A 57,671-nucleotide genomic window follows, 5' to 3' on the forward strand; every position below is an offset into this window, starting at 1 on the left:
GACGCCCTCGACCTCCATGCCCGGGGAGCCCATCGGCATGCCGGGCAGGACGAGGCCGTGGAGGCGTGGGCGTTCCCTCAGGAGCCGGCGGATGTCGGATGCCGGCACATGGCCCTCCACCACGTAGCCGCCGACCTCGGCCGTATGGCAGGACGCATGCTCCGGCGCGATGCCCAGGCGCTGCTTCACCCGGCCCATGTCGTCCTCGACGCGGTCGTCCACCTCGAAGCCCTCCTTGCGCAGGTGTTCCACCCACAGGTGGCAGCAACCGCAGTACGCATCCCGGTGCACGGTGATGCGCGGCCGGGTTTCCGCGGGCGGCGGCGATGCAGCGACGGCCGTGCTCACCGGCGACGGTATCGCCTGCGTACAGGCAGTGGCGACGGCGAGCAGCGCGATCGATGCGCCGCGGAGCAGGGGAGTGCGATATCGCATGGTGGCCTCCATCAGAACCAGAGCCTGACGCCCGCCACGAAGCGGGTGTCGCGGGGGGATTCGCCATCGGCGCGTCGATGGTCGGCGGTATCGCCAAAGACGCGTTCGTGCACCACGCCCACATACGGGGCGAAGCGACGGCGGATTTCGTAGCGGAGCCGCACCCCCGCTTCGATGCCGGAGACACCACGCCCGATGCCGTAGTCCGGATCATCCTTCGCCGCGATGTCCACCTCCACCAGCGGCTGCAGGACCAGGCGGTTGGTGATGCGCAACGTGTACTCGGCCTCGACGTTGGCGGCGACCTGGCCGTCTTCGCCGATGTACGCGGTCGCCGCAACTTCGAACCGGTAGGGCGCCATGCCCTGCACGCCGACGGCAGCCCAGGTACGCGCATCGCCGGGCTTGAAGTCGTGGCGGACACCCGCCACCACGTCCCACCAGGGCGAAACGCTGCGGCCATACAGCACTTCCAGGTCCGCGCTTTCGGTATGGCCGCCGATGCGTTCGCCTTCGCTGCGCAGCCACAGGCGATCGGTGTCGGTGCCGAACCAGGCGATGCCTTCCCAGGCCTGGCCGGTGCCTTCGTCGGCGTCCCAGGCTTCCAGCCGGTTGAAGGTCACCTTGTGGTTGAACGCCGGTGCGTGCTGCATGGCGTGGTGGTCGATGGCCGGGAACGCCGCCGCCAGATCGTCCGCAGTGATGGCGGGGATCGGCTCGCGCGGGGACGTCGCGATGGCCGCCGGTGCTGCATGCGACATCGCGCCATGGTCGTGCTGCGCGTGTTCGTCCTGCGTCGGCGAGGCCTGCGTTGTCGCGTCGTCGGTCGTGTGCTGCGCATGGTCGTGATGCTGCGCGAAGGCAGGCGCAGCCACACCGAGCGCGAAGGCAAGCGCGCCGGCGAGAGGGAGCGGGGCACGGGAGAAGGTCTTCATGCCTCGATCCTCACTTCCCGCATCATCCCGGCTTCCATGTGGTACAGCAGATGGCAATGGAACGCCCACCGTCCGAGCGCATCGGCACGCACGCGATAGCTGCGCCGAGTGCCGGGCGGCATGTCGATGGTGTGCTTGCGCAGATGGAAATCGCCGTCGGCATTTTCCAGGTCGCTCCACACGCCATGCAGATGGATCGGGTGCTGCATCATCGTGTCGTTGACCAGCACGATGCGCATGCGCTCGCCGTACTTCAGTTTCAACGGCTCGGCACTGGCGAATGGAATGCCGTCGAACGACCAGGCGAACTTTTCCATGTGCCCGGTCAGGTGCAGTTCGACGGTGCGGCCGGGTTCGCGACCATCGGGGTCGTCGAACAGGCTGCGCATCGCGCCATAGGTCAGCACCTGGCGGCCGTTGTCGCGCAGGCCGATGCCGGGATCGTCGAGCTTGGGTTCGCCGGCGGACGACTGCATGTCGATCAGCGGATTGCCGGTCTCGCTGGCGGGATGGTTCGGTGCGACCGATGCCGATGCATGCGCGCTATGGTCCATCGCAGCCATGTTCGCGCCACAGCCGCCTTCGCCCATCATCGCGCCACAGCCCCCTTCCATGCCCTTGTGGACGCCATGGCCCCCCATGTCATGGCCCATGTCGGCCATCGTCAGCAGCGGACGCGGGTCGCGTGCGGGAATCGGCGCTTCCAGCCCGTCGCGCACGGCCAGCGTGCCGCGCGCATAGCCGGTGCGGCCCATGTCCTGCGCGAAGAGGGTGAAGGCGTCCTGGCCCACCGGTTCGACGATCACGTCGAATGTCTCCGCCACGGCGATACGGAACTCATCGACGCTGACCGGGTGGATGTACTGTCCGTCGGCAGCGACGACGGTCATCTTCAGGCCGGGGATACGCACGTCGAAATAGGTCATCGCACTGCCGTTGATGAAGCGCAGCAGCACCCTCTCGCCCGGCTTGAACAGTCCGGTCCAGTTGCCGTCCGGCGCCGCGCCGTTCACCAGGTAGGTGTAGGTGTGCGCGTTGATGTCGGAGATGTCGGTGGGCGTCATCCGCATGCGCCCCCACATGCCGCGATCCTCGACGGTCTTCGCCAGCCCGTCGCGGCGCGCATCGCGCACGAAGTCCACCAGCGTGCGCTGGTAGTAGTTGTCGTGCTCCGGCATCTTCTTCGTCCGCCGGTACAGTGCCGCCGGATCGAGGTCGGTCCAGTCCGACAACAGCACGATGTGTTCGCGGTCGTAGTGGTACGGCGCCGGTTCGCGCGGATCGATGATCAGCGCGCCGTACAGACCGGCCTGCTCCTGGAACATCGAGTGGCTGTGGTACCAGTAGGTGCCCGACTGCTTCAGCTGGAAGCGGTACTGGAACGTCTCGCCCGGTGCGATGCCGTTGAAGCTCAGGCCGGGCACGCCGTCCATGTTCGACGGCAGCAGGATGCCGTGCCAGTGGATCGAGGTCATGTCGTGCAGCCGGTTGCTGACCCGGACGGTGACCGTGTCGCCTTCCCGCCAGCGCAGCGTGGGGGCGGGCAGGCTGCTGTTGACGGTGATCGCCGGCCGCGTGCGGCCGGTGATGTTCACCGGCATCGCGCCGATGCTCAGCGCGAAGTCGGTGCCGGCCACCAGCGCGGCACCGCCGCGTCGTGCGGGGGTCCCGGCGGAGGCGGGCATGCGGGCAAGGCCGAAGCCGAGTGCGACGCCGCCGGTCGCAAGGCCGGTAACGAACTGGCGGCGCGTAGGCCGGAACGCGCCCAGGCGCCCCGGTGTGGAGTCATCGTGTTTCATTCAAACCATCCTGTGCATCGACGGTACGACCGACTGCTGCCGATGTCGTCCGTCGTGGTCGTGGGACCGGTGCGCGTCAGGCGCTGTCCGGTCCTGCGGCAAGCCGCAGCGTGGCGGCGTCAGGCCGCCTGGATGGGAGGTCGATGACGGTGCGACAGGCGCACGGAGGCATGGACATCGGCACGGTAGACAGGTGCATCGGCTGACGGATACCGCGGTGCTCCCAGCGGAGCCAGCCAGGTCAGCGCGGGCGCATGCTGGGCACAGAACCCATCGCAATTGCCGGCCTTGCAACAATCGGGCAGGCCCGCATCGTCGTCGTGATGGTCGGCCGTGGATGCACCCGCGTGGTCCATCGCCATGTCCATGTCCTCGTGGCATGGCGGCATGTCGTCGTGGCCGGATTGTGCGGCCGCCGCCATGTCGCCCATCGCCATGCGCGTGGCGGCATGCGCATACGCCGTGCCGTTGAGCAGCAGCGCAAGGCAGAGCAGGGCACGGAGCAGGGTAGCGACGCGGGACATGCCACCATCATACGCCATGCCGCCGGACGTACCGTGGCGTAGGGATTCCGCGGCGGCGAGACGATCGTCCACGCTGCCAAGGGACGTGGCGACGCGATATCCTTGTCGCGTTATTGAAGACTCCGGACAACGTGGCGATCGCATGGCGGGCACGGTAATGACGAGCAAGGTGCCGGCGGGCGTCCCGACCGATTCCTCCCAGAAGGATTCCATTTCCACGCGCATCATCGTGGCGGACGTGGGCGGCACGTATGCACGGCTGGGCTGGATCGAGGCCGACGGCAGCAACGAGATCCGCGACTACCGGCGCTACGCTTGCGCGGAACACCCTGATCTCGCTTCTATCCTGCACGACTACGCCGCGGGCACCCCGTGCCACGGCGCGGTCGTGGCGATCGCGGGTGTGCTGGAAGGCGATCGCCTGATCAATTCCAACCTGCCGTGGGCCGTCTCGGTGGAACAGACGCGTGCCGGCGCGGGACTGGCGTGGGTACGGCTGATCAACGATTTCGAGGCCGTGGCCAATGCGGTTCCCACGCTGTCGCCGGACACGCTGTCACCGCTTACGCCAGCGACCGGCTCTGGCACGTCGTCACCGGCCCTGGTGATCGGTCCGGGCACCGGGCTTGGCGCCGCTGTCTGGATCGAGGGCCAGCCGCCGCGCGTGCTGCCGACGGAAGTCGGCCAGGCCTCGCTGGCCGCCGGCAACGCCCTGGAGCTGGATATCGTCCGTCGATTGCTGAAGGACCGTCCTTACCTGCACAACGAGCATGTGCTGTCCGGTCCGGGCCTGATGAACCTGTACCGGTGCCTGTGCGAACTTCGGGGCGAGACGCCCGTGCATGCGGATGCCGGCGCGCTGGTGGCTGCCGCGGACGCAGATGATCTTGCGAAGGAAACGCTGCAGACGTTCTCTGGCTGGCTGGGCAGCGTCGTCGGCGACCTGGCGATCATCTTCGGTGCGCGGGTCGTCTATCTCGCCGGCGGCGTGACTGCGCACATTCCACAGTTCCTGCACGACGGGCGCTTCCTGCAGCGTTACCTCAACAAGGGCGTGATGACCGAGCAGTTGGAGCGGGTGCCAGTGTGGCGGGTGGAGCATGGGCAGCTGGGCCTGGCGGGCGCGGTGGCTTGGTATCGGCAGAACCGCGCTGGGATCTGATCTGTCCTGCACGGCGTCTTGTACATAATAGGCATTATGCGAAATTGCGCATTTCATCCGTTATGTAGTGCATTGTCGGTGTCGTTAGTTGCTGTCCCCTGACATTAGTTCGTGCTTCTCATTGATTCTATTGGGGCCGCAAACTCACTTCTAACTTTGGTTGCTGTCCCATCTGGCACTAGTTGGTGTCCGGGAGCATGCTCCGTCGAAAGCCCGCGACCAGGGGCCTTCTGGTTCTACGCGTACCATCGACCCCGCAGAACCTCGTTGCATTTCCAAGCAATGCTCCCGAAGTGCCAGACTGCCATGGCCATCCAACTCAGGCCGAGGGAAAGTAGCCAGCCCTGCCAGCCCCACGCTGTTAGGGACAGGGAGTTGGCTATTCGTAGGTAGTCCGGCACAGCTTGAGCCAACACGTAGCCGTAGTAAGCCGTGATCAAAAACGACGGAGCTCCGAGAACTACCAGCAGCCAATCTGGCATCTGCTCATATTTGTCGTAACGCTTGCGGCGCTTCCACAATGAATGAACGCGCCTGAGGGTTTTGAAGTTCAAATCAACCTCTTTGTTGGTTCTCAAAACGACATCATGCCATCACGTGTCTCACCCGCTGCGACGCAATGAGAGCGCTAGCCTGGAACGGTTACCCGTCGTAGAAAAGCTCATTGCGTGCGGGCGGGCTTATCACGACGCTTGGTGGTTCTTGGCTTGGCCGGTGCCAGCGCAGCGCGAACAACGGATGGCAGATCTTGGAGTGCAGCAAGTTTGGCCTGCAGCGCATCCGCCCTCGTCCGTTGGGTGACGGCCTGCTGGTTTGCGGTCGCAAGTTCCCGCGCGGCTCGCTGGCTGTGGCTCGACCGCTCTTTCTCTAGCCGAGCGTGGGCTTTAGTGACCTCGTTCAACTGGAGTTTGAGTTCCCTAGTCTCTAGTCGTGTGCGGTCGATTTCCTGGTGTGCTCGATCCTCGACGGCGCGGATATGCTGGGTAAGTTGCTCTCGCTCGGCTTGGGTGGTGGTCAATTGGTGATGCAACTGTTGCTGGAGCGCGAGGCCGGCTTCGCGGGCTTGATCGGCCAGCAGTAGTGCCGCGTCTCGTTGCTGGCTGGTCTCGGCGATCTGAGCCTGTAGCTGGGCCACCAAACGCTGTAACTCCCGTGCCTGCGTAAGGGAGAGCTGCTCCGCATGGCGCGCTGCCTCCAGTTGATCTTCAAACTCGCGGGCGCGCGCGATCAGCGCAACGTTTTCCTCTTGCAACTCGGCGCGTGCTGCTTGCAGGGCAGATCGATCCTTAGCCAAGGCGTTGTCTGCCAGTTCCCGACCGCTGGCCACGGCGAGCGCCCACCACTGCCCTGCCAAGGCCGTTACAGCCTCGGGCGCCTCCGGCACCTGCAGATCTAGCGTCTGCCCATTCAAACGCGACCCTAGTCGCTGCCACCAGGTTTCCAGCCAGCGAGTAACCGTATTTGGCGAGCCTGTGCCTAGATGAGCCCGTATCCGCTCCACCGTGGGACGCTCGCCTTTCACTACAAGGTCATCTGCAGCGGTGTGGACATCGGTTTCGGTAATGCCTCGTGCCATGAAGTGCCTCCTCGATCTCCGCCCTGCCCCGTTGAATACGTACTCACGATAAGTGATGATTATCGCTAGTAGATGCCCTATTTCATAACGTACATTACATAGTATGAAGCGAAATAGCACATTGCCCACCGTGGCTGCGACGGCCGCGAGCCTGGTGCTCCCCGAGCAACTTGCCCAACAGGCCGCCGACGCAGTGCGTGAACTGCTCGCCGAAGCGGCTGCGGCCAACACCACCCGCAGCTACGCCACCGCCCTGCGCTATTGGGCCGGTTGGCACCAGGCCCGCTACGGCGTGGAGCTGGCCTTGCCGGCCAGCGAGGCTGCGGTGATCCAGTTCCTGGTCGACCACATCCAGCGCAAGAACAAGGCCGGTCTCGTCAGCGAACTGCCGTTGGCGATCGATCGGGCGCTGGTGGCGGCGGGACTCAAGGCCAAGGTCGGACCCTTGAAACTGTCGACGGTGGTTCAGCGCGTCGCGGTGCTGTCCACGGCGCACAAGCTCAAGCGTCTGGCCAACCCGTGCGAGTTGCCAAGCGTACGAACGCTGCTGAGCCGAGCCCGCCGCGCCGCGGTCAAACGCGGCGAGGGCCCAGCAAAGAAGACCGCCATCACCCGCGCCGAGCTGGAAGCCATGCTGGCTATCTGCGACGACAGCCTGGAGGGCCGGCGCGACCGTGCCCTACTCTGCTTCGGATTTGCCAGTGGCGGGCGCCGGCGAAGCGAGATCGCCGCCGCGGACATGCGAGACCTGCGCAAGGTTGGCGAGGACGGCTATATCTACCGGCTGGAGTATTCCAAAACCCAACAGGCCGGGGTTACGGTTGATTCGACCCCAGACAAGCCGATTCTGGGGCGCAGCGCCAATGCGCTGGCCGCTTGGCTTGAAGCTGCAAAGATCCACGAGGGAGCGATCTTTCGGCGGATTTGGAAGGGGCGGGTCGGGCCTGCCCTCCTCCCTGGCTCGGTGGCCGCGATCGTGAAGCGACGGGCCCGCTTGGCGGGGCTTGAGGGGGACTTTGGAGCACACAGCTTGCGCTCCGGGTTCGTAACCGAGGCCGGCAAGCAAGGTGTGCCACTGCCTGCCGTGATGGCGATGACTGAGCACCGCTCTGTGGCGAGCGTGATCGGCTACTTCCAAGCCGGCGCTGCAGAGGACAATCCGGCAGCCCGACTTCTGAAGTAGTTAAGAGCCAGCACACGCGACATTCGCGTGGATGGATGAATCCAGAAACTTGGAGGCGTCAGAACTCCGAGTCGACCGACAGGCACACCCCTGCTTGAAGTCGAGCTGCGTTCTCGGCGGTGCCATCATCTAGGAGTTTGGTTCCGCGCGACACCTGCACGATCTTCGCTCATCCAGCGCTTCACTTCTTCAACGTTGTCAACTACGACGTGCTGCGTGGCCGGATTGTCTGAAACCACTAGTTCTTGCAAGTTCAAGTGGCGCAATGTGTAGAAGAGCATCGCTTTACGGCACTCGAGCACACATCGATCCTCTTTCATGCCGTAGTCGCGCATCACGGCTTGCCGCTGCAGCGGGCTGAGATCTGGATGAGGCTTCAAACAGACTGCCACGGTTGTGTTCCAGCCAACATCCGACTCGGGGTCGATCAGCTCTGAGCTCTCCACAGTTCTCTCAATAGACAGTCGGCCGATCGCAAAATCTCTGAACAGCTGCCGCGTATGACACCACGCGCGAACATGCCATCTCAGTCCATCAAAACCGACCGCATGCGGGGTCAGCAGCCAGTAGCGCGGCTCGTGTGCATCCATGGATTGATAGGTCACCTGCAGAGTGTGGCGATCTCGTATTGCTCTCACGATCGTGGCCACTTCTGCACTATCAATGGTGCGAGCGGGCGTGGCGACCACACCGGTCGGTGGGACAAAGCCAATGAAGCTGTCTTCCTCGGCAATGACCCCGCGGGCTAAGCGGCTCAGTTCATCCAGGTACCGGGTGGCAACGGAGCGACCAAACTGCGGATCAAAGGTGGGAAGCGCAACGTAGGTGCGAAGCCTAGGGTCGTACTCCAGGTTCGCTGGCGCCATGGACTGGTACAGGGCCAAGTCGGCCGATGCCTGCGGGACCGAGATATCGAAGAAAGCGATCAAGTCTTTGCGGTTGATGCGCCCGTCGTATTGGAGCCTGACATCAATGAAGGCCAGCCGACGTGCTTGGCCCCATCGGGGCCTATCTGTGGCCAAATCTGACGTGGAGGTCATGTAATCGGTTCCAGCGGGACTTAGTCTAGGCTATCATGCGAATAGTTACTTGACGATAAAGAAACTATTCGAATAGGCTGTGAGCAATCCCCAGACTATGCGGTCCCGCCCCCATGACTCGTTTCTCAAACGACCGCCTAGTGGCCCTGCTCAGGGAGATCGAACTGCCTGACCGGGCGTACGAGAAGGCCGAATCCCGCTATCAGAGCCTGGCACAGTGGTTTTCACGTCCCGGCTCGGAGCTGCAGCCGTACGACGCCCACCTGTTTGTCCAAGGCTCGTTCGCTCTGGGCACCTCCGTGCGGCCCGTCAGTCCGGAAGAAGAGTACGACCTGGACTTCACCTGCAAGCTGCGCCGCGGCGTGACGCGCCAGACCCACTCACAGGCCGACTTGAAGGCCCTGCTCGGTCGCGAGATGGCGGCCTATCGCATCGCCCAGCAAATCCAGAAGCCGCTTGAACCCAAAACCCGCTGCTGGCGGCTGAGCTACGAGGATGCGATGCCATTTCATATGGATGTCGTGCCCGGCCTGCGTGCGGACGATGTGCGTCGCAAGTACCTGAGCAACCGCATGCTGAGCCAGACCCTTCCGATGGCGCTGGCCGAACAAATCGCGCGGCGTGCGCTCTGGATCACCGACGACACGCTAAGCACCTACCGGCAGATCAGCGACGACTGGCCATCCAGCAATCCAGGCGGCTATCAGCAGTGGTTTCTCTCGCGCATGCAGCACGAGGACCCGTCCAAGATCCTCGCCAAGGCACATGTGGATCCCATGCCGGTATACCGAGGCAAGTCACCTCTGCAGCAGACAGTGCAGCTGCTCAAGCGCCATCGGGACGTCCAGTTCTCCGATGATCCCGATCTGAAGCCCTCCTCGATCATCATCACCACGATCGCCGCGCATGCCCATGTTCCGGGCGATGACCTGACCACCTCGCTGCATCGAGCGCTGGCAGCGCTCGAACAGGTCAGAGCATCCGACATCAACAACATCCTCAACCCGGTTGAGCCGGATGAAGACTTCGCCGATCGCTGGCGCCGGGCGGACCTGAGGCACCTCAATCTCAAAGCCCACTTCCACGACTGGATCAGTGCAGCGCGCAGCGCATTCCAGCGCTACCTGACGCAGGAGGTACCCCAGCGCCTGTTGGATAGCGCATACGATGACTTCCGGGTAGGAATGTCGGGTGATACGGCACGGGCGCTCACCGGCGCCTCTGTCGTCGTGCCTTCAGCCCCGACCAAGGTCGCCCTGGCCACCACGCCTGCAGCGCCGTGGGCTGAGTAATGCCATGCACTTCCGGGAGTCCGACATCGTGCAGGGGCTGGAGAAGTGGTCCCGCTTGCGGCGGCGTCCCAGTCGTGACGCGTCCATCGCAGTCCTTGAGGGCGAGATCTTCTTTGAGCTTTCACCGGCAGGTAAACCGACGGTGCAAGACACCTACCGAGTTCGATTGGAAATCCCGACCGAGCCCGGCGCCAAGCTCCCGGTCGCACAAGAAGTTGGGGGGCGGATTCCGCACGGGTTGGACAGCCACAATCCGGGAGGGCGTTTGTGCCTGGGCTCTCCGCTCCGGCTGCTGACGCTGCTGGGTCAAGCCCCCAGTCTCAATACCTACATTGAGCAGTGCGTCGTGCCCTTTCTCTATGCCCACACGCTGCGGGAACAGGGGCATGACTATCCGTTCTCCGAACTGGCGCACGGTACGGCGGGACTTGTAGATGATTACGTCCAGCTGTTCGGTTTGAAGGGCGGCCATCAAGTGCCCAGCGCTCTGCATGCGCTAAGCCTGCGAAAACGCGTGGCCAACAAGCGGCCCTGCCCATGTCAGTGCGGAAAGCGCCTGGGTCGGTGCCGAACTCGCCACTACCTGGCGCCCTTCCGACACTTGGCACCGCGATGGCTCTATCGCTCAGAGCACACGGGCAGGAACTGGGGAGTAGCAGGCTGACATGAGCACAACATGGACGCGGTGGTCCCAGCACATTCTTGAGCACCTCGTTAGGTGGACAACGCGGCGCAGACACGGCGGCCGTGTGCTGCTGAAGACGGGGGTCATGATCGTATTAGCCACCTTTGCCGGCGGCTACTCGCTTCAACTCAAACACCAGGCAACGCTTGGCAGCTGGACAGCGTGGCTGTCCACGGGCGAAGGCTTGCCCCTGGAGATGCTCAGGGTTGCCTTCTGGCTTGGGGTGGTGCTGATTGTCATCGGCACGCTATGGATGTGTATCAATGCTGCCGACGACCGCCGTAACGCCTCGCGTGCGACCGTTATTGCAGTTGAGCTTCGCGGCTTGGTGGACACCTCCGACACACCGCTCAACGCAGCGATCCCGCGACGGCTACCCGGTGCGCGCCTGTCGATCCTGCTGGATCTGCGCCCTCAGGCTCGTACAGGCGCGGCCGAGGCCGCCTTACAGGAGCTGTTGCGACTACCGGACTTGCTGCGCCTTACGCGCGTAGATCGCCCTCGTGAGTTGACGCAACTAGTGGTTGGAGGTGTGGTGCAAGTGCCCTTCCTCTTTGCCGCAGGCATGCTGCTCGACGATGAAGGTGCGATTCTCTCCATGGACTGGGATCGTCAGGGAAGTAGGTGGCGTGAGCTTGATGAGCCTGATGACGGAGAGCGCTTTGAAGTGAAAGGCTTGGAGAGCCTGCCTGAGAATTCACCTCGGATACTGGTCGCTGTCTCCGCTTCTTACTTGGTGGATCGCCGCGCGATCTCTGAAACTTTCTCAGAACTGCCTATGGTGACACTGGCATTGCCAGACCCGCGCCCCAATGTCCTTTGGTCTGCAGAAAAACAGGCGGCACTCTCCCAACAGTTCCTTGAACTTATGGCCATGCTCGCAAACCGCGCGGTGTCACGTGTTGACCTGGTGCTAGCCGCGCCGGCTTCCTTGGCCCTGCGCTTGGGGCGCGCCTATGACCTCAGAAACATGTCGAGTGTGTACTGTTACCAATATCAGAGGGACCATGCGCCACCCTATCCATGGAGCGTCAGCGCATCTCTGGGAGAACCTCTAAGGTTGACCTACACGCCCTCCAAGTGATCGCATCGGCATTCTGAGAAGTATTGTTCTAGGGTGGGAAACGGTATCGGTAAGGAAAATCTCATGCTCTACGCTCCGACATTTCAAGATTGCGCACTTGTCACCGATGACGCACTTCTGGCAGCGCAGGTATCCGCTCTCTTTACTCGTCAGGGATGCTACTTCCCGGTAATGGATGGGCCGCGGTTAGCGCGTGAGGACGCGGAAAACGAAACGATACGTCGACGAAACGCACTTGTTCTTTCTGGAGTGCAGCAAGTCTTGATCGGCGGCCTACCTAACGACGCGGCAGTAGCAATGGCGGTTGGCTGGCCGCGCTGTGCCCACCATGACGCATATCCGGATCTTAAGGCGATTGTTGGCGGGCGTAGTCGCTCAAGAGGATCGCTGCACTGGGGCAAGGACAACTTGGGCGTAGGCGTATATCAAGCGCGTCTGGCCTCATGCGAACTTGTAATCGACCTCGACTCCTCGCCAGAGATATCGTTGGTAAGCCGGGGCAAACATCTGCTTGTAGTGTTCGAGCGGGGCGATGCGTTGGCGGAAGTTATCGCCAGCAACATCGCTTTCGCTAGCAACGCTTCTTTCGTGACCATCCCAGAGTTGGCTGAGGAACTACATAATCATTGGATTGAGGATATATACGATCTTGGCGAGGGCGGCGAAGTAAGCACGCGCTTCAATGCCATTGTGGAACGTGCTCGACAACACGTTGGGACGCTGGAGCTTACGAGCTATGACTCCATTCTCTTTGTTACGGCCGGATTTCCTTGGGGAGTGATCGCTCCGCATACGGCCGTTACCCACATGTATCGCTACCCCGACTTTGGACGGTCTACGATCGAGGGCATCTGGGCTTCCCAAGGGCGGGCACGATCGACGCGTACTGCTTTGCTTGTCGACCCGGGTGCCGTCGAGGGCGCAGAGATGGTTGATGTAGCGCATGCCCTTCATGAACGAGGAGCATTGGTGCGTACGGTCAAGGGGGAAGAGGCCACTCCAATGATGGTGCAGTTTCTTTTTGACCTCGTCCCGTATGACGTCATCGTGATATCCAGCCATTCGGGAGACGCGCAGGGGCATCGGCTTACCTATGAGTTCCCGGACTTGGAAGGAAAGCACCGAACCCTGATCGTGGATCGCGCCCTAAGCTTTAGCTACGACCGATTCGAGGACATGTTTCGGGTAATGGAGTACTACCGCTTTCATTCATTGGATGGCGTGAGCTGGCGCGACAAAGCCGGCAAGGAGGCTTTACCGGTAGGCAGCGCTATGTTGGCCTGGCGAGATCTTGGTGGACTTGAGGGTCGCAATGAATACTTGGTAGCCAGCGAGGAGATCGGCCGCGTCCCTGGCTCAATGGGGATCCAGATGCATGGGGAGATCATGCTTTTCGCTTCTCATGCATTCGCAATGGGATCGGCCCCCCTCTTCTTCAACAACTCTTGCTGGTCGTGGCATGAATTGAGTATGCGCGCCACGTTCGCAGGTGCACGTGGCTACATTGGAAGCCTTTATCCGGTCTTGGATCCTGAGGCTCAAGATGTTGCGCGAGCACTTTTCGCATCGCCTTCTGACGTTGCGATTCCGGTAGCGCTGTGGCGAGCTCAGCAGGATGTTTACGGAAGCACTTCACGTCGCCCCTATGTAATGGTCGGGCTTCCGTATCTTTCGCTTCCTCGCAATGAGGCCGATTCTATAGCCTTTCTGCATAAGGCTTATCGAAGCGGGCGCGCCGCATGGACAGCCAAGGCGCAGGAGTCTGAGCACGAGGACGTGCGACGCAATGCAGCTCGATACGAGAGGTTTCTTCGGGAAGATGAAGCCCGGTTCCACAATCAAGTCCGCGCTTTTGGCTTGAGCGTCAACACTGAATCGCTATTCTTCTCGTAAGTCCCGTCTACTACTGTCCCCTACCCTCGATAAATCTCCCTAATTCCCCTGAGTCGATCTGAGCTCCTGGCTAGAAGCAGCTATACGAAGTTGGCAATCACAGAGCCAAAACTGATCCTCCGACCACTCTCCAGCCGATAGCAGTGGCGACCCAGAAGCGACAGTACTGAAAGTCGCCTGAGAATTCGGTCCCATCGAACTTTCCAGCGAGACTGGCGTTCACTAGCGTTACAGCTGACGAACCGTGCATGACTACCTCGACAGATCGCCACTCAGCCTTTGTCAATTTCTGTCGCCCAGACCTGTGAAGATTCAGATCATCCTCCTTTTTGAAGACGTCGCCGGATGGTCCCACAAAGATCAGCCCATCCGCGATCAACGAATCTAGAGCAGCTACATCGCTTGCAAGCATCGCACCACGCAATGCTTCTTCCAGTTTCCTGACCGTCGATTCCATAACAATTCCTCAATAGGCCTCTGCCTGCATGAAATGCGCAAACCAATACTAGCCTCCAATCAGCCCTGAAGCTGTGCCTGCGATGTCTCGCAGCTGGGCTGGACGAGTTCGCAAGGCGAATCCCGCCAGACCTCAAGTGGTCGACCACACCGTCGCTGTTACACAGAAGCACGAGGCTGCCTGCGTTGAGGCCGTACTCCTCGCGCTTCTCAGCGTATACAGAGGCGACTAAGAAGCCGGCCTGACCCGTGGCGCCAGAAGGAGTCGATGTCAGTCTAGCGATGGCAAGCGATACGACTGGACCCGATTCAAGCTGCGGTTCGTCGATCAGCATGCCAGGTCGACTTTGAAACGCGTCACACGGATCGCGTGGTCCCATGCGAGGCTTCTTCCTGAAGCCACTGGCAGAACGCGTCGACGGTGGCATCCGCTGTCCGCCCGGCCTGTCGGACCACCCAAAATCGGTAAGCGTTCTCCGATGTCGGCTCGAACGGTCGGACAAGACGTCCCTGGCGAAGATCTTCTTCCACCAAGGGCGCAACGCCCATCGCGACGCCGTGTCCGGCAATGGCAGCCTCCTGTGCGAGATAGATACTGGCGAATACGGGACCACGGCGCGCGTCGACAGTGTCGGCGCCGGCGACCTTCAGCCAGTCGGACCAGGACGGAACACCGGGTCGGCCACGCGCACTCTCGTCGTGCAGTAGCGTGTGATGCCGAAGATCTGTCGGCCGATTGAGCGGCGGCGAGCCTTCTGCGAGCAACGAGGGCGCGCATACCGGAAACACTGGTGCATCCATCAAAGCTTCATAGCGAACGTCTGCATAACCGCCAGGTCCGTACCGAATCCCGACATCGAAGCCCTCACGTACGAAGTCAACGTGCCCGTCACTGGTGACGACACGCACCCGAATATCGGGCCGCGTGCGCTGGAAGCGATGCAGTCGCGGCGCCAGCCACTTCGCCGCCAAGGATTCCATTGTCGTCACCTGCAAGTCCGTCGATGCCCCTGACGTAGCACGATCCAGCGCCACATCCAGCTTCCCGAGCAGTTCTCCTACCGTGTCGGCCAATGCCTGCCCTTCCGGCGTCAACACGACCGAGCGGTGATTCCTCTGAAAGAGCGCGGTGCCCAGATAAGCCTCGAGGTGCTTGATCTGGTGACTGACGGCGGCCGGCGTCACGAACAGTTCCTGGGCCGCCACATTGAAACTAAGGTGGCGCGCAGCGGCCTCGAAGGTTCGCAGGGCATTAAGAGGTGCGGCGTGGCGTCGTTTCACGAGCATTCCTACAGCGCAAGTCCGAGCATCGTATCGCATTAGTTTTTATAACGCGAAGTTGAGAATAACTCGTTTGCCGCAGCGTCTCCGCTTGCCCACGATGCGGACATCCTGACAATGGCTTCCGTCGTGCGAATCGAAAACCTATGTGCTGACGTAATGATGTTCGTGGGTGATGCTTACGAATCCGTGGCTACCGCTTTCATTGACGGCAGCAAAGTACTCCTCATCGACGCGTTGGGGAGCGAAGAAGATGCGCGCTGGCTGCGCGCCGTGCTCTGCGACCAGATGGGAATCACCGTACACCTGGTCGCCACCACCCACTTCATGAGCGACCACATGGCCGGGCTCACGCAGTTCCCCGGCGCACTGGTCATTGCCCACCCACATTACCGTCATACCTTCCTTTCGCAGAATCAGCCTGTTGCCGCGTTCTACCGGGAGCCGAACCTGATTCTCGACAACATGGTCCTGCAGTGGGGCCGGCACCAACTCCACTTCGTGTTCAATCCCGGCAAGACGATGGACCACTTCAGCGTTGATGTGCCGACGGCGGACCTCGCTTTCGCGGGCGACAACATCGTCGGCAACATCGTCTACCTGTCGAAAGCCGATCCTGTGCTGCAGCGTACTGCCATCGGTCGCATCCGCACACTTGGAAGAAGCAGGATAGTGGGTGGCCACATTGGTGCGTTCGATGCCCCGGTGCTCGACAACGCATTGCATTATCTCGAACGTATCCAGGAAAGCGTAGTACGCATTCGCATGGATTCTCCCGCGGCAGAGGTACCGCATCGGATCGCATCGATCCGGATAGAGGACTGCGTGGAATCGCATGTGCAACCGACGCCGTTCGAGCGGGAATGGCACGCGCATAACCTGGACGTCATCGTCTCCCAGTCCATCTTCACGCTGGACGCATCGCTCACGTCCATGAGGTCCGCCGCATGAAGGGCAAGAGCGGGCTACCGGCTGACGAAAGCCGCCGGCGTATTCTCCTCCGTTTCGCAGGTGCATCGGCCACCGCGTTGCTTCCTGCATCGCTCTTGGCTTCTCCGCGGGCGACCCTGCGCGCCCAGCGCCTGGCGTGGGCGGGTATCCGCTTGCAGCTTCCGGATGCGACTCTCCTTATCGATCCTCTGGTGAACCAGGACGCCTGGGGCGCCGCACTACCGGACACGCTGATATCCGTGGACAACACAGTGGGCGACACGAGCGTGCTGATCACCCACTCCCACTCGGATCACTTCGATATCGGGGCAGCAAGATCGGCACTGCGTCGAGGCGGCGTGTTGGCGCATCCGGCCGGCATTCCGCCTTTGTCGCTACCTGACGGTGTACGCGCGCGACCCAGCCCACTATGGGAGCCCCAACTACTGGGCAACTTCACCGCCACGCCTGTTCCAGCGGCGGATGGCTATGGCGATACCCAGGTGTCCTGGGTCGTCAGCGCGGGGGGGAGGCGCATCTTCCACGGTGGCGACACGCTCTGGCACGGAAACTGGTGGCGCATCGGTCGTCAGTTCGGTCCATTTGATGCCGCCTTCCTGCCCGTCAACGGTGCGCGCTTCGGATGGCGCAAACCCGTAAGCGATCAACCTGGTGTACTGACCCCCGAACAAGCCGTCGCGGCGGCTGACATCCTGGGTGCGAGAATCCTTGTGCCGATCCACTACGGCGTAACTGGCATGAAAGAGTATGTCGAAGTCTCTGATCCGATCGGTGAACTGCACCGCGCGGCACGCAAGCGATCCATCCACATCCAGGAACTTGCACCCGGCGAATGGATGGAATGGGCGAGTTGACCCTGTACCCTGCCCACGGCGTCGCAAGTTGGCGCATCCGCTGAATAGTCTGCTGCCATGCTGGCGACTAGCCCAGCACAATTGGCGTCGTCAGACCGCGGCGCGGACAGCTATGCCCTCGCTCTTCAAAGCATAGGTCTGCGCATTGATGACCTGTCCGTCTTCGAGCGTGGCTTGAATGGGAACGCGTGCATAATCGTTCCCTTCGAACTCATCCAGGCGATGCCAGTGCGCTTGGAGTTCCGAAGAAGAAAAGACGAACCCTGTCACGACGTCATCGAACTCGCCGGCTTGGGACGGAACGATTCCTGGATAGCCCAGTTCCGCACCCCACCCCGCATCAACCAACTTACCGTGCACAGTCGCTTGCGCCCACGTACCGGAGACGCCTGCGAGAACGTGCTCATTGGGCTTTCCCGGCGCCAATGTGCCGTACACGAAAAGTTGATCGACCATAGCTTCTTCGAATGTTCTCGGCGAGATTGACAAGGAGATTGCTCGACATAAGAACGATCAGATGCGCATCTGATTGACTTCATCAGGCCACTCTTTGTACGCGAGTATGGCTGACTCACCGATCGGGCGGGTTGAATATCTTGATAGCAAGGCGTCGATCTGTCACAAGACGGATCGCGCGATTGTCCTCGCCCGGTATGATCAGGCCGCGCGCACGGCGCTCGGTGACATGCCCATGATCCGCTTGAACGCACGACTGAAAGAAGCCTCAGAGTCGTAGCCTAAACGCTCGGCCGCCACTGCCACCCGCATGCCTTCGTTCTGGATCCAGCGGCGAGCCTGGAACATTTTGACCTTGGCTACATAGCGGGCAGGCGTTTCGCCAACGGTACGGGTGAAAGCTTCGGCGAAACGTGAGCGCGAAGCGCCCATCAGTTCCGCCAGCGCGGGCACGTCCCAATCGCGCTGCGGCTCTGCATGGATCGCGGCGATAACCTTGCCGACCTTCGGGCATTGCACAGCGGCGATCCAGCCGGTGGAGTCGCTGCAGCCGCATTCGACCCAAGCGCGGATGATGCTAGCAGCGAGCACATCGGCAAGCCTGGCAAGGATGCCGCAGGCGCCAATCCTGTCGAGTGCGACCTCGCGTTCCATCGCGTCCAGCAATGCCGGGACCGCGGGGTCGCGGCTGACGAGCGCGCCGGCATGCATCAGGTCAGGCATCATCGCCAGTAGAGGATGCAGCGGATCCAAGTTGAAGCGCATCGCGCCACAGAACATCACGCTGTCGAGCGTGCCGGCAACGTGCGGTGCTTCGGGGGAACTGCCCTCGTTGAGCAGATACAGCTTGTCGGCAACCGGCTTGCGCGCCACTAAGGCGATGTCGACGGCGGGAACTTCCGGTGCGCTGGCCATGACGTGGTGGCTGCCGCGCGGCAGCAACACGGCATCGCCTGCCTGCAGCCGCTTCCACGGCATCTGAGGCGTCCACAGCCAGGCTTCCCCGCGGGCGACGAAATGGAAGCGCGCATCGCGCTGCGCGGGAAATGACAACGCCCACGGCTCGCGCAACACACAGCGGCCGTACTCGACGCCCTCCAGACGCAGATCAAGCAGTACCCGGGTCAGCAGGTCGCTCGGGCGCGGCACGATGGGGGCATGCAAGCGGGAGGAATCGTCAAGCATTGCGGTCTTTCCGGCATGGAAACGCCCGCATCCTACCCCTAACCTGCCCGGCCCCCCCTTATTGGCAGCTTGTCGTGGCCCAAACCGAGTGTTCTGTTTGCGATGTCTCTGTGGTGTCGGATCCCGCGCCCGCCCCCGCGCATTGGCCTGCCGTCGTTTCCCTGACGTTGGGCGTCTTTGGGCTGGTGACGGCCGAGTTCCTGCCGGCCAGTCTGCTGACCGCGATGGCGACCGATCTTGGCATCAGCGCGGGCGCCGCCGGGCAGACGGTCACAGCGACCGCGCTGATCGCCGCCGTGGCCGCGCCGTCGATCCCCCTGCTGACCGGAAAGCTCGATCGGCGTAGGGTCATGCTCGCGTTAACGGCGTTGCTGCTGGTGTCCAATGCCTTGTCGATATGGGCAGATGATCTGTGGACGCTGATCGGGGCACGCGTGCTGCTCGGCGTTGCGCTGGGCGGTTTCTGGTCGATGGCGGCGCCGCTGGCATTGCGCCTGGTGCCAGAAGCGCTGTTTCCGCGCGCCATGGCGTTGATCCTGTCGGGTGTGTCGGTGGCGACGGTCTGCGCGGCGCCGATCGGCGCATGGATGGGCGATGTCTTTGGCTGGCGCAGTGCATTCGTCGCCGCAGGCGCGATCGGTCTGGTGACGCTGGCCACGCAGTGGGCAACGCTGCCCTCGCTGCCCGCACAGGGCGGCGCCAATCTGCGCATGCTGGTGCACCTGATCGGCCGCCCGTCCGTGCGTACAGCGCTGCTGGCGGTACTGCTGGTGATCTCCGGCCATTTCGCCGGCTTCACTTACGTGCGGCCGCTGATGGAAAACGTCGCCCAGTTGCCGATCGGCGCGGTCTCGGCGGTGTTGCTCGGCTACGGTATTGCCGGTTTCTTCGGCAATCTGGCCGGCGGTTACGTGGCTGGCCGCAGCGAGCGCCTGGTGGTTGTGCTCGGCAGTGCGATGATCGCCGCGCTGGCGGCGGCCCTGCTGATGGCCGGCCAGTCGGCCGTGGTGACATCGGTGGCGATCATCCTGTGGGGATTCGCCTTCGCCGCCTTCCCCGTCGGCTTCCAGATCTGGATCGTGCGCGCCGCGCCCGACCAGGCTGAAAGCGCGAGCGGCCTGCTCGTAGCCGCGTTCCAGATTGCCATCGCCAGCGGCGCGGTGGGGGGCGGAGTGCTGGTGGACAGCGTTGGCGCGCTGGGCGCGCCCATGTTCGCGCTGGTGGCAATGTCGCTTGGCGCCCTGCTCACGCTGCGCTTTGGGCCGCGCGGCGCATCGCCCGTCGCCGTTTCGCAGACCCACTGACCGACTACCATGGATGCCTCACCGATCAATCGCCGCATCGTGCTCGCCGCCCACCCGCGCGGCCTGCCCTCATCGCAGGATTTCCGCATGGAAATCAGCACAGTGCCCGTGCCCGATGTAGGCCAGGTACTGTTGCGCACGCTGTACCTGTCGCTGGACCCGTATATGCGCAATCTGATGGAGCCGGTCGGGCCGGGCTATGCGCCGCTGGTGCCGTTGGGCCATACGCTGGTTGGCGGCACCGTCAGCCAGGTGGTTGCCTCGCGGCACCCGGGCTTTGAGGACGGCGAGGTCGTCGACTAGCTCAACGAGTGGCAACCTTCAAACCAGCCGACTCAACCGTCTTGACGCCCTTGATACCGCGGGCAACCTTGAGTGCCTTGTCCTTCTCTGCCTGGGACGAGATCGTGCCCGACAGCGTAACCACGCCGTTTGCGGTCTCGACCTTGATCTCAGTGCCAGGAACATTGGAGCTAGCCAGCAGGTCGGCCTTTACCTTCGTGGTAATCCATGTGTCATCCACCGGCTGGGCTGACTCCTTGTGCTGGGCATGTTCTGCTGCCGCCTTCGGCTTGGCGCCATCTGAGTAGGCGAAAGTCAGGCCGGGTATGGCGAGCATCGCAACCGTAAGGGCGGAAAGCGCAACATTCGAAATCTTCATCGGTTATCTCCAAGGGGGTGAGGTCTAGAATTCGTAGTCCTCAGCGTCGCCTTCGGTCGCAGCGCTTCGGACATGCAGGCTGATCCTTCACCTGTAGCGACGCCGTGAATTAACCCCACCATTTCTCACTCAATCTGAACGTGAATGCCAAGATGTGAAGGCGTTCTTTCACGCTTGGGTGACGCTCTCTGGAGCACAGTTACAAAGATTACTCTTCGTAGGTAGCACGTATGTCCGCCTTTGCACTCGTGCTCATTATCGAGGATGACCTTCTCGTTGCTGAGTCAGTTGGTAGCTATCTGGTAGCAAAGGGCATGGAGATCGACTATGCCCATGATGGTGAAGAAGGTTACCGTCTGGCGATTGAGACGCGATATGACGCCATCATCATGGATGGCAATCTCCCCCGGCTTGATGGGCTAGAGATCGTGACAAAGCTCCGCACCGAAGCTCGCGTCCCTACGCCTATCATCATGGTGACGGGAAGAGACCTCCTTGAGGACAAGATTGCCGGTCTGGATCGGGGTGTCGACGATTACCTCACTAAGCCATTTGCGCCTAGCGAACTCGAGGCAAGGCTCCATGCCGTTATACGGCGCAGCCGCAAGGAGGTGGGACGTCAAATATTCAGGGTTGGAGACTTGTCGTTCGATCCTTCGTGTCATCGCATTCAGCGAGCTGGTAAGGAAATTGAACTATCCCCAGCAGCGACCAAGTTATTGAACATTCTTATGCGAGAGTCTCCCCGGGTAGTGAGTCGAAGAGAGCTTGAACGTGAGCTCTGGGGAGATGACTTGCCGGATTCAGATGTGCTGCGAAGCCAACTTTACAATCTCAGGAAGCTGATTGACCGAGGGTTCGATAACCCTTTGCTACATACCGTCCAAAGTGCCGGGTATCGCATGGCAGATCTCGCTCACGCACACAAAAGCACGGCGAAATCCTCCGGTTTGTATGGGTCTGGGAGCACCGGCCTGAACATGCTGCTATCTGACACAACGGCCAGATCGCACTAGATTCCCCAACGGCAAGGATCATCCTGCGTCGTGCCTGCTCGGCACCTCTCCAGGCTGTTCGAATGCCTTCATTCCTGATTGTTCAAGTCCCTCCCGCTTCCACCAAGCGCATGCGATCCTCACTTCAATCGGCTTGCCTCATCTTTTGGCATGGCCTTTAGGGGTATGCCATGAGCAGAAGAACGAAGAAGTCTGAAGAAGACGGATACATCGTCGTCCGCGGTGCACGCGAGCACAATCTCAAGAACGTTGATCTGGATATCCCCCGCGACGCGCTGGTGGTGTTCTCCGGCATCTCGGGTTCAGGCAAGTCTTCCCTGGCGTTCGGGACGCTGTATGCCGAGGCTCAGCGCCGCTACTTGGAGTCTGTGTCTCCCTACGCGAGGCGCCTGATTGATCAGGTCGGCGTGCCCGATGTAGATTCAATCGAGGGTTTGCCTCCTGCTGTCGCTTTGCAACAGCAACGCGGGACACCCAATGTGCGTTCAACCGTAGGCAGCGTGACGACGATCTCCAGTTCGCTCCGCATGCTCTATTCGCGCGCCGGCACCTATCCGGCCAAGCAGCGCATGCTCTATGCAGAAGACTTCTCTCCTAATACGCCTCAGGGCGCCTGCCCACACTGTCACGGGCTTGGACATGTGTATGACGTTCCCGAATCATCCATGGTGCCGGACGCAAGCCTGAGTATTCGCGATCGTGCCATCGCCTCATGGCCACCGGCATGGCATGGTCAGAACCTTCGCGACATTCTGGTAACGCTTGGCTATGACGTCGACAAGCCTTGGCGGGATCTTCCCAAGAAGGACAGAGACTGGATCCTCTACACCGAAGAACAGCCTAGCGTGCCGGTGTATGCCGGATTCACTCCTGCGGAAACCCGAGCGGCGCTGCGGCGCAAAACGGAGCCCAGCTATATGGGCACCTTCATAGGTGCTCGTAAGTATGTGCTTCATACGTTTGCGACCACCCAAAGCGCACAGATGAAGAAGCGGGTATCCCGCTTCCTGAAAGGCACGGTGTGCCCCATGTGTAAAGGGGGGCGTCTCAAGCGGGAAGCGCTGTCTGTCACCTTCGCCGGCTTGGATATTGGCACGCTCTCGCACCTACCCTTGAACCGCATTGCTGAGGTGCTGATGCCGGCGGCCTCGGGACAGTTCTCACCCCAGGGGCGCGGCAAATCCAGAAGCAAAGCTACAAGCAAGCAGGATGCCCGCCTGCGGGTGAGCCAAGGGGGTGCTGCCCATTCTGGCAGCTCTGACGTCCGGCGAACCCCTGACATGTCGGAGGAGAAGCAGATCGCGGCCCAACGCATTGCGCAGGATCTGACCGAGCGAATTGCCTCCCTGCAGGCATTGGGACTGGGCTACCTATCCCTGGATCGGATCACGCCGACGCTGTCATCGGGCGAGCTACAACGATTGCGCTTGGCCACACAGATCCGATCTCACCTATTCGGCGTTGTCTATGTGTTGGATGAGCCCTCCGCCGGGCTGCATCCCGCGGACGCTGCTGCCCTGCATGACGCATTGGATGATCTCAAAGCCGTCGGCAATACGCTTTTTGTGGTCGAACACGACCTGGACATGCTTCGGCGGGCAGATTGGCTGGTCGATGTGGGGCCAGACGCGGGCACCGAGGGCGGCCAAGTCATCTACAACGGACCACCTGAGGGTCTTCGAAGTGTCGAGCGGTCCCATACCCGTCGCTATCTGTTTCCAAATAGCCAAGTAGCACCCCGTTTGCCCCGAAAGCCGGCGGGCTGGTTGGTGCTCAGCGGAATTCATCGCAACAATCTGCGCGACTTGGAGGTCCGATTTCCGCTGGCAGTGCTAACCTCGGTTACCGGGGTTTCGGGATCGGGCAAGTCCAGCCTCGTGAGCCAGGCGCTGGTCGAACTGGTGAGTGAGCATCTGGGACACGCCCCCACTGAGGAAGGTGACGGTGAGCCGACACTCGTCGAGTCGCTGGCTAAGACACAGGGAGGTATTGTCTCAGGCGCTGAGCAGGTCAAGCGACTGGTCAACGTGGATCAGAAGCCAATCGGGCGCACGCCCCGCTCCAATCTGGCCACCTATACCGGCTTGTTCGACCATGTGCGCAAGTTGTTCGCCGCCACGCCCGCGGCAAAGAAGCGGCGATTCAGTGCAGGCCGGTTCTCCTTCAATATCGAGCAGGGCCGCTGCGCGACTTGTGAAGGGGAAGGCTCTGTGCATGTGGAGTTGCTCTTCATGCCAAGTGTCTACGCGCCCTGCCCGACCTGCCATGGTAAGCGTTACAACGAAAAGACGCTCGAGATTACGTGGCGTTCGCACGATATCGCCAAGGTGTTAGCCTTGTCTGTAGACGCGGCGATCGACCTCTTCGAAGGTGAGCCAGTCATTCTTCGTCCACTGCTGTTGCTGCGAGATATAGGTCTTGGCTATCTCACACTCGGACAGCCGGCCACGCAATTGTCAGGTGGTGAGGCGCAGCGGATCAAACTCGCCACAGAGCTTCAACGCAGCCAACGCGGCGACACGCTTTATGTTCTAGACGAGCCCACTACGGGACTTCACCCGGCTGACGTCGATAAGCTCATGGCGCAACTCCAAGGATTGGTGGACGCAGGGAACACCGTGGTGATCGTGGAACACGAGATGCGCGTGGTCGCCGACAGCGACTGGGTAGTCGACATGGGCCCGGGTGCGGGTGATCAAGGCGGCAGGATCGTCGCGGAAGGATCACCGTCAAAGATTGCGACCTCCAAGCGAAGTGCTACTGCTCCTTACTTGCTAAGCGCAATGCAGCAGGCACCTTAGTGCTTCACTGCCCTTACACGGATGGCGCGTATGGTGGATCCATCTGCTCGCCAGGGTAGTCGTCGCCTGCAAGCCGCCCAGCACGCCAGTCGGGTTGATTGAGGCTCCCAAGCAAATCCAACACGTGGGGATTCATATGCCCGCCTTACAAGACCCCGTGCTTTATCACTCCGAATTGGAGCAGATCCAGGAAGGCGAAAGCGCCGCCATCGAGGAGCTGAAAGAAGTCTTTGTGCGCATGGCAAGCACGGTCGCCGAACATGAGGGGCAGGCCCATCGAGCAGTTCACGCCAAAGGTCAGGCGCTCTTGCGAGCAGCCTTCAAGGTTCATGCCGACCTGCCACCTGAGCTCGCTCAAGGTCTGTTCTCATCTCCTGGCCTGTATCAGGCGCTGATTCGCTTCTCCTCCCCTCCTGCAGAACAGTTGCCAGATTCGGTTTCAACACCCCGAGCTGTGGCAATAAAGATCATTGGTGTGGAAGGTGAGCGGCTACCGGAGAGTTTGCCTGCGAAGACCCAAGATTTCCTGCTGGTCAACGGACCTACATTTACAGCGCCTACTCCAGCCAAGTTCTTGGGCCCAGCAAAACTGCTGGCCTCCACGACAGAGAAAATGCCACGAACGAAGACGGTGATATCCGCCACGCTGCGAGGAGCCGAAGCAGCACTGGATGCTTTAGGCGCACCCAGTGACAAATTGAAAGCATTGGGAGGTGAGCCGCAGCGTCATCCCCTTGGCGAGACCTATTTCACACAGGTGCCGTTCCTCTACGGGCGCTACATAGCCAAATTCTCACTCGCGCCGTCTGACAATGCACTGCTTGCATTGGAAGGAGCCCCGATCTCAAGCTCGTCCGACACCCAGCGAGAGGCTATTGATCAACTCACCAGCGCCCTGGATCACGATCTGATGTGGGAGTTTCGTGTGCAGTTGTGCCGAAACCTCAGCGACATGCCATTGGAAGATGCTTCGGTGCCGTGGTCGGAAGAGGAGAGCCCATGGCTGACAGTGGCCACCGTGTATGTGCCGCCTCAGCGGGGCTGGTCTGACGCAGCAGCGCAGCAGGAGGTCGGTCTGGCCTTTGCTCCATGGAATTGCTTGGCTGCCCATCGCCCGTTGGGTGGCGTCAACCGAGCTAGGCGCGAGGTTATGGCGGCGTCTAGGGAGTTTCGTAGCGCCTTCAACCGATGTCCTATTACCGAGCCCCACCGATTCGATCCAACAGCGCGTGGACTTGACGGCGACGACATCGATCTATCGGCGGAAACTCCGCAGCGGGACTGAAGATTCCGAAGTCGTAGCGAGCGCCGCGCTATAGATGCGTTGTAGCCCAAATAAGGTAGGGCCGACACAGGGGATGCCGGCCCTACCGCAAACCCGCCACCAGTAAAGGCGACTGGGCGCCAAAGCAGTGTCCAGTGTCAGGCTTGATGAAGGTGTGAACACCAACCATTGAAACGTGCGCCACGCCTCCTACACGCAGAGTCAGATACGGTTTCGCTATGCGCCGCTTCGCCCAAGCATTAGCAACTGCAGACGTTCTCCCCGAAGGGCTGCCCGAGGTCTTGGCTAGTGCGCTGATAGATGGCCCAGATCGCTATAACGTGGCCAAAGGAAAGCCAGCGTTGGTGCTGGCCATGGATGCGCAAGGAAAATTGTGTGTCGCGGAGATGATCTGGGGCCTAATACCGCGCTGGTCCAAAGAACCGGCAACCCCCTACACCACCGTCACAGCTCGTCTTGAGCGCGCTCCAAAAAGCCGAATATTTGCTCAGGCCTGGAAAGAACGGCCCTGCGTTGTTCCGATGACCGGATATTACAAATGGGATCGGCAGCGTAAGCCACCGTGGCCGCGTTTCATCCAGCGGCAGGACGGCTTAACACTGTTAGCTGCTGGCCTGTGGGAAACCTGGTTAGGGGAAGAAGGAGCGTTTCTGCACAGCTTCGCGCTGTTGACCGGACCCAATCCTTCGATTCCTCTCCCGCTTACCCCTGATGGCCCCGTGTTCCTCGACACGGACCAAGCGCTGCGCTGGCTGCGAGGCTCGCTGTCCTCTCCCCGCAGTTTGATGCGGCATGCCCAGCGCCCACTTTTGGAGAGCTATCCCGTAACCCGCGCCATAGGTGACCCCACGCGAGAAGACTACACACTGCTCGAACCAGTAGATCCAGACTTGCAGCCGACTACTGTCGAAGATGAATTTGACGAGGTGGATGGTGACTGACGCGCCTAGAAGACGTAGGCAGCGCTCCAAACAAATGCCCCGCTCAACGCGGGGCATTCTCTTCCTACCACTGCTGATCAGCGCTTCTGATTCTGCTCTTTCTGCTGATCGTTCGCCCGCTGCTCGGTGGTCTGCTTCTGATCGCGGTTCTGACCTTCCTGCTGGTCACGACCCTGACCCTGGCCTTTCTGCTCGCGGTTTTGGCCTTGGCCCTGCTGATCGTTCTGCTTCTGACCACCTTGGTTCTGGTCATTCTGGTTTTGGTTGTTACCCATTTCGATTCTCCTGATCACCGACGCACTTGTCGTAACACCGAAGCTAGGCGCTATGTAGTGAGCGCAACGTGATCCGTGAGAAGTATTTTCAACCTCACTTCGCATTGACGTCTGAGGAGTAGAAGTAGGTGATGACGCTCGGCTCGAATGGAGAATATTTTCTGATTAATCTCATCCCTATTCAGACAGCTCGAGACGTGTAGTCCTGCGAGTCGCCATGAAGCAGAACCCCTCACTGAAACACGAGAAGAACTCACTCTAAGGATTCATATGAAAGCCCTGACCTATCACGGCTCGCACGATGTGCGCGTTGAAGAAGTTCCCGATCCGAGTCTCGTTCAGAACGACGACATCATCCTGCGCGTCACCGCCACCGCGATCTGCGGGTCCGATCTGCATCTCTACCGGGGCAAGATGCCGGCACTCAAGGACGGCGACATTCTGGGCCACGAGTTCATGGGTGTCGTGGAGGAGGTCGGCAGTGGTGTTTTCGAAGTGGCTGTGGGTGACCGCGTGGTCATTCCCTTCGTTATCGCATGTGGACAGTGCTTTCATTGCCTGCTGGAAGAGTTCTCTGCATGCGAGACCACCAACACTGGTAAGGGGGCGGCGCTCAACCAGAAGGGGATCAAGCCCCCGGCCGCCCTGTTCGGCTATACCCACCTCTATGGGGGTGTGCCGGGAGGCCAAGCCGAGTATGTCCGCGTGCCTAAGGCCAACGTGGGGCCGCTAACGATTCCTGACGCCCTGTCCGATGAACAGGTTCTGTTTCTCTCTGACATCCTACCGACTGGGTATCAGGCCGTGCGCAACGCCGGCGTCGGAAAAGGCTCCTCTCTGGCCATCTTCGGTGCCGGACCCGTGGGTTTGATGTCTGCCGCGTGCGCACGAATGCTGGGCGCGGAACAGATCTTCATGGTGGACGAGTTGCAATATCGGCTCGACTTCGCCGTTCAAGCCTATGGCGTCATACCCATCAATATGAAAGACGTCGATGACCCGGCTGAGCTGATCATGCAGCAGACGAACGGTCGTGGCGTGGACGCCACCGTGGACGCGGTAGGGTTCGAGGCCAAGGGCAGCACCACGGAAACCATCCTGACCAACCTCAAGATCGAAGGCAGCAGCGGTGCTGCTCTGCGCCAGTGCATCGCTGCCACCCGCCGATGCGGCACGGTCAGCGTGCCAGGCGTCTATGCAGGCTTCATCCATGCGTTCATGTTCGGGGACGCCTTCGACAAGGGCCTGACCTTCAAGATGGGCCAGACCCATGCCCAGGCGCTCATGCCTGAGCTGCTGGAACACGTAGGCAACGGCCTCATCAAGCCGGAGATCATCATCTCCCATCGGATGAGCTTGGCAGACGCCGCCGAAGGCTACGCTACGTTCGATAAGGCAGAAGACGACTGCAGGAAGGTTGTCTTAACCCCATAGCGGGCACGGGCAAAAGGATTTAGCGAAAGAAGGGATCCGCCAAACACCCCCGTCGACCACGTCACGGGGGTGTTCTCTTACCCATACGTATCGTGTCTGCGGGTTGAGCTAGTAGAGAACCTGGCAGCGCTCACAGAAGAAGCTTCGCCGCTGCGTCTTGCCCAGATAGGCTTTGGTCAAGAGCTGACCACAACTGGGGCAAACCCGTTTGGTGTGCACCAACCAGTGCTTCTTCAAAACGAAGGCCTTCTTCCACTCCAGGAAGTCGAAACTGTATTGGCGCGCCTGCTTGATCATCTCGCCCAATTTCCGGGGAGGCAGATCCCCCACCAGGCTGGCTGGCTGGACCCGGATGCGATACAGCACTTCGTTCTTAATGATGTTGCCCACGCCAGCAAAGATGTTCTGATCTAACAGGGCATCGCATACCAGCGTATCGGGGATCTCTTTCAGCTTGGCTCTAGCCTTCTTTGGACTCCATTGATCGGACAGCACATCGCCGCTCCAATCGTAGGCCTCCTCGAGCGGACCTTGGATGTATTTCAAGGAACACGTGTAGAAATTGATCTCACCCTTATCAAAGCGAAGGGACAGCCGTGGTTTTGCGCCCGCCTTCTTTTCATCGATTCTGTAGGAACCGAACATCATCAGATGAATGCGCAGGCTAAAGCCGGAGAACTCGAGCAAGAAATGCTTGCCCCAGCTGCGCACAGAGACAATCCGTCTGCCCTGCATGCGCTCGATGTCCAGGGTGCTGTTCCCACTCACTGACCGCACCGTCTTGCCTCTAAATCGTGCAGCTTCCTGCCGGAGAACGAGGATGGAAGGACCTTCCGGCATCAGGGCTCACCCTTTAGATCGACTGAAAACAGCGTTTTCAGGCGTGCCGCATTCGCAGTGGCATAGCCGTGCGCCGTGTTATCGAAGATGACCCATGCCGATACCCGCTTTGAGAGTTGTCCGCGCACTTGATTGGCCAATGTCGCCAACGCGTCTTCGCCGTAGCTGCTGTAATACATCCGCGGCGATCCATGCCACCTCCAGTAGCGAAGGCGCCCAAAGGAACCTGGTGTGGCGGCTTCGCCAGTGATCGCAGGGTCCGCAGCGGCTCGACTGATCTCGTATCGCTCGAGAGCAAGCTCAGCGCTGGCTTCAAACCAGGTGCGATGGCGTGGCTCGCAAACAATCGGGGCTGACGTTCGTCTACGGACCATGGCAAAGAACGTGGACGTCACTCGTGCATCGAATCCCATTGAGGGCGGCAACTGCACAAGGAGGCCGCCGAGTTTGCTACCGAGCCCCTCAACTTCACCGATGAATTGATCCAAGAGTGCGCCACAGCCTTGCAGCCGGGCTTCGTGGCTGATGGACTTCGGTATCTTTACCGAGAACTGGAAGTACCGAGGGACCGCCTGCGCCCAGCGATCGTAGGTCTTGGCCTGATGGGAGCGATAGAACGAGGAATTTATTTCAGCTGCATTGAACAGCGTCGCGTAGCGCTCCAGCACGGTCTCACCTTCACCGAAGAGACCGCGCTGAGCGGCGGGAATGCTCCACCCTGCACACCCAATCTGCAGGCGAGTCTTAGCCGCCGTCATGGAAGCCGCCATTCGGCTTCATAACAGAGGCGGATCCGTTTCCCGCCCAAAGTGCTTATGCAGGGCTAACGCTTCCAGGAACTGGCCCGCTGCGCCCTCATTCGGCTCGTTCTGAAGCAGCAGCCCCGGATCGGCCTCATCCCTCAGCACGCCGGCACCCTCTACGAAAGCGACCGCCTCGCCCAGGGCCAGAATGGTCTTGAGGTGTCGGAACTGCTCCTTTACGAACTCCGTAGCGCGCCCGTCTCGCGCCCATCCCTTTGCCGTGCCCTCCCCATCAGGAAGGATCACCCCATCGAACAGGACGGCGGGCTCGTTCTCGAAGGAGGCGTCTGCGTCGATCTCACTGCCATCGGCCGCAGTAAAGACGCCAATCCGATGGCCAATCAGGCGACCCACCGCACCGGCGTCCAGCAACGCCTGCTGGGCCTCTGCCACTTGGTCGCCGTCGACCCCGTCGCCTACAAAGATGGCAACCTTACGCGTCGCCACGCCCGCCTTCCCTGGGTGGGCGAACATCGATAAGGATTGGGAAACGTCCACTTCTGCCTTGGGCGGCTCTGGGAGAGCCCGGGGCATGGCATCCGGGAGGGGCATGCCGAGCCCTTCAGCCACTTGCGCCGCTAGGTCTTCCGAGGCGCTGCGAAGCATGGACAGGACGCGCTGGCGAATCGCCGGCACCGTCAGCTTCGACAACTCGAAGCGGAAGGCGGCAGCAATATGGGCTTGTTCCACAGGAGTCTGGCTATTGAAAAACAGGGCCGCCTGATTGAAGTGCTCGGCGAACTTTTCGGGCTTGCCACGAACCTCGTCCTGCTCAACCGGTTCGGGGAACGAGACAATCCCGGCGGCACCGGCCTGAAACGGACAGCCGCCGCCCAGTGAGTTCGGCTCATAGGAAACCTTGCCCCGGTGAATGGCTTGGCGGTGCAGCCCATCACGCTGGTTGTTGTGAACGGGGGCGATGGGCGCGTTGATCGGGATTTCGTGGAAATTCGGCCCGCCCAGTCGGCTCAGCTGAGTGTCCACATAGGAGTGAATTCGACCTGCCAGCAAGGGATCATTGGTGAAGTCGATCCCCGGAACCACGTGGGCCGTGCAAAACGCCACCTGCTCCGTTTCGGCGAAGAAATTGTCCGGGTTACGGTTGAGCACCATGCGGCCTAAGGGGGTAACGGGCACGAGTTCTTCAGGGATGATCTTGGTCGCGTCCAGGATGTCGAACGAGAAACGCTCAGCATCCTCTTCGGAGAATATTTGCACGCCCAACTCCCACTCCGGATACGCGCCCGCCTCGATGGCCTCCCAGAGATCTCGTCGGTGGTAGTCAGGGTCGCAACCGGAAATCTTCACAGCCTCGTCCCAAAGCAGAGCGTGGGTGCCCTGAAGAGGTGTCCAATGGAACTTCACGAAGGACGACTGGCCTTGGTCGTTGACGAAGCGGAAGGTGTGAACACCGAAGCCTTGCATCATCCGGTAGCTGCGAGGAATGGCGCGGTCAGACATCAGCCACATCAGCATGTGGGTGGACTCGGGCATCAGCGACACGAAATCCCAGAAGGTGTCGTGGGCTGACGCCGCTTGAGGCATGGCATGCTGCGGTTCGGGTTTAACCGCATGCACCAGATCGGGAAACTTCATCGCATCCTGGATGAAGAACACGGGCATGTTGTTACCCACCAGGTCCCAATTGCCCTCGTCGGTGTAGAACTTCACGGCAAACCCGCGCACATCACGGGCGGTGTCCTTGCTGCCGCGCTCGCCGGCCACGGTGGAAAAGCGGACAAATACCGGGGTGATCTTGCCGGCCCCCTGGAAGGGTGCGGCACGAGTCAGCTTGCTTTGATTCTCGTAGCTTTCGAAGAAGCCGTGGGCCGCTGAGCCACGCGCATGCACGATACGCTCCGGAATACGCTCGTGGTCGAAATGCGTGATCTTCTCGCGGAGGATGAAATCCTTCAGCAGTGCAGGACCACGCAGACCTGCTTTCAGCGAGTTCTGGTTGTCAGAGATTGGGACACCCTGATTCGTGGTCAGGCGTTGGCCGCTGCTGTCCACACGCACGCGATCGAGGGAACCGACCATCGGATTCACGCCTTCCTCTGCGCGTGTGCCTAGTTTCTCCGAGGTATTGGTCTCCGCCAGGGTGCTGGCAGTCACCAATGAGGACGGAGGGATGATCTGGGTGCCCTCGGGCGGATCCAGTGCCCCTTCCCGCCCATGCTCAGCGGCCTTGTTCTCGTTGAACGGCATGGCGGCAGCAGTAGCCTCCACCTCCGCGCTCTGCTCTGCCGCCAAGTCATTCGAGCCCTGCGGTGGGGCCTTTGAGGCCGAACTGTCTGAATTGCGTACGGCCGAAGCCCCTGCAACGTTCTTCTTGGTTTTGGGGCTGGATTTGCGTGACGTCGCCATGAGTAAGTCCTGATCGAGTAAGTCCATCCATCGTTGATGGCGGGGCTTCTAAAAGAAGTAAGCCCGCCAATTGGCGGGCTCTTGGTTACAACATGTCTTCGCGGGCCTGTTCGGCTCTTGCCGCACCGATGGCGGTTTCGACCTTCTTCACCTCTTCCGGCGGAGGTAGAACCGCGGGCATTCCCAAGCTTTGAATCCAAAGCTCTCGGCACCAGCCTTTGGTGTGGTAAAGATGATGATCTTCATCGTCCTCCACCTCGTCGTAAGCTGCCTTCAATACCTGGCCCAGCTTGCCGCCCGCGGCTTCGGCAACCTTGCCGATCAGTTCCCAATTCGTGTGATCCTTGGTCTCAGCCAACACTACACACTCGCATGCCACCAACTCTGCAGCAGCGGGATCTGCGTTCGCTTGAGCCATCTCGATAGCTGCCACCAATGAGGCGCCTAGGTGAGCGCAAACTTCACGACCGGGACTCATTTCCTCGGTATCCATGCCCAGTTCTCCGAAGACCTGGGTAAGCACCTCCTCATGATGCTCTGTCTCCTCCAGATACTCCTGCCACTCTTCGCGAAGATCATCATTTACGGCGGCATTGACTGCTGCCGTGTAGATCTTGATGCCACCGCGTTCGGTTTCCAGCGCCTGAAGGAGTAGTTCCTTGACACCGCTTTGCTCATAGCCCTTGCTTGCCATTTCTGACTCCATTAGCTGGGGAGGAAGGAGTCCGGATACTCATCCTGTCCCCGCGAATGTCGCGTGAGCACTGCACCTTCCGCGCGCCGAAGAATCAACATCGCTGCGCCTTTCGGAATGCAGTTCAATAGCAAGAACGTCCCTCAATTCCCACGATAAAGAAGCTCAACGGCTACCGTTTGCCAATTCATCGGGGAACATCGACCCGCCTGATCGATCAGCGCTTCTCATGCTGCACAGAACTGCTTACGACTTTTCCGTCGGACAGACGGTAAGAGCGCTGAGCTAGGTGGTGAGCATCACGTGACCACGCTAACTGAACGTCATCTAGTGACTTCAATCCAAGCAGGGGCATGATCGCTGGCTTTCTCCAGCAACCTCACCCACCGATCTACTCCAGCACTCTTGAGACGCTTGGAAAGGACGGGATTGAGCAACAAGTGGTCAATTCGCAACCCCCGATCCCGTTCAGCGTGTTGGCGGAAGTAGTCCCAGAACGTGTAGAGCCCTCTGCCCGGTCCGTAAATTTTCAATAGGCTGTCTGTCCAACCTTGTTCGAGTAGCCGGAAGTAAGCTTCGCGCGACTCTGGCTGTAACAAGGCGTCCCGTCGCCATCCCTTGGGATCGTAAATGTCCTCATCAGTGGGGACGACATTGAAGTCACCAATCAGGGCGACCGGATGTGGGAGATCTACCAAGGTCTTGGCATGTCGGTGTAGCCGAGACATCCACTTGAGCTTGTAGTCGAACTTGGGGCCAGGCTGGGGATTTCCGTTGGGGAGGTAGACACACCCCACCACGATCCCGTGCACCGCCGCCTCTATGTAACGACTCTGATCATCCTTTGGATCCCCTGGAAGGCCTCGTCGGCTCTCAATTGGATCTTGGCCGCGCGACAGAAGGGCCACGCCATTCCAAGAACGCTGACCCTGCCAGATTGCGCCGTAACCTGCCTCGTTGATGTCCGCTTCCGGGAATGCACTGTCGACAGATTTGAGCTCCTGAAGGGCAACAATGTCGGGCTTCTCTTTCTCTAGCCATGCCAAGAGATGTGGCAGACGGGAGCTGATGCCATTGACGTTAGAAGTCGCGATTTTTAGCGTCTTGGCTCGTGCCATGAGGTTGCCCGCCTAAGCCATAGTCGTTGGTGTGAAAGCGAAGGGATCTCGCCCTCCCCTGCAATCCATACCTCATAACGCTGCCGTAAATCGTTTCTGCTCGCACGAAGACACTGCAAACACATGCCTAAGCGTCCAATGAGTTCGGATGTGGGAGATTGAGAACAAACGTCTTACCTGCTCTATAGCACAAGGAACGCTAATGTCGCCCGATGTAGTTGGTTGGCTCGCCTCCGCTATCCTCCTGGCCACGCTGGTGAAACAGATTCACAAGCAGGCCGCCAACAAAGATGCAGAGGGTGTCTCTAGATGGCTCTTTGTCGGCCAGATAGCGGCGTCTGTGGGGTTCATCGTCTACAGCTGGCTGCTAGAGAACTGGGTCTTCATTACAACGAACTCCCTTATTCTTCTCACTGCACTCATCGGCCAATGGGTCGTCTGGCGGAAGGACCGGGATAGGTCCACCTAACTCTCACCGGTCTCTACTGAAGGATGGTGAGCGTCCAGCCAAGCCCAGGATCGCATCACGATGTCCCGCACTTCCGGCCATAGCTTGGTCGAGTTGCCGCCCAACTCGTCCCAAAGAATTTCCATTTCTGAGTCGTCTTGAGGAAGGTCGTAGCTCCCTACCGACACCAATCCCAGCGCGTAAGCAGGACATACATCAGACCACTCAGCTTCCACACCTTTGAAATCCTTCTTGGCAAAATCATTGAAGCCGATTGGTATGGGGGTCATGTCGGGGTAAGGCAGGCACTTACCTACCCCACCTGACTGGTTGAGGAAATCTACCAAACGTTGGAAGCGCACTGGATCTAAGGGCGCCATGGCTCTCTCCGGACATGTCGGCTGACGCTCAGCCTGATAGCGCGCCGACGCAGCCTCAGGCTCGTCGTCATCACTACATCCAGCGCTGTGAAACCCGTGTCAGGCGGAGATCCGCTCGTCCTAGTGCAAGGCGAGATGCGCCATGTCAGGCTGTAGGTAGGCGAGCTCAACCCTCTTAGGGATCAGCATGGAACTTGACTGCATCATCATCGGCGGTGGTCCTGCCGGACTCACCGCAGCCACCTACCTGCGGCGCCTGCATCGAAGGGTCATGGTCTTCGACGACGGCCGTAGCCGGGCGCGGTGGATCCCGGAAAGTCACAATTGTCCCGGCTTTCCCTTGGGCGTGTCGGGCAATGAGCTGCTTCACCGTTTGCGTGAACAGGCGGCTACCTACGGGGCGACGGTCAATCCAAAGAGGGTCAGCTCCATTCATCGGGAGTCTGGAACCTGGCGCATCGAGGCTGACGGTGAAACCTGGGACTCGCCCACTGTGCTGCTTGCCACTGGCGTGGTTGATCGCCTGCCTACGCTGGCGTCTGGCGATCCCGAAGAGGCGTTGCGCAACGGTTTGCTGCGGTCCTGCGCGCTGTGCGACGGCTACGAGGCCACAGACCAGCGAATTGCCGTGGTAGGCCCACTGGCTAAAGCGGCCGCCAATGCCCGCTACATGACCACGTTCTCTGCTGACATCACTGTAGTTCCGATTGACGAGCCTGCTCAGGACGCTAACGCTGCTTTTGATACCGCAGGGCTAGTGGTGCTGGCCGCCCTTCAAAGCTTGTCGTGCAAAGAAGGGGCGTGGGAAGTGATCGATACGCAGGGGCGCAGCCACAGGTTCGACTTGGTCTACGCAGCCATGGGGGCACCTGCTCGCGGTGAGTTGGCGCGTTTGGCGGGGGCAAAAGTCGATGAGGATGGCGCCGTGATCACGAACGAGCATATGGAGACCTCGCAAACGGGCCTCTTTGCGGTCGGAGATGTAGTAACCGACCTCAATCAGATCGCGGTGGCTTTTGGTCATGCCGCGATCGCGGCTAGCGCAATACACCGAACCCTTCCTCCTGCACCAAGATGACAAAGCCGTGGAATGATTAGGACCATCACACCTATCACCCGATGGGCTTATGTCGGAAACTTTGGGTATCGTCCGCCCGCCTCAGCCACTCGAAGAACTCAGCACCCTCTGACTTGAATTCACCGGTTATGTTCGACTCCGCTATCGAAAAGTGCTTATTCCTGACGCAAGCCAGAGTCTGGTTGCTTCCGTGTCCTCGATCTCTATCGAAAGTGATGTTCCTTTAGCCAATGACCCTCGCAGGCCATGATCTGTAGGCCCTGACCTTCCGATCTCGCCCAAAATTTCAACGATGCGAGCGATACGTAGCTTGGCGAATACAGCGAGTCGTCACCCCGATCGCCGAAGCCTAGCAGCCAACATGCTATCGGCGTAACCACAGCCCGCCACAACTGAAAGCCTTCTTTCGCAATCGGCTAGCGCACATGAGGCAATGTCCGCTATGGGTCGACAGCTGCCATGTCCCCTACCCCTGATAACGATCCCTAATCGCACAAGTGGCGCCATCTGCAATTCCCGATCTTCGCTTTCCTCCGAGTGCAGCCTGGGTCATGAACTTCGACCCTAGTGGATGCAGTACTAGCGAGTCTTCTTCGATTTGCCGATCCACCGTTGCTTTGCTAAGGGTGCGTGCTGATCGATGAAGGCGTGCATCTGGCCTCGATAGTTCATCGCATCGCGAGGAATCACTACATCCAGCTCTTTTGAGAGGGCTATGGCAAAGGACGTCTGAGCCGCGGTCGGCCTCTTGATATCCCAATCCAAGGCGTCCGATAAGCCGCTTTCCAACTGATCCGTTACACGTCGGACAAATGCATCCATCTGTTTCCCGTCTTGCAACCGGCTCCACTGCAGTGCCATTGCAGACTGCACTTCCTCAGACAGATTCAACTCGATAGCCATCTCGAGGGCCGGCGAAATCAGATAGAACGCCATGGGGCTGCAACCCGGGCTTGGGAGCTTCTGATCTTAGCGCCATTCCACACGATTTTCATGTAATCGGAGGCGCTGCCATAGATTCTCGGTCGCTACTAAGACGCGACCATGGCCGCCAAGACAATATATACCGCTGCCCATCGGAAACTCGTGGCGCGCCTACGCGCGCTACGGGAGGACGCTGGTCTTTCGCAGTCGGACTTGGCTAAGGTTTTGGGCTGGCCCCAGCAGCGCCTCTCGGCAGTTGAGGCCGGCGCCCGTAGACTGGATGTGATCGAGTTTCTAAGCCTGACCGAGGCGCTCGGCTTGACACCTGAACAAGCAATACATTTGGCCGCGTCACGTCAGCGGAGTGCTTAGCTGGCGACTCCGCGTGGGACGATGCTCCCGAGCCTGCTGCAGAGTGACAGGGTGTCAGTGGCCAGTTGCAACACACCTCTCAGCTTCTCGAAGGGCTCACGGGCGAAGCCGCAGAGACATGCAGTTGGTATCCCTGATGCGGAGCGCAAGTGGCATGCGTGCGTGTGGCAATGGCGAGGGTCTTTGACGACCTCATCGCTAGCTCTACTTACGGATCAATTTCTCGATTGCCTCAGATTTGCTTGATGGTAACCTAGCTTGTCGACGTGCCAGCCATCGCCAAGCACGCCTAGGTAGAGATGGCGGAAACTGCGTTTGTTCTCCTCTAAAGTAGCGCCAGCATCTATGCGCTAACAGCAACCCTCCGATACGCTCGGGTGGCGCCAGGTCACCTAAGCGTCCCGGATATCCTGGATTGTGCATTTCGAGGCGACCCTGATCTCGCCACCCTAAGCGTGCGAGCTGGCGCGCGCCTACCTTTGCATTGGGACGTGCCCTTATTGGAGTCCAGTTGCGGATCGCGGCATGAACTAAGTCGTGGCGCCAACGTGACTCTTCTTGAGCATCGAGTCTTCTCGAGAAGTCCAGAAGTATCCACTGATGTGTCCAGTCATATAGATCAAAAAGATCATGCTCAAACTTGCACGCAGTATGGCCATGATCGATGCCAAAACCGGGGTATCTGTAAACCAGCGGGAAACGATGAGTTGGACAAGTCAGCTGGCGAGCATCGAGCCACGAAATGCATGTTGGCCAGCGCCGACCACCCTGTTGCTTGACATAGCACCTGCTGCAGAAGACATGTCTTTGCGCAGCGCCCAAGCGCCACCGCGGTTCTATCTCATCAATATCCCCTAGTTCGGCCGGGAGTCCTTCCCAGCGCCTCCCTTTCGCTGGACGTTCGGGTTCGCGATGACACGCGCCAACCATCTCTCGCCAATCTGACTCATAAATTGGGGTAATTATCCCTATTGCTCGCATCCATGACTGGCGGGCCTCTGTATTCAGAGGCGTAGGAAGTACAGGAAGCGTTGAAAAGTCCATTGCGACTCCACCGAGCGTGATCAGTACTGGTCAACCGGATCTAGGCCGGCCAGCGAGAAGTTGTCGAATGGAGGCCTCAGTTCTAGCCCTAGCGCGAGGCCTCACTCTCAATTCGCTCCCATTGCCGAGACAAGCGCTAGAAACCGCCTGCGCGCATCGCCTTCAAGCCGATGAAGCCATCGGCGCCTCAGCCAGTACCACGCCCTTGGTGGCAAGCGCGGAACACTAGCCGAACAAGACTGGAAGCAGCGCCACGTGCGATAGGCTAAGAGTAGAGTTCCTAGCCGCTCTGGTGCGGACAACACTCCCAGCCTCCCCGGCTCACTGGCATTGAGTCTTCCGCTCATTTCTTGGCCATGCCATCCCATCTGCCATAGCTCCCATGCACCGAGGCCGGCAGCCGAATGAGAGCGTGCAGGCGTCCAGTTCCTGCACATCATATGGACAAGGTCTCGACGCCACCGGGTCTCCTGTTGCGCGTCTCCTGAAATTCCGTCCATACGTTGCCATTGTTGCGTCCATGTGTAGACCTCAACTAACTCTGGTAGGGCGAGGCACTGAGCGTGTCCAGGATCCTCTCCCTGCATAGGGTCGCGATACACCAGCGCGCATGCATGTACTGAACATGTCAGCTGGCGCACGTCCAGCCAACTGACATGAGTCGGCCAACGAATCTGACTCCCCTGCATGACGAAGCAGTGGGGACAATAGACACGTCGTTGCGCAGACGCCAAGCGCCATGTGGGCGCGATGGTCCGGATGTTTCCTAACTCTCGCGGAAACCCGCTCCAAGACGTTCCTCGATTAGGGCGTTCAGGCTCTCGGGGGGAGGCCTGCACCATTGCCCACCAGTCTCTTTCATCCAAGGGGTGGAGGCGAACCGCAGCCTTCAGCCAGGAATGCCGAGTCTCACCGGCCAACGGGATGGGCCAACGCGGCAACGACGAGAAATCCATTACGCACCCGTGTCCGGCGGCATGATCGCCTCGGCAACCTCCTTGATCAGCTCCAAAGTGATGTGGGTGTGCCCAGCCCTGATGGCCACCGTGGCCACGTCCCGGAGCAAATCGACGAGGGCAGATGTGATCGTGTAGCCTTGGCTCACCAGCCAGCGCACGACCTTGACTTGATCCAGCCGCGATGGCTCCGGAAGCGGCAGTTGGGATTCGATTCCAGCCAGAAACTGGCGCAACTCTTGCGACTCGGTCCAATGCGGTAGTCGCACTTGCATGAAGCGAGAACTCAGTTGCTCGTCAGCGGCCAGCACCGGCTTCATGTTCTCGGTGGTGGCAATGCAGAGTGTGATGCCTTGGTTAGTGATCGTCTTTAGAAGTGCGAGACACTGCTGCTGACTGTGCTTGCCGCCCAGCAATAGGTGGCCTGCCTCATCGATAAGGATCTGCCGCACGCCTGACTCGCGCAGAACCGGCACGACGCGGTCGAGATAGTTTCCCGGCCGGGTGGGCCGGAAATCGAGTAAGCAGGCCGCGATCAAGTCCGTGCACAAAGCCTTGTAGTCACCATTGCGCATCTCGATCAGTACCACCGGCCTTGCGCGATGACCCTCGGTGTCTCGCTCATCTTGACCATGCAGCTGGGCGTGATGCTTGAGTAAACGGGATTTGCCCATCCCTGCCGCCCCGATCAAATGCATGCTGCGAGGACGATCACGTCCATATTCGGTGGCTTTCAAATGACGTAACCAGCGCAAAGCCGCCAGCCCTGCCGGATAGGGCACGAAACGCAGCGTTCGTAAGTACTCGCACCGCTCTTGAGCGCTCAGCAGCAAGACCTTGGCGGTGTCAGGATGCAGGTGTGAGTAGGATTTCATATCTCGTCCGCCTCCTCGAAGTTGACCGGCGCAATGGGCTGGCTGTAGTCCACGCTCACCGCGGGCGGCGTCAGTGCGGTGACAGGCGCACGCCGGGCCTGCTTTTGGCGCACTCGCTTGGATGTTGCAGCCGCCTCATCCTGAATCTGTCGTTGCCGGGCCATTGCGGCGAAGATCACTTCTTCGCGTGCACGCGAGCGCACTTGGGTGTCCAATGTGCGCTTGGCCTCGCGCAACTCGTAATAGGTGAAAGGCGGTCGTGTCCGATCCAGCAACGGAACGTCGATGTAGTCACCTTGGTAGTGCAGGAACACCTTGGTCAGATCGCCATGGTGGTAGTGCACGTGATGCCGGCGCCCGTCGTTGATCAGCTGGGCGATGGCTGGATCCCAGTAGCGCAGCCCGAACTTCGAGATGCCCTCCCGCGTTACTGCGCGTAAGTCTCGAGGCAGCAGTCCGATTAGAAAATGGCGTGGATTGGCGATCATCGATGGCAGGCCAATGCTGCCGTCGGGCCTAATCCAGCCTGCTTGCCACTTCTCGGCCGGCGTCTTGCCCTCCAAGCCGCGATGGGGACTATGGTGGTAGACCCCGGCGATCTCGTTGCCTAGCCAAGCGGCCAACTCCTGGAGCGTCATGATCGCGTGACGTTCCGACGCGTAGTCCTTGCGCTGCTGGGGGTTGGAGAAGGTAGTGCCGGGGAGCAAATGGATCTTCCCCATCAGGTTGCCGATGTACCGCTCGATGTAGGCGCCGTAATGCGGCTTCTTGACCGGCCGCAAGTGCACGCGTATTCCATAACGCTCACACTGCGCTTGGATACCGGAGGCCCTAAAGGTCTTGGCGTTGTCCCAGCTGACTGCCTCAAATCTACCGAACATCGAGTACTCAATGTCCAAGTCCAGGCGGCGCATCCAATCGTGCTTAGGCAGACAGGCGTGGGCCAGGCATAGCGCCACGCAGGTCTGCGTCGGTGGGTCCATGCTCAGGTAGTAGCCGACCACGCAACGTGTGTGCACATCGATGGCCACCGTGATCCACGGGCGGCCAATGGGTTGACGCGTTTTCGGGCACACCACGACCAGATCGACCAGCGCATGATCTATCTGCACCATCTCCAACGGGCGGTAGGTGACCAGCCCCCGCACGGAGGGCGCCTGTACCGCCAACGCGCGGTCGGCTCCCAAGCGCTTGGTCGCGGCCTTCATGGGATCCACGGCCTTGATCCGCTTCTTGATCGCGCCGTATGAAGGCGCCTTGATGCCAACTTCGGCACACAGCTGGCGTACGCGCGCCGCCACGGCCGTCATCGGTGCTCGAGTGCGTTGGAGATGGACCTCATGAATTGCGCGGTCGATGATCGCTTCTTGAGCTCCGGACAATCGGCGTGAGCCAAGTGCCGGTCCCGGGGGCATGGCCAGCTGCGATTGCGGGCTGGGGTCGGCAAGGAACCGGTCGAAGCGCCGTAGCACGGTCTTTGAGTCGACCTGCATGGCAACGGCCACCAACCGGATCTGCTGTCTGGTTGGTTGCAGCGGCAGCTGACCCAAGGCATCGCTCCAGGCCAAGGCCTGCCTCTGTGCATCAGGATCTGCGTCGTGCGCCGGAACCAGTAAACGCACCGGCCCGGCTGGCTCAGGGGCTGAAAGCTGTTCCGCCCGCACCCAGATAAGCTGGCGGGTCCCCTCGACCTGAACTTGGATCCGGGTTGGGTCACACACGTCCATCACCCGAACTGCCCTGCCCTCATGGACAGCGGCGGTGCCGCGAACCACGTCAAAAGCAGCCACAAGGGCCTTAACGCGCAAGCCAGATTGCATGGTCGATTCCTCGACCCCGCGGCAAGCAAATGCCCTCCTCTCCCCTCTTGACGAAAGGAAAAAGCAGGAGCAGGCTAGATCCATCGGCGGACAAACCGTGTATGCAATTCGGGCCCGAGCGCACCACACGCTCGGGCCTTTGCATTTCTAGCCCCTAGGACATCCCGAACCGCTAGGTCATGAAAGGTTTCTCCGCCGAAAGAACGCTCCTAAGTCATACTCGTTTTTGCCCAGAAAAGCTATGGCATATCAAATACTTAGAATAACCACCTAAGGCATTACCAGAAATAGATTTATTGGCTTCCCGATAATTGCTTTTTTGGCTGCCGATAATGGATTTGTTGGTAGGCGCTCTTTAATGGGATATGGCTCCATTCCATTCTTTCGTAAGCACGTGTCTCTGAGCCCATGACCTCGCTAGCGCAAAAACACATGCTGTATGAGCTGGCCATACATGCCATCAACTGCCAGGTCTCGAAGATCAGTGATCAGTTGAACCAGGTGCGCACGAGTTCGCCCAATGATCTTGAACACATTGCGCAACTGAAGGAGAAATCCAGCGCGTTTTTCATGGAGCGCGAAGGGTTGGGCGCAGAGGACGAGGTGGCTGCGGAAGCAATCCTGCGGAAGTACGCGGTCGACCCCGCGCGCGTTGACGAAGCGCTTGCCATGATTGGCGAATTTGAAGACGGCGCCGCAAGCGACTAGGGGCGACGATCGCCCCAATGATGTAGATCTGCGCGCTTGCCTATCTGCCTTCCGGCTCTCGGCGATGCCAGCTGGCAGTGGGCCCGCCCTGTCAGCGTTCTAAGGAGCCGCTCAATACCGGAATCCTTCCACCATGGGAAAGCTCTTTCCCCGGCTAGGCCGCTTCCCAAGGGCTTGCCACGTAGTACGGGCGATGAAGCAATTGCCAGCGATCTGACCTTAGATCGTGTCCAAAGACTGCAAGCCGCGTTGTTCCCTTGACTCCCTATTGGGCATCCTATTGAAAGCAAAGGCATTCAACTAGGGACATCGATTAGTGTCACCGACATGCATGGCGTCGGACTGGACTGAGGCATGGAAATGGGCCTCGACGCTTGCATGGCTGTGATGTCGCCCCCCTCCCCTTTGCGGAACTAGGCCTGAAGCCAACAGAGCTTTCTTGAACCGCTATGTTGCTTTGGGTCGATAGCTGAGATCGAGCATCGGAAAACATGCAACGGCAACTAAGCGATGATCTCGATCTCGCCTTCGGTAAACCAGCCCTGCTCCACAGCCGCGGCTCGGGCAGCCCCTACCGCCTCAGCATAGTAAACTACCGCCAGGCTATCCTCGGCTCGACTACAGGTCACATAGAAGAGGCGCCGGGTCCGGTCGATGGACGTCTCCTTTCCGGTCGCCTCGTTCTTTAGATCCGTTTCGCTTTTCCCCTTTGCGCCAAACAGCTTGTCATAGGCGAACATAAAGCCACGTGCTTCATCATCGCTTACGATCACCATCACGCGTGGAAACTCCAGCCCCTTAACACCTTGGTGTGTGTCGAAGCTTGAAGCGCCTTGAATGTAGCGATCGTAACGCTCAATTTCGTCTAGCGGAGCTTCCAACGCCTGTCGCCAGCCACTGAGTTCTGTGTTCAATTCCTCCTCGTCATCGCCCGCTGAGTCCTCCTCGGCGGGCGTGTCCGGCACCGCGAATGGCGACAGTACTTCTGGAACTATGAAAAGCCGCTTCTCTGCGATGTAACGCAGTATGCTTCTCGCCGTAGGTGCCGTGTTGCTCGACGTCAATTCAAGTAAGCCATCGCAAGCGGCTTTCGCACCGGCCAACACTGCGGCCTGGTCTTCGTTAGCCTCCTCAAGCGACTTGCGATCTAGGAGTGGCGATGTCTTGCGAACGATCGACGCAACTGCGAACCGGTCAGACCTACGAAGTGCCGCGACGAGTGGTAGGACCTCGCGGGTAAAGAAGCCGATTCCGGCCCCTGTGCCTTGTAGAAGGCTCGTTCTGATTCGCTCGACGGCGTATAGCGGGCTGAAGAATCGTTCGAATCCGAAACGACGAGCGGACATTAGGTGCTCAAGTGCCAGAATCTTTATGGCCTCGGACGAGGACCAGCGTTCGTCGCCCGTGACTTCTTGCATCCGTCGAGCACAAGCCGTTTCCGTCGCCGGCTTGTCCGCCCCCTGCGACGCAATGAAAAGGCGAACGGTGCCCGCTGCGGCATCGCTCCGGGGCGTCTGCTCTTCGCCGTCATCGTCTCTTCGGACGCGATTGATCAGCTCCACAACCCTTGTCGGGCAGCGATGGTTCATGCGCTTGCGCGGCCGAGCCCAAACTTCTGGAATGGCTTCAGCCAAGCGCTCTTTCCCGTCGGCATAGATCCTTTGCATGGTGTCGCCGAAGAGCCCAAGGCAGAACCTTTCTCGGTGATCCGCCTCGACATCAAGCAGCGCATCCATGAGCTGGCGGCTCGTATCCTGACTCTCGTCAATCAATAGCACCGGGAACCTCGTAACGAGGAGGCGGCGCAAGCCGGGCTTTCCCATGAGGAAATCCGCTGTCATGGCGATCACCTCGGCGTGGTTCAGAGAGTCACGCGTCCGGTTATCCCCGGTTGGGCTGTAGATAAAGCGGATGATTGATCCTAGGTTCTCGTATCTACGCCGCTTGCTCTCTATCGAACGGGCGCGATCGACGGCTGCCTTGCTTGTCGCGCGCCCTTTCGCCTGCGCTTCCTCCAACTCCGCAATGTCCTGAAGCAGCCGGGTGGCTACCCATCCTCGGATATCGTTATCGTAACCGGAGACGAGAGACCAAGCGAAAGCGTGGATGGTTGACACCTCGACGCGTGGATCAAACTCCAAGCGCTGCTTGATTTCGTCACATGCCGCATTGGTGTAAGTGATTACGCCGATTTTCTGGCCGCCCAACGACAAGTGTCGGCCTTCTCGTTCACAAATTGCTCGAATGGCCTCTACGAGCGAACGCGTCTTTCCAGACCCCGCGCCTGCGTAAAGGAAGAAGCTGCGCGGTTTTTCGAGATCAAGGCAGCTGATAATCGTCTCATCGGCTGCAGCATCGTATAAATCATCCGCTGTGCTCATCACGTGGCAGGCTCAGGTTGTGATGCGTTCGGCTCGGCAAGTTTGACTTCGGGAAGAATTTCGACTTGCTTCTTCTTCAGCTGCGCCAGTAGCCATTCCAAGCCTTCGGCGATGTAGCGTGGCACACCGAGGCCATCGAACCCATCGGCCTCCAGCACGTCGAGGGCAAACTCGGCTTTCTTGCCATTCTTTAGCGCCTGATACATGCGGTTACCAATCTCGGCGGCGCCACCGCCACTCTCGATCGCCTCCTTGAACTTCCGCACTAGTCCGGTCCCTTCAAATGCCGAGAAGAACTCAATATTCTCGAATGCAAGCGCATCTTCAAAGGTATATGGAAATGCGATATCCGGACCTGCGACCCCGGGAGTCGTCAGTTCCACGGGCACCTGATAAGCGACGCGCACTGCAAAAAGCGGATCGCCATCGGAGAACTGGATCTTCGCCTTATCATCAGCATCGATGAGGGCGTCGACGTCATCCGTCGCCGGGATCCAGGATTTAAGCGTGGCATTGTTAGTCTTCTGGCCCGTTCCCCTTGCGGGCTGAGCCGAAGTTCCTCCCGTCCCCGTCAAGGTGTCCAAGTCCGTGATTACGAGCGTCAAGAGACCTAGGTGCTCAATCAAAGGCCGCAGCTTGTGAGCATGGCTCCCCCCAATCTCAAGCAACGTGATGTAGCACTGGTTAAGCTCATCGTAGTGCGCCCGGATGAAGTTCGGGACAAGCATTCGCTCTGCCGGCCCCTCAACGAGAATGGCGGCATCAGCAAAGAATAGATCGGCGTGTTGCGCGCGCAGGTATCGGGTAACGAACCGCTCCGTCTCGCCATTGGCTCCAAAGACTTCTGACATGTTGATCACGGTTGAAACAGGTACTTTCGCGGCCATTCCAGCCGGCAGTCGACGAAAGTAGCGAAGGCAAGAGAAAGAAGTCTCGTGTGCGACATGACTCGAATGGGTGCTGACGACGAGTTGGGTGCGCAGTTTCGCATTGCTCCCAAGGTCCTCATGGGTGCGCAGCACCGCATAGGCCTTCTTAATGAAGACTTGCTGGACCTGCGCGTGCAGGTGTGCCTCCGGTTCCTCGACTAGCACGAGGTGCAGCGGTTCGATGTGGACAGCCGATGTGGCTTTCGAGGCTTTGCCGACGCGCATCCACGCGTCGCGGAAGCTCATTAGGCGGAAGATCATCGAGATGAGATTCTGATATCCCAAACCGTTGTTAGCTTCGGGTAAGCGCAGGATCGGTGTCATTCCGCCGTCGTCAGCGATTACGTCGACTTCGAAGGTGATTGCGGCGCTGTGATTAAGGCCGTCGATCGCCTTTAAGCGAGTCGACACTCGCGGCCTAGGGTCGGTCACGCCGGGATAGCCCATGCCTTCGACCTCAGTGAATGCGGCCTTGAAGCTCTCGGTGAGGCGCTTGTCGAATGCGTCCTGCGCGGCTTCAATTGCCTGCAGTGCGCCCAGATCCTTGGGGTCGGGTCCTTTCGTTGGGTCAAGATGTTTGGCGTAGTAGCTCTTTAGCTGGTCTGAAAGGCGGCTTCCTGCCATCGCCGCCGGCGTATCTTCGTCCTCCTGCGACGGTTGCTCCTCGCCGAATCCACGCTGCGCCGGGATGTCATGCACGCGAATGAGGCCGGCCAAGACATCGCCTCCGATAGGGAGCGACGTCGGGGGCAGAGTCTGGGGCCTAGCCTGGGACCTGCTCGGCTCCAAGAGCTTGGTCGGATCAAGCGAGTAGGCCTGAACCGTGAAGTAAGTGGACAGGCGCTTACCCAGGAAGTCCACGAGGCTCTCTGGCCAGATCGTCAGCTTGGGTGGCGCAGGCGGCGGATCGACGTCCGGGTGCTCGGCTGCCACGGCGGCAATTGCAGCTGCCCGCATCGACTCGGCATCGCCGAGCGCTCCCATGAAGTCCTTGTATAGAAGGTTCAAGTCCTTCGGTTCATAGCGGAGACGGACACCGAGACTGCCGCCCTCCCAGTCAAGTGTCGGAATTAGGTCGCGCACATGATGCATCTCCCCCGATTCGACGTGAAGCCAAAGATCTAACGTCGGCAGGACTGACACCCACTGGTCAATGACGAGATCAATAACCTCTTTCTTGTCCCGTGCCTCGATCCAGCTCTTCCCAATGTCAATGATCGTGGGCCAGTGGCATAGGGTGAAATCGTGCATCTCGAAGGGACAGCGCCGCGGCGACAGGAAGCGTCGTAGAGCAAGCATCGCGGAGGTCTTGCCGCTATTGTTTGCGCCAACAAACAACGTCGTCGCTGCCGCAAGATCAACCCGGATCGACAGCAGTTTCCTGAAGTTGGAAATCTCAAAGAACTTGATGTGCATCTCACCCACCCCCTAGCATTGGTGCAGTCCTTAACGCGGTCTTGATCGGATGGACCTTCGGGTACGGCCATACGACGGATCCGCAGTGAAGACCCCATATGCGGCTTGATCTTAGAGCGGCCATATCTGGTTAACAAGGCGGCACCAACAACCATATTCGCAGCGCGCAAGGAACATGCGCCAGGGAATATCCGCGTGAGATCGGAAGCTCCCCTTCCCTACGCACGACAAACATCCCTTACCCCGTCACGGCGATGTCCGATTCCAGGTAGAAGCTGGCAACGACCAACACTAGAATCGAGCCGGTCCGCAAGGTGGGTTCGGCTTAAATGGCCTGTTAGGCAGCGGAGCGAGCAACGATGCGCACGGATGTATTTGGTGCTGTTGAGTAGCTGCCGCAGGGCAAGTCTCTGGACTGCTCATCGATCGTCACGTCAATGATCGTAGATGCTGCGGCGCCATGTTTCACGAATGATACTTCTAGGCCGCAAGCACAACTTAGCAGATGTTTGTCTGTCTCGATCTCCCTGCGATAAGAGACAGGCCCGCACCCAACGTGGAAAAACTTTGTGCCGTGAACGGATAGCTCTGATTCAATCTTCGGGTTATGAACTTCAAGTTCGACAAGCATTGAGCCCTCCAGACTGCAAATGCCCCAACGAGTCCACGAGGCGAAGCGGCATAGGCTGAAACTAGTGGCTAGGGGGAACCTCCGATAACACCCGCTGCCATACACCTATGATGTTCTTACTGCGAGCATTGTAGAACCTCGAGACAGGCTCAAAGCCGGACGATCTGAACAAGTGCTCGCTCGCGATGTTTCCAGCGCGGATGGTGCTTTGAAGAATTCGCGCACCATCAGAGATGGCGCGGTCCGTAGCCTCAGTGATCAACGAGCGAGCATGACCCTGCCGGTGATGCTGTTGCGAGACGGTTACATGCAGTAGTTCGAACTGATACCACTGAACCTTCTTGAGCTCGGCGCAAGCAATCACTCTTCCGGAGCTGTCCAAGCGGACCAGATAGTTATCCTGGCAAGCAAGGACGCGATCAGCGCCGTAGTGGACAGTGAGCTGATTCTGCGTGTTGAGCAAATTGGCAATCTGCTCGGCTTGGTTGCGTTCCATCTTCCGCTCTCTTGTGCCTGGCTCAGGTTAAACAGATTGTCCAGGGTGATCTCCGTCTGCTTCTATCAAGAGCCACGGCTGGCGTTTCGTAGCGCCAACCTCAAGTATATGGGCTCGATTTAAACAGCCGCATCTTTCCCTTTGTTCGTTTGGCTGGGTTTGGTGAATGTATCGCAAGCAAGTTGGTGACGAGTTGGCTGGCTAAGAGTGACAAATCTATGCCTCTTAGTTTGGCAAGCATTTCAACAGTGGTCGGAACATCCGTGGGACGCGCGGGCCTGCTCATGAAGCTGACAAATGGCCCGTCCGTCTCCGTGAGGAGGCGCTCCAAAGGTAGCGTCTGTAGTAGTGATCTATTCTTCCCTGCCGAGATCATCTCGGCGTTGATCGAAAAGTAGCAGCCGAGGTCAATTGCTCTGGCAGCTTCAGAAGGCGTACCAGTGAACCAATGTAGAACCGGAACACAGTTTTCGTGAGTGAGATTCTCCTCAAGCTCTTTGATGACCTTTGAGACAGATCTGACGCTGTGAATGCTAAGAATCTTTCCACCCTGCTCATCACAAGCGCGAAGAATCCGGCTAAACACTCGCTTCTGCTCTTGAAAGCTGGCGTAGAAACGAGGGCCCGCGTCAAGGCCCACTTCACCTACATACTTTGTCGATGGTAGGAGCTTCTCAAACAGGGGAAGCTCACCTGAACGCTCGGATACTAGTTGTGGATGAAGACCAAGCCCAGTAAGAACGTAAGAGCTTCCGCTCGCAACTTCGATGTTGCGCGCGAATGCCTTCGGGGTCGTTGTAACCCCTAAAGTAACGATCTTCTCCGCATTACATTCGCGCACGAGACGCTGATGGTCCTGATATAGGTCCAGGTGGCAATGGAAGTCGACCCATCTTGGCGAACCGAAGGCGTTCATCAGCTTGAAGGCCTTGCCTCAACATTTTTTAGCAGTTTGGCGACTTCCTCGAGACCGTTTCGATAGACGGCTTCGTACTCCGCCCAGTCGTTTGGAAAGTCTATCAGGGGGCCTGGCTTATGTATGTCAAACCTTGCTCTTCCTGGATGCCGGCGAAGGCGTGAGATGGCGAGTTGGAAGGAACGCACGTGCTCTCCTTCTGCGCTCTTGCTGTCAAGCACGCCAGCCTCAAGGTTCACAAGTTGGTAGTCGGTATCGTCCTCACCATGTCCATGCATGATGGCGGCACGTCGAATCAGGCACGGTACGCAGTAGCCGCAGTTTTTAGGCTGTCGGCGTTCCTCATCCTGAGAGAACCTCGCCTTATTTGGTGATGAGCAGGAGATGGTCTCGCCGACATGATCCCTAAGGAAATCCGGGTCCTCGCATTCCGCCACCATCTCGCCCTTTGTCATATGACGATACGTGTTATGCAAGCGGCCTCCTAGCCCAAGCGCGGCCAAGATGTCGTTGAAGCGAGCCATGTAATAGGGATGAGTGGTTCGTGTGCTGAGCGAGCCTAGGCGTAGCGGGTCTAGTGGAACATTGAGAGATATGAGTCCGTTCTCTGGAACATGGATGTTCACTGATCCCCCGATGGCATCTGCGGCAAGTGCTGCTAAGGCGAAGAAGAGGAACGAGCGCCCCCTTAGCGTGTTCTCTCCCCACGATCCATCAACCGTCCCGGCGGCGAATCCTACCCTTGCTCGTACTGAGAAGAAGTCAACGTCGGTGTAACGCTCATGAAGGGCGGTCAGGCATGTGTCCTGGTACTTGCTAGTGATCCCATCCCAATAGTGACTAACTAGGAGCACTCGCTCATTCTTCGCCAACAGGTCAATTGCGCCAATAAAACTGTCCAGGCCACCTGAGAAGAGGCATACCGATGTCGGCTTGTCGGCCAAAGTCGGAGTGATGGGGTCCAAGAGCCCTGATGTCGACGCTGTCCTTCCCCTGAAAGCCAGGGTCCAGCGGTCCCCTGTTAGGAAATTTAGAGTTCCTTCGAGGAGCGGAACCAAGCCTGTCCAAACATCCGGCTCGCGTACGGGTAGGCAGAGCTCAAGTTCGCGTGTCCATCCATCTTGGCCATCCACGCCGCGCTCCACCCTGGTATCTGCGGCAGTGACCGCCGCTGCCAGAATGGTCATATCCAATGCGCGCTCGGTAGGCTGCAACCCCAGCTCTTCCAACTTGCTTAGGACGTCGCCGAGTTGGTGGTCCAGTTCGGCTAAGCCTTCAAACCTAATCTCAGTGGCGTGGGCGCCGGTGAGCCTATGCGATATGGGATCGGCATCATCCAAGCCAATGCGAAAAACGATCGACTGTCTGCTCATTGCAGATCCCCCGCAGTTGAAGACACGAGTTCGAATGAGGCTTCGTAGATAGTCTCGACGATCGCGGAAACCTCTTGGTCATTCTTCTGAGAAATCCCGTCGAAGTGCTCGCTTAGGTGGCCATGGACGCAGCCCGCAACGAAGTCGTGCAGCTGGTCCATAACACCCTCAACCTCCACCACGCTCTCTGGCGCATCGACGATGTGCTTTCCGATATCCGCAATCACCCGGCCTTCGATAGTGCGAATGACAAAGTCCATAAAAAACTCTGATAGTTGTTGAGCGGTCATTTCCTCGAACGTGCCGGTTTCTATCTCTGCCAGGTGGGCGACCGCATCCAGGAGTGCTTGGCGAGCAATCGCCTCGTCCACCCGACCGCCTGGCGGACACATGCCCTCAAGCAGCACGATGAAGACCTCAGCCGCCGGCCGTCCTGCCAAGTGTGTGAGGTTGAGCTTCTGCAGAACCTCTGCTGCACCAACGCGATCTATGTCGCGGATAACCTGCAGCAGCCGCTTTCCTACGCTGCGGGATGCACCCATACGTTTGGCAGCTTTGCCGGCGGATCCAGCACCGTTCCTCACGTACTGCGACACAGATCGTCTCAGGGTTTCTGAATCGCCACTGCGAACGAAGCGGGTGAAGTTTCCCTTCGCGCCGCTAAGCCCGCCAGCTGACGAAGTGTCCGGTGCAGATGGGGGGATAGGAGGCTGTGGTGCGGGGCCGCTACCATCACTCCCGCCAGCGGCTCCGCCCGGTGTTGCGGCAGGCGCGGAGCCCGCTCCTGGAGCGGTGTCGTCTATCCAGCTGGGAACTAGCCCCGATGGGGCGCCACCGTATCCTTTCGATGTACCCATGGCCTACTTCGCTCCGACTTTTTTAATGAGGTTGGTTGCCTTCTGTAGAGCCTTGTTCTCTGTCTGGGACTCCCAGGCTTTAAAAACTTCCTGGTATTGCAGCAAAGCATGTGCATCGGTGAACGCGGTCCCGAATGCGGCTGGTGGCCAAGCCCCCAGTTTTGCTATTGGCAGATCTCGCACGAAATCGACCAAACGCCCCTCCAACTCGGGTCGCACTTTGACCAACTCCAGCAGGCCCCTCACACCCTTTGGTTCTAGTTTGAAGGTGTCCTCTTCCAGGATTCTCAGCCTCACGGAGTCGAAGAGTTCCTCGGCAAATGACGCGGTCATCGACTGCGTAGTTTGAGCGGCCGCTTTTGCTTTCCAAGACCCGAACATCAGTTCTTCGGTAAACTGAGCGAGCTGTGTCGATGCTCCTGTACCGCCGAGGAGCATTCGTTTGTCCCTGGATACGAAGACATAGGGGCGAAGATCGACGTCTCCCAAGGACGGCGCAAGCCCCGCCCACGTCTTGATCCAATCGATCTTGGTCCAGTCCTCAATGTTGTCTGGGATCGTGCCCTTGCCAGGAGATGATTTTAGGAGGGCGCCCGGTTTGGGTTGCTCTGTAAGTTCCGATGGCTTACTTGAAACAAACGCCTCCAGCTTCTTGACTCGTACCGATCGCCCATCGCTGGCGCCACTAGCCTCGCGTGCTATCTCTTCGAAGAAGTCGGATTTGAAGCGCTCTGCCAGCATGAGTTTGGCAAGGATCGGAACAGATATATCCGCGCCGAATCCTCTAGCTTCGCCGATCTCCTTCCTGAGTAGCATGGAGTTCAAGAAGCGTTTGATCTGCCGGGGATTGCCTTTCGTGCCTTCAGCGAGCATCGCCGTGAGTTGGCCTGCGAGGACAAGTGCCTGATCCGCCTCGGGAGGTATCGTGCCACCCATCGCTGTTGCCATGGCCTTTGCCGTCACGCCCTCGCTCAGCCAAGGGCGGCGCATGTCCTCGCGAGCAGCTTCGAGAAGGCTTTTGAAGCCAGCGTTGCTGGAGCCGTACTGGGCCTCGACTAGAAGAAGCGTGATGTACGTACGTGTCTCGGCGACACCAAGTGTAGGTATGCGAAAAGGAACCTGTATGAGCTTCTCAAGATAGTTTCGCGCATAGCTGACCGGGCCCATGGATGGGGGCAGATCGGGAAAGTGATCGCGGACGGCGTACTCGATCATCATCTCGTCGGCCCCAATGACGAAAGCCGTCCGCTCAACGAACAGAAACAATCGAATGGCTTCCAACGTCCCAATTGCCGTCGGCGGGAGACAACGATCTAAGTCATCCACCATTACAACCAGTTGCTTGATCTCCGCGGCATCCAGCAGCTCAACGAACTCTTTCCGGAAAGCATGGATGTGAGCTGGGACGCTGTCCTCCTCCGCGTCCTTGAAAAGGCTGGTCGCCTCGTCTGCAAAGCCCTCGATGTCCTGCCTGGTGAGTTCTTGCGCATTCTTTCCAAGCGCAGATCTCGCAGCACCGATGATGTCGCCAATTTGGCCGAAGGTTGGAAGCCCGGTAGCTATCGTGAATGCGAGGCCGCCGGCCTTCTTCGCTGCCTTCAGCCAATCCACCCTTTTGAGCAGCTTCTTAACGGCATCCTGCACCTTCTTGGATCCGGGTCGAGCTCGCTTCAGTTCTTCGATGATCGTCTCAAGCACGACCGTCTTGGCGTCTTCGAACCCCTCAAATGCCCAGCCGTTGAACCAGATGCAGAGCACTCCGTCTTGCTCTCCGAGCGCTGCCTGCGTCATCTTTAAGACGCTCGACTTTCCTGCTCCCCAATCGCCATGCACCCCAATAGTCACCGGGATTCCGGGCGACTCTTCGATCAACTTGACTACCGTTTTGGCGATGGCTTCGTACTGCAACATATCTGTCGCAGTCTCTTGGTCACTAATGAACACGCTCACCCTCCTTAGTTGTGCGCTAGTAGCTCAGGAAGTCCAGTGCAACAGGCGCATAAGTGCCCTGCCGGTGCACTCTTGCAGGTTGAAAGTTGTGAACGGAGGGACGCTCTGGCTTGGCGCGAGAGCCGGTCAATGGTGTTGGAAGGAGTTGCTCCGCCAATCTGACGCTATCGACGACAAGCGTGGATGCGACGCGCGTTTGGTTGCCACCCGAGCGGCGACAGACCGAATGCGTCTTGGCATTCGCCGATAAAAACTGAGCGTCGAGCTTCGGCTCGATGCAATCCATGGCCCCACCCCCGTGTGCCTTGCTTTTATGCTGCGCCGCCGGCGGGGGTGAGTTCAAGACCTCGACAGCATGTACTGGCGAACGCTACATACTAGTAAACGCATGTACGTTCTCGCGCTACTTCCGCTTTGCGTTACGTACCGCCGCGGTTGCGGCGGTAGGCTTCGGCTTTCGCACTACCCTGGCCTTCGGCTGCGAGGCGCGCACCGCCTGCAACGTGTTTGCCCGTGCCTCGGCGGCCGCCGTCGCAACACTGGCCACGCGGAGACGCTCCTGCAGGTCGGCCTGGGCGATGGTCATCCGCTCAATCGCCTTGTCTCGCTGGACAATAATCGCAGCGTGGCGTGCGGCTTCTTGACGGGCGCGATCCACCTCCTGAAGCCATCGGTCCTCGGCGGCGCGATGCGCTTGCTCGCGCTCGGTGCGTGCCGCGTTGGCGGCCGCGGTCGCATCTTGGGCGGCCGCCTGTGCAGCCAAGAGCTGCCCCAACAGGCCTTCCCGCTCGGTGTCCACCTGTGCATGCTGGCGCTGAAGTTCATCCAGATGCCGGCCCAGCGCTAGCAAATGGGCCTCCAAATCCTTCACTCCTCGCTGCGCGAGATCGCGCGCGTGGATCAACTCTGTGCGCTCCGCGGCCCAGGCGAGACGCTCACTGGCAATCTGCGCCTCGCTCCTGGTCAGGGTATCGGTGCGTGCCTGCAGCGCGGCGTGGGCATCGCCCAAGGCTTGCGAGGCAACGGTGTGCGCGTGGGTGACCGCCACCTCCCACCACTGCTGCGCTAGGGCGGCGACATCGGCAGGTGGATTCCCGGCAGCCAGTCCCGACGCCCCCGCCCGCAGGCGTTCGTCCAAGCGCTGCCACCATGTTTCGAGCCAGCGCGTCACCGTGTTCGGCGAGCCGGTGCCGAGATGGGCGCGGATGCGTTCGATGGTTGGGCGCTCGCCTTGCGCCACCAGTGCATCAGCGGCCTGGTGGACGTCGGTTTCGGAAATGCCGGTGGGCATGAGAGGTCTCCTACATCTGGCGAGTGGCGGTCTTGGCTGCTACCTTCGATAATTGAAAGTTATCGCTCGTGTCAGCCCTCTTCGCATCGCTGCCAGCCACCAGCGGGCGCCATTACCTGGGACCAGCCATTGGGGATCTTTTGAAAGGCTTGGCCGCCAATGCACGCGAAGCCGGTGGCTTTCGCGTCGGCACTGCCTAGTGACGGTAGGTTGATGACGCTGTCGGAAGGAGCAGGTCTACCTGCTCGGCGCGCACTGTCAGACAACAAGCGACGTTCCCATCGCTCGCACATGAGGCGGACACCCTGGTGCGGGTGGAATTTCACCTCAGGCCGTGAACAATTCAGTGGCGTCGTGTCCTGTGAGGCCGGGTTGTGTGCGACCCGGGGCTGATAGTGAACCCGGGGCTCTCCAGTACCGCGAGCTGTCTTCACCTGAGCCAGTGCCGTCGGTGCACAGGCAATCGCGACGGCAAGAACGATCCATTTCATTGCGCACTCCTCCCCTGCCCCGCGATCAAGCGTAGCGCCAAATCACGCACGAAGGGACAAGGCAGATCCCGCACAGGTCGCAGTCGGGTGCGCACGCGCTCTGCATCACGTGACGCCATCACCGAATCCCCGACGCCTCACGCGTCGCGTCAATTCTTCGACACCAGTTCCTCGATCAGCTTGCAGACCGTTGCCCGCTTCCTTGCCGGAAGACTGCGGACGGCTTCCAGTACGCGTACTTCGATGTCGTCGATGGCGTACTCGACCGCGACTGCGGGAACGTCGTGCTGCGGACACTGCGCGGAATCGCCGCGACCGGTCGCCAGCCATTCGAACGGCACCCGGGTCGCCACGGCGACCGTGGCGAGGTGTTCGACGCTGGGGTGCGTGCCCCCTTCCCTTTCCCACTGCGCAACCGCGCTGCGGTTGACGCCCACCTCCTTTGCCAACTGGCTCTGGGAGAGGCTGGCGAGCACGCGGGCGCGGCGTATGCGTACGGCGATGGTGGGCATTCGGCGTCCTTCCGTCCCTTGAAGTGAGCGCTTCTGAACAAGAAGCGAATCTAACGGCTGCTCGTCCGCTATCCCTAACGCGCGCGCCAGGCATTGGCGTTGAGCGTTGTGTTCACGGACGTACTTAGCGCTGCTAACCGACTTCGCTGCAGCGCGGTATTGCAGCCCCCTGTCGAATCACATTAGTTACGTCGGCAGCGACAGGCAATCCCTCAACCGTGTAACTGGATTTACGCGCACCCGTGACGACTGTGAAGACCGCGTAAAAGAAGCCGCACATCGACTACTCAGGGGTAGGTGGATGCTCAGGCAGACAAGGCCAATCGAAAAACTCCGCGCATGGATGCTGGCCGGCATGGCGTTGCTGGCATTGGCCTGGGGACATTCCGCAACGGCGCAGACCGGTTGCAGCACCGGTGCCTGCATGTCCGCAGGTCCTCGCCTGGTATCCGTCGACAGCACGCAGGGCCCTCTCCTCAATACGCTGTTCCAGGCGCTGCTGCCCGGCACGACCGTCAACCTGAGCGTGCTGGACTGGAACGCGCTCGCGGGTTCCAGCATCAATCTCAATGCGCTGGTCACGCGGCTCGGCGTCAACCTCGGCATCAGCGATACCTCGCAGGTGCTCAACACCGACATCACGCTGGCGCAACTGCGGCTGGCCATGGTGCAGGTGCTGCAGGCCGACGGTCAGACCGCCGCCGCCAACGCGCTCAACCTGCTGCCGCTGAGCGTCGGTTCGCTGACGGGCTCGATCCGGCTTTCGCAACTCCTGCGCATCGATCTTCCCACCGGCGCGCTCGCCGCTGTGCGGCTGCACCTGCTCGACCTGGTCACCGGTTCGGTGCAGCTCTACAACTTCCGCAACGTCCTCACCACGCCGACGCCGATCACGCTGAACACCTCCGCGCTCGGCCTGACCGGCGTGGCGAACGTGCAGCTCTGGCTGCAGGTGGTGGAACCACCGGTCTACGCCTGCGGCCCGCAGGGCACCTCATTCCACACCGGCGCGATCCGACTGAAGTTCAATCTCGACCTCGTGCAGGGGCTCAACCTGCAGGCCGTGATCAACGCGCTCAACGCCGCGGGTCTCGGCCTGGTCAACCTGTCGCTGACCGCCGATGTGCTGAAGCTTCAGCTGTACGCCGACGTCGCGCGGGCGGAAGGCACGATCACCGCCGTCGACTACGTCGCGGGCGCGGTCAGTTTCCAGGCGCGTCCCGGTCTGGTGAACCTGTATGCCGGCAGCGTCTCCGACAGCCTGTTCTTCAACCGCTCGCACGTGCTGACCCCGGCCGACGTCACGCCGCTGACGATCAACAACCTGGACCTGCGCTTCAACGTCAATCTGCTCGGCATCGGCTTGGTGGCCGTGCGCGTGCCGCTGCAGCTGACCGCACGCGCGGCGGCGACCGGCTCGCCTGCCCTGCAGAACTTCAGCGTCAACGGCCCCTTCCCGCAGACGCGCACCGCCAGCAGCGGCACCGTCAGTG

47 protein-coding genes and 2 pseudogenes (2 of these 49 running past the window's edge) are annotated in these 57,671 nt (G+C 59.8%); 19 read left to right on the forward strand and 30 right to left on the reverse strand.

Annotated features, from left to right (window positions below; all coding sequences use genetic code 11):
• The 4 genes from IB230_RS01570 to IB230_RS01585 form a co-directional block, all read right to left on the reverse strand.
• Positions 1–435: the 5' portion of a DUF411 domain-containing protein gene (locus IB230_RS01570; RefSeq protein ID WP_225589122.1), read on the reverse strand. It extends 75 nt beyond the left edge of the window; only the first 435 of its 510 coding nucleotides appear in the window; it begins with the start codon at positions 433–435; its stop codon lies off the left edge, out of view.
• Between the two features lie 11 nt (positions 436–446).
• Positions 447–1,370 (reverse strand): copper resistance protein B, encoded by a 924-nt coding sequence (locus IB230_RS01575; protein ID WP_192268069.1) that lies wholly within the window; start codon positions 1,368–1,370, stop codon positions 447–449.
• Positions 1,367–3,169: a copper resistance system multicopper oxidase gene (locus IB230_RS01580; RefSeq protein ID WP_192268071.1), complete on the reverse strand. Its 1,803-nt coding sequence runs from the start codon at positions 3,167–3,169 to the stop codon at positions 1,367–1,369. The genes IB230_RS01575 and IB230_RS01580 overlap by 4 nt, the downstream gene beginning before the upstream one ends.
• A 119-nt stretch (positions 3,170–3,288) precedes the next feature.
• A complete protein-coding gene (locus tag IB230_RS01585) occupies positions 3,289–3,693 on the reverse strand; it encodes a CopL family metal-binding regulatory protein (protein WP_192268073.1) in 405 nt (134 codons plus the stop codon).
• A gap of 157 nt (positions 3,694–3,850) precedes the next feature.
• Here IB230_RS01585 and IB230_RS01590 point away from each other — a divergent pair, with 157 nt between their 5' ends.
• Positions 3,851–4,855 carry a glucokinase gene (locus IB230_RS01590; protein WP_192271200.1) on the forward strand — a complete coding sequence of 335 codons (1,005 nt, stop codon included), beginning with the start codon at positions 3,851–3,853 and terminating at the stop codon, positions 4,853–4,855.
• A gap of 661 nt (positions 4,856–5,516) precedes the next feature.
• Here IB230_RS01590 and IB230_RS01595 read toward each other — a convergent pair.
• Positions 5,517–6,431, reverse strand: coding sequence for a DNA-binding protein (locus IB230_RS01595; protein WP_192268075.1), 915 nt, complete (start codon positions 6,429–6,431; stop codon positions 5,517–5,519).
• Positions 6,432–6,534: 103 nt separating this feature from the next.
• Here IB230_RS01595 and IB230_RS01600 point away from each other — a divergent pair, with 103 nt between their 5' ends.
• Positions 6,535–7,614, forward strand: a complete 1,080-nt coding sequence (locus tag IB230_RS01600; RefSeq protein ID WP_192268077.1) for a site-specific integrase — start codon at positions 6,535–6,537, stop codon at positions 7,612–7,614.
• A gap of 125 nt (positions 7,615–7,739) precedes the next feature.
• Here IB230_RS01600 and IB230_RS01605 read toward each other — a convergent pair whose 3' ends face one another.
• The gene (locus IB230_RS01605) at positions 7,740–8,654 is read right to left on the reverse strand and encodes a WYL domain-containing protein (protein ID WP_225589123.1); all 915 of its coding nucleotides are present in this window, start codon (positions 8,652–8,654) and stop codon (positions 7,740–7,742) included.
• Positions 8,655–8,767: 113 nt separating this feature from the next.
• Between IB230_RS01605 and IB230_RS01610 the strand changes: the two genes are divergently transcribed.
• The 3 genes from IB230_RS01610 (at position 8,768) to IB230_RS01620 (ending at position 13,608) form a co-directional block, all read left to right on the forward strand.
• Positions 8,768–9,946, forward strand: coding sequence for a nucleotidyltransferase (locus tag IB230_RS01610; RefSeq protein WP_192268079.1), 1,179 nt, complete (start codon positions 8,768–8,770; stop codon positions 9,944–9,946).
• Between the two features lie 665 nt (positions 9,947–10,611).
• The gene (locus IB230_RS01615; RefSeq protein ID WP_225589125.1) at positions 10,612–11,715 is read left to right on the forward strand and encodes an SAVED domain-containing protein; all 1,104 of its coding nucleotides are present in this window, start codon (positions 10,612–10,614) and stop codon (positions 11,713–11,715) included.
• Positions 11,716–11,778: 63 nt separating this feature from the next.
• The gene (locus IB230_RS01620; RefSeq protein ID WP_192268083.1) at positions 11,779–13,608 is read left to right on the forward strand and encodes a hypothetical protein; all 1,830 of its coding nucleotides are present in this window, start codon (positions 11,779–11,781) and stop codon (positions 13,606–13,608) included.
• Positions 13,609–13,705: 97 nt separating this feature from the next.
• Here IB230_RS01620 and IB230_RS01625 read toward each other — a convergent pair whose 3' ends face one another.
• Both IB230_RS01625 and gcvA read right to left on the reverse strand, forming a co-directional pair.
• Positions 13,706–14,065: a nuclear transport factor 2 family protein gene (locus IB230_RS01625; RefSeq protein WP_192268085.1), complete on the reverse strand. Its 360-nt coding sequence runs from the start codon at positions 14,063–14,065 to the stop codon at positions 13,706–13,708.
• Between the two features lie 356 nt (positions 14,066–14,421).
• On the reverse strand, positions 14,422–15,345 hold the full coding sequence (gene gcvA / locus IB230_RS01630; protein ID WP_192268087.1) for a transcriptional regulator GcvA: 924 nt from the start codon (positions 15,343–15,345) through the stop codon (positions 14,422–14,424).
• A gap of 117 nt (positions 15,346–15,462) precedes the next feature.
• Between gcvA and IB230_RS01635 the strand changes: the two genes are divergently transcribed.
• Together IB230_RS01635 and IB230_RS01640 are read left to right on the forward strand one after the other, a co-directional pair.
• On the forward strand, positions 15,463–16,296 hold the full coding sequence (locus IB230_RS01635) for an MBL fold metallo-hydrolase (protein WP_192268089.1): 834 nt from the start codon (positions 15,463–15,465) through the stop codon (positions 16,294–16,296).
• Entirely contained in the window at positions 16,293–17,150 is an 858-nt protein-coding gene (locus IB230_RS01640) for an MBL fold metallo-hydrolase (RefSeq protein ID WP_192268091.1), read from the forward strand. Before IB230_RS01635 ends, IB230_RS01640 begins: the two co-directional genes overlap by 4 nt.
• A gap of 90 nt (positions 17,151–17,240) precedes the next feature.
• Here IB230_RS01640 and IB230_RS01645 read toward each other — a convergent pair whose 3' ends face one another.
• Together IB230_RS01645 and IB230_RS01650 are read right to left on the reverse strand one after the other, a co-directional pair.
• Positions 17,241–17,606 carry a gamma-glutamylcyclotransferase family protein gene (locus tag IB230_RS01645; RefSeq protein WP_192268093.1) on the reverse strand — a complete coding sequence of 122 codons (366 nt, stop codon included), beginning with the start codon at positions 17,604–17,606 and terminating at the stop codon, positions 17,241–17,243.
• A 201-nt stretch (positions 17,607–17,807) separates the two neighbouring features.
• Positions 17,808–18,791: an AraC family transcriptional regulator gene (locus IB230_RS01650; protein WP_192268095.1), complete on the reverse strand. Its 984-nt coding sequence runs from the start codon at positions 18,789–18,791 to the stop codon at positions 17,808–17,810.
• Here IB230_RS01650 and IB230_RS01655 point away from each other — a divergent pair.
• Positions 18,791–20,095 (forward strand): MFS transporter, encoded by a 1,305-nt coding sequence (locus IB230_RS01655; RefSeq protein ID WP_225589128.1) that lies wholly within the window; start codon positions 18,791–18,793, stop codon positions 20,093–20,095. The two genes, IB230_RS01650 and IB230_RS01655, sit on opposite strands and share 1 nt — an antisense overlap.
• Before the next feature lie 9 nt (positions 20,096–20,104).
• The gene (locus IB230_RS01660) at positions 20,105–20,398 is read left to right on the forward strand and encodes a hypothetical protein (RefSeq protein ID WP_192268099.1); all 294 of its coding nucleotides are present in this window, start codon (positions 20,105–20,107) and stop codon (positions 20,396–20,398) included.
• A gap of 1 nt (position 20,399) precedes the next feature.
• Here IB230_RS01660 and IB230_RS01665 read toward each other — a convergent pair.
• Positions 20,400–20,633, reverse strand: a pseudogene (locus IB230_RS01665) (BON domain-containing protein); the annotation flags it as partial.
• 353 nt (positions 20,634–20,986) lie between these two features.
• On the opposite strand from IB230_RS01665, the pseudogene IB230_RS01670 reads away from it, so the two are divergent.
• From IB230_RS01670 to IB230_RS01685, 4 genes and pseudogenes are all read left to right on the forward strand, one after another.
• A pseudogene (locus IB230_RS01670) lies at positions 20,987–21,673 on the forward strand (response regulator transcription factor); the annotation flags it as partial.
• 269 nt (positions 21,674–21,942) lie between these two features.
• On the forward strand, positions 21,943–24,573 hold the full coding sequence (locus IB230_RS01675; protein ID WP_192268105.1) for an excinuclease ABC subunit UvrA: 2,631 nt from the start codon (positions 21,943–21,945) through the stop codon (positions 24,571–24,573).
• Positions 24,574–24,730: 157 nt separating this feature from the next.
• Positions 24,731–25,858: a catalase family protein gene (locus IB230_RS01680; protein WP_343227238.1), complete on the forward strand. Its 1,128-nt coding sequence runs from the start codon at positions 24,731–24,733 to the stop codon at positions 25,856–25,858.
• Between the two features lie 218 nt (positions 25,859–26,076).
• On the forward strand, positions 26,077–26,799 hold the full coding sequence (locus IB230_RS01685) for an SOS response-associated peptidase (protein ID WP_192268109.1): 723 nt from the start codon (positions 26,077–26,079) through the stop codon (positions 26,797–26,799).
• Between the two features lie 77 nt (positions 26,800–26,876).
• Here IB230_RS01685 and IB230_RS01690 read toward each other — a convergent pair whose 3' ends face one another.
• Positions 26,877–27,074 carry a hypothetical protein gene (locus tag IB230_RS01690; RefSeq protein ID WP_192268111.1) on the reverse strand — a complete coding sequence of 66 codons (198 nt, stop codon included), beginning with the start codon at positions 27,072–27,074 and terminating at the stop codon, positions 26,877–26,879.
• Positions 27,075–27,344: 270 nt separating this feature from the next.
• On the opposite strand from IB230_RS01690, the gene IB230_RS01695 reads away from it, so the two are divergent.
• The gene (locus IB230_RS01695) at positions 27,345–28,508 is read left to right on the forward strand and encodes a zinc-dependent alcohol dehydrogenase (RefSeq protein ID WP_192268113.1); all 1,164 of its coding nucleotides are present in this window, start codon (positions 27,345–27,347) and stop codon (positions 28,506–28,508) included.
• Positions 28,509–28,616: 108 nt separating this feature from the next.
• Here the strand turns inward: IB230_RS01695 and IB230_RS01700 are convergent, their stop codons facing one another.
• The 5 genes from IB230_RS01700 to xth form a co-directional block, all read right to left on the reverse strand.
• On the reverse strand, positions 28,617–29,348 hold the full coding sequence (locus tag IB230_RS01700) for a DNA-formamidopyrimidine glycosylase family protein (protein ID WP_192268115.1): 732 nt from the start codon (positions 29,346–29,348) through the stop codon (positions 28,617–28,619).
• Positions 29,348–30,118 carry a DUF72 domain-containing protein gene (locus IB230_RS01705; protein ID WP_192268117.1) on the reverse strand — a complete coding sequence of 257 codons (771 nt, stop codon included), beginning with the start codon at positions 30,116–30,118 and terminating at the stop codon, positions 29,348–29,350. The genes IB230_RS01700 and IB230_RS01705 overlap by 1 nt, the downstream gene beginning before the upstream one ends.
• A 6-nt stretch (positions 30,119–30,124) precedes the next feature.
• On the reverse strand, positions 30,125–32,518 hold the full coding sequence (locus IB230_RS01710) for a catalase (RefSeq protein ID WP_192268119.1): 2,394 nt from the start codon (positions 32,516–32,518) through the stop codon (positions 30,125–30,127).
• Between the two features lie 85 nt (positions 32,519–32,603).
• Positions 32,604–33,212 (reverse strand): spore coat protein, encoded by a 609-nt coding sequence (locus IB230_RS01715; protein WP_192268121.1) that lies wholly within the window; start codon positions 33,210–33,212, stop codon positions 32,604–32,606.
• 323 nt (positions 33,213–33,535) lie between these two features.
• Positions 33,536–34,330 (reverse strand): exodeoxyribonuclease III, encoded by a 795-nt coding sequence (xth, locus tag IB230_RS01720; protein WP_192268123.1) that lies wholly within the window; start codon positions 34,328–34,330, stop codon positions 33,536–33,538.
• 202 nt (positions 34,331–34,532) lie between these two features.
• Here xth and IB230_RS19655 point away from each other — a divergent pair, with 202 nt between their 5' ends.
• Positions 34,533–34,799, forward strand: coding sequence for a hypothetical protein (locus IB230_RS19655; protein WP_225589129.1), 267 nt, complete (start codon positions 34,533–34,535; stop codon positions 34,797–34,799).
• Here the strand turns inward: IB230_RS19655 and IB230_RS01725 are convergent.
• Positions 34,796–35,158 (reverse strand): hypothetical protein, encoded by a 363-nt coding sequence (locus tag IB230_RS01725; protein ID WP_192268125.1) that lies wholly within the window; start codon positions 35,156–35,158, stop codon positions 34,796–34,798. The two genes, IB230_RS19655 and IB230_RS01725, sit on opposite strands and share 4 nt — an antisense overlap.
• Before the next feature lie 187 nt (positions 35,159–35,345).
• Between IB230_RS01725 and IB230_RS01730 the strand changes: the two genes are divergently transcribed.
• Entirely contained in the window at positions 35,346–36,236 is an 891-nt protein-coding gene (locus IB230_RS01730; protein ID WP_192268127.1) for an NAD(P)/FAD-dependent oxidoreductase, read from the forward strand.
• 579 nt (positions 36,237–36,815) lie between these two features.
• Here IB230_RS01730 and IB230_RS01735 read toward each other — a convergent pair.
• Positions 36,816–37,172 (reverse strand): hypothetical protein, encoded by a 357-nt coding sequence (locus tag IB230_RS01735; protein WP_192268129.1) that lies wholly within the window; start codon positions 37,170–37,172, stop codon positions 36,816–36,818.
• A 108-nt stretch (positions 37,173–37,280) separates the two neighbouring features.
• Here IB230_RS01735 and IB230_RS01740 point away from each other — a divergent pair, with 108 nt between their 5' ends.
• Positions 37,281–37,532, forward strand: coding sequence for a helix-turn-helix transcriptional regulator (locus IB230_RS01740; RefSeq protein WP_192268131.1), 252 nt, complete (start codon positions 37,281–37,283; stop codon positions 37,530–37,532).
• 1,999 nt (positions 37,533–39,531) lie between these two features.
• On the opposite strand, the gene IB230_RS01745 is transcribed toward IB230_RS01740, so the two are convergent.
• Together IB230_RS01745 and IB230_RS01750 are read right to left on the reverse strand one after the other, a co-directional pair.
• A complete protein-coding gene (locus tag IB230_RS01745) occupies positions 39,532–40,407 on the reverse strand; it encodes a TniB family NTP-binding protein (RefSeq protein WP_192268133.1) in 876 nt (291 codons plus the stop codon).
• Complete coding sequence (locus IB230_RS01750; RefSeq protein WP_192268135.1) at positions 40,404–42,227, reverse strand: Mu transposase C-terminal domain-containing protein; 1,824 nt, start codon at positions 42,225–42,227, stop codon at positions 40,404–40,406. The genes IB230_RS01745 and IB230_RS01750 overlap by 4 nt, the downstream gene beginning before the upstream one ends.
• Positions 42,228–42,659: 432 nt before the next feature.
• Between IB230_RS01750 and IB230_RS01755 the strand changes: the two genes are divergently transcribed.
• Complete coding sequence (locus IB230_RS01755; protein WP_192268137.1) at positions 42,660–42,935, forward strand: hypothetical protein; 276 nt, start codon at positions 42,660–42,662, stop codon at positions 42,933–42,935.
• Between the two features lie 503 nt (positions 42,936–43,438).
• On the opposite strand, the gene IB230_RS01760 is transcribed toward IB230_RS01755, so the two are convergent.
• The 9 genes from IB230_RS01760 to IB230_RS01800 form a co-directional block, all read right to left on the reverse strand.
• On the reverse strand, positions 43,439–45,316 hold the full coding sequence (locus IB230_RS01760; protein WP_192268139.1) for a UvrD-helicase domain-containing protein: 1,878 nt from the start codon (positions 45,314–45,316) through the stop codon (positions 43,439–43,441).
• Entirely contained in the window at positions 45,316–47,661 is a 2,346-nt protein-coding gene (locus IB230_RS01765) for an AAA family ATPase (protein WP_192268141.1), read from the reverse strand. The genes IB230_RS01760 and IB230_RS01765 overlap by 1 nt, the downstream gene beginning before the upstream one ends.
• Before the next feature lie 692 nt (positions 47,662–48,353).
• Complete coding sequence (locus tag IB230_RS01770; RefSeq protein ID WP_192268143.1) at positions 48,354–48,788, reverse strand: GNAT family N-acetyltransferase; 435 nt, start codon at positions 48,786–48,788, stop codon at positions 48,354–48,356.
• Between the two features lie 100 nt (positions 48,789–48,888).
• Positions 48,889–49,704 carry a Qat anti-phage system TatD family nuclease QatD gene (gene qatD, locus IB230_RS01775; RefSeq protein WP_192268145.1) on the reverse strand — a complete coding sequence of 272 codons (816 nt, stop codon included), beginning with the start codon at positions 49,702–49,704 and terminating at the stop codon, positions 48,889–48,891.
• Positions 49,704–51,077, reverse strand: coding sequence for a Qat anti-phage system QueC-like protein QatC (qatC, locus tag IB230_RS01780; protein ID WP_192268147.1), 1,374 nt, complete (start codon positions 51,075–51,077; stop codon positions 49,704–49,706). The genes qatD and qatC overlap by 1 nt, the downstream gene beginning before the upstream one ends.
• Positions 51,074–51,673: a Qat anti-phage system associated protein QatB gene (qatB, locus tag IB230_RS19900; protein WP_343227239.1), complete on the reverse strand. Its 600-nt coding sequence runs from the start codon at positions 51,671–51,673 to the stop codon at positions 51,074–51,076. The genes qatC and qatB overlap by 4 nt, the downstream gene beginning before the upstream one ends.
• Positions 51,674–51,937: 264 nt before the next feature.
• Positions 51,938–53,878 (reverse strand): Qat anti-phage system ATPase QatA, encoded by a 1,941-nt coding sequence (gene qatA / locus IB230_RS01790; RefSeq protein WP_192268149.1) that lies wholly within the window; start codon positions 53,876–53,878, stop codon positions 51,938–51,940.
• 409 nt (positions 53,879–54,287) lie between these two features.
• Positions 54,288–55,175 (reverse strand): DNA-binding protein, encoded by an 888-nt coding sequence (locus IB230_RS01795; RefSeq protein ID WP_192268151.1) that lies wholly within the window; start codon positions 55,173–55,175, stop codon positions 54,288–54,290.
• Positions 55,176–55,815: 640 nt separating this feature from the next.
• On the reverse strand, positions 55,816–56,178 hold the full coding sequence (locus IB230_RS01800; RefSeq protein WP_192268153.1) for a helix-turn-helix domain-containing protein: 363 nt from the start codon (positions 56,176–56,178) through the stop codon (positions 55,816–55,818).
• A 424-nt stretch (positions 56,179–56,602) separates the two neighbouring features.
• Between IB230_RS01800 and IB230_RS01805 the strand changes: the two genes are divergently transcribed.
• Positions 56,603–57,671 carry the 5' portion of a DUF11 domain-containing protein gene (locus tag IB230_RS01805; protein WP_192268155.1) on the forward strand. The gene runs 941 nt beyond the window's last position, so only the first 1,069 of its 2,010 coding nucleotides appear in the window; the start codon lies at positions 56,603–56,605; its stop codon lies off the right edge, out of view.

This window comes from Pseudoxanthomonas sp. PXM01 (genome assembly GCF_014851815.1).
GTDB lineage: Bacteria > Pseudomonadota > Gammaproteobacteria > Xanthomonadales > Xanthomonadaceae > Pseudoxanthomonas_A.

What these genes read in the sequence shown, in the direction of transcription:
- IB230_RS01795 (WP_192268151.1), bottom strand. Translation starts at nt 55,175, where the DNA reads ATGCCCACCGGCATTTCCGAAACCGACGTCCACCAGGCCGCTGATGCA.
- IB230_RS01650 (WP_192268095.1), bottom strand. Translation starts at nt 18,791, where the DNA reads ATGCTTGACGATTCCTCCCGCTTGCATGCCCCCATCGTGCCGCGCCCG.
- IB230_RS01725 (WP_192268125.1), bottom strand. Translation starts at nt 35,158, where the DNA reads ATGGCGCCCTTAGATCCAGTGCGCTTCCAACGTTTGGTAGATTTCCTC.
- IB230_RS01800 (WP_192268153.1), bottom strand. Translation starts at nt 56,178, where the DNA reads ATGCCCACCATCGCCGTACGCATACGCCGCGCCCGCGTGCTCGCCAGC.
- IB230_RS01660 (WP_192268099.1), top strand. Translation starts at nt 20,105, where the DNA reads ATGGATGCCTCACCGATCAATCGCCGCATCGTGCTCGCCGCCCACCCG.
- IB230_RS01605 (WP_225589123.1), bottom strand. Translation starts at nt 8,654, where the DNA reads ATGACCTCCACGTCAGATTTGGCCACAGATAGGCCCCGATGGGGCCAA.
- xth (WP_192268123.1), bottom strand. Translation starts at nt 34,330, where the DNA reads ATGGCACGAGCCAAGACGCTAAAAATCGCGACTTCTAACGTCAATGGC.
- qatC (WP_192268147.1), bottom strand. Translation starts at nt 51,077, where the DNA reads ATGAGCAGACAGTCGATCGTTTTTCGCATTGGCTTGGATGATGCCGAT.
- IB230_RS01755 (WP_192268137.1), top strand. Translation starts at nt 42,660, where the DNA reads ATGCTGTATGAGCTGGCCATACATGCCATCAACTGCCAGGTCTCGAAG.
- IB230_RS01585 (WP_192268073.1), bottom strand. Translation starts at nt 3,693, where the DNA reads ATGTCCCGCGTCGCTACCCTGCTCCGTGCCCTGCTCTGCCTTGCGCTG.
- IB230_RS01740 (WP_192268131.1), top strand. Translation starts at nt 37,281, where the DNA reads ATGGCCGCCAAGACAATATATACCGCTGCCCATCGGAAACTCGTGGCG.
- IB230_RS01600 (WP_192268077.1), top strand. Translation starts at nt 6,535, where the DNA reads ATGAAGCGAAATAGCACATTGCCCACCGTGGCTGCGACGGCCGCGAGC.
- IB230_RS01575 (WP_192268069.1), bottom strand. Translation starts at nt 1,370, where the DNA reads ATGAAGACCTTCTCCCGTGCCCCGCTCCCTCTCGCCGGCGCGCTTGCC.
- IB230_RS01690 (WP_192268111.1), bottom strand. Translation starts at nt 27,074, where the DNA reads ATGGGTAACAACCAAAACCAGAATGACCAGAACCAAGGTGGTCAGAAG.
- IB230_RS01735 (WP_192268129.1), bottom strand. Translation starts at nt 37,172, where the DNA reads ATGGCGTTCTATCTGATTTCGCCGGCCCTCGAGATGGCTATCGAGTTG.
- IB230_RS01610 (WP_192268079.1), top strand. Translation starts at nt 8,768, where the DNA reads ATGACTCGTTTCTCAAACGACCGCCTAGTGGCCCTGCTCAGGGAGATC.
- IB230_RS01760 (WP_192268139.1), bottom strand. Translation starts at nt 45,316, where the DNA reads ATGAGCACAGCGGATGATTTATACGATGCTGCAGCCGATGAGACGATT.
- IB230_RS01685 (WP_192268109.1), top strand. Translation starts at nt 26,077, where the DNA reads ATGCGCCGCTTCGCCCAAGCATTAGCAACTGCAGACGTTCTCCCCGAA.
- IB230_RS01745 (WP_192268133.1), bottom strand. Translation starts at nt 40,407, where the DNA reads ATGAAATCCTACTCACACCTGCATCCTGACACCGCCAAGGTCTTGCTG.
- IB230_RS01715 (WP_192268121.1), bottom strand. Translation starts at nt 33,212, where the DNA reads ATGGCAAGCAAGGGCTATGAGCAAAGCGGTGTCAAGGAACTACTCCTT.
- IB230_RS01580 (WP_192268071.1), bottom strand. Translation starts at nt 3,169, where the DNA reads ATGAAACACGATGACTCCACACCGGGGCGCCTGGGCGCGTTCCGGCCT.
- IB230_RS01750 (WP_192268135.1), bottom strand. Translation starts at nt 42,227, where the DNA reads ATGCAATCTGGCTTGCGCGTTAAGGCCCTTGTGGCTGCTTTTGACGTG.
- IB230_RS01590 (WP_192271200.1), top strand. Translation starts at nt 3,851, where the DNA reads ATGACGAGCAAGGTGCCGGCGGGCGTCCCGACCGATTCCTCCCAGAAG.
- IB230_RS01625 (WP_192268085.1), bottom strand. Translation starts at nt 14,065, where the DNA reads ATGGAATCGACGGTCAGGAAACTGGAAGAAGCATTGCGTGGTGCGATG.
- IB230_RS01705 (WP_192268117.1), bottom strand. Translation starts at nt 30,118, where the DNA reads ATGGCGGCTTCCATGACGGCGGCTAAGACTCGCCTGCAGATTGGGTGT.
- IB230_RS01730 (WP_192268127.1), top strand. Translation starts at nt 35,346, where the DNA reads ATGGAACTTGACTGCATCATCATCGGCGGTGGTCCTGCCGGACTCACC.
- IB230_RS01640 (WP_192268091.1), top strand. Translation starts at nt 16,293, where the DNA reads ATGAAGGGCAAGAGCGGGCTACCGGCTGACGAAAGCCGCCGGCGTATT.
- IB230_RS01615 (WP_225589125.1), top strand. Translation starts at nt 10,612, where the DNA reads ATGAGCACAACATGGACGCGGTGGTCCCAGCACATTCTTGAGCACCTC.
- IB230_RS01765 (WP_192268141.1), bottom strand. Translation starts at nt 47,661, where the DNA reads ATGCACATCAAGTTCTTTGAGATTTCCAACTTCAGGAAACTGCTGTCG.
- IB230_RS01635 (WP_192268089.1), top strand. Translation starts at nt 15,463, where the DNA reads ATGGCTTCCGTCGTGCGAATCGAAAACCTATGTGCTGACGTAATGATG.
- IB230_RS01700 (WP_192268115.1), bottom strand. Translation starts at nt 29,348, where the DNA reads ATGCCGGAAGGTCCTTCCATCCTCGTTCTCCGGCAGGAAGCTGCACGA.
- IB230_RS01710 (WP_192268119.1), bottom strand. Translation starts at nt 32,518, where the DNA reads ATGGCGACGTCACGCAAATCCAGCCCCAAAACCAAGAAGAACGTTGCA.
- IB230_RS01675 (WP_192268105.1), top strand. Translation starts at nt 21,943, where the DNA reads ATGAGCAGAAGAACGAAGAAGTCTGAAGAAGACGGATACATCGTCGTC.
- IB230_RS01620 (WP_192268083.1), top strand. Translation starts at nt 11,779, where the DNA reads ATGCTCTACGCTCCGACATTTCAAGATTGCGCACTTGTCACCGATGAC.
- IB230_RS19655 (WP_225589129.1), top strand. Translation starts at nt 34,533, where the DNA reads ATGTCGCCCGATGTAGTTGGTTGGCTCGCCTCCGCTATCCTCCTGGCC.
- IB230_RS01770 (WP_192268143.1), bottom strand. Translation starts at nt 48,788, where the DNA reads ATGGAACGCAACCAAGCCGAGCAGATTGCCAATTTGCTCAACACGCAG.
- IB230_RS01695 (WP_192268113.1), top strand. Translation starts at nt 27,345, where the DNA reads ATGAAAGCCCTGACCTATCACGGCTCGCACGATGTGCGCGTTGAAGAA.
- IB230_RS01645 (WP_192268093.1), bottom strand. Translation starts at nt 17,606, where the DNA reads ATGGTCGATCAACTTTTCGTGTACGGCACATTGGCGCCGGGAAAGCCC.
- qatD (WP_192268145.1), bottom strand. Translation starts at nt 49,704, where the DNA reads ATGAACGCCTTCGGTTCGCCAAGATGGGTCGACTTCCATTGCCACCTG.
- IB230_RS01595 (WP_192268075.1), bottom strand. Translation starts at nt 6,431, where the DNA reads ATGGCACGAGGCATTACCGAAACCGATGTCCACACCGCTGCAGATGAC.